Raw genomic sequence first — 57464 nt, 5'->3', positions numbered from 1 at the left:
TCGGCCAGCTTCTTCATCACCGCCTTGTGCAGGGCGATGTTCTGTTCGGCGCTGCCGGGCGCGCCGGCATGGACGCCCAGCTCGTCGGCCAGCTCCTTGCACGCCTGCAGGGTGGAATCGAGCTTGAGGAGCTTGAGCAGGTCGACGATCGAGGTGCGCCAGTTGCCGCCGCCGCCGTCGATCTCGGCCATCGACGTCAGGACGGCCTCGACATCGACCGGAGCGGCTGGCGCGGACGGCGCTTGGCCCGTTGAGGCGGGAGCCGGCGCGACCGGCGCGACCGCGCACCCCGATCACAGTGCGACCGGTATCACGCGGAGACCTGATGGGGGTATTGGCGCGTTTTCCGCGCATCGCGGCGGCGCATTTTCTAGGCGCCCAGCGTGAGCGCGTAACGCTGATGGAAGCCCTGGCTCTGATGGGGCAGACCGACGGATCGGTGCGCATCGCCGGCATGCTGGTCGAGCTCTTCGACCGCTTGGGCGCCCTTGGTCTGGCCGATCAAGGAACCATGCCTTTCCCGCTGACCCAGGGCCAGGTCGGGGATTTGGTGGGCCTTAGTCCCGTCCATGTCAGCCGAAAATTCGGCGCGATGGAGCGCGCCGGCCTGATCCAGCGCGGCGTGCGCACGATCAACCTGCTGGATCTTCGGCGGCTTCGGTCTATGACCGGCTTGCCCCGGCACGCCTTTGTTCGCGAACCGGAGTGGATCAACTTCACCTGACCCGGGCAGAAAACCCCCAAGGTCTCTCCAGTCCGCCTTAAGACCCGCTATCTGCCGGCCTGCTCGGCGAGGTCGAAGCCGCTGATCAGCAGATCGACGGGAAAGCTCGATAGCCGGACCACGCCGCCTTGCGCCGCTGGCCCGTCGGGGAACTGGCTGGCGTCGATCCTGGCGACGTCGGCTACCTTTTCGCACGCCCGCCCCATGGACGGGTCGGCCGGGATCAGCACCACGGCCTGGGGGTGGCACTCCTGCAGCAGCTTGATCAGTTCGGCGACGATCATCGTTCTTCAACCCGACGCAGGCTCGGGGTCGCCGCCTTGCTCCTGGGCGATGTCCGGCGAGCTGGAGCCCGTCGAGGCGCTGGCCCGGGGCAGCTGGGCTCACCGGCCTCGTAAGCGGCGAAGCTGCGCGGTTCGCTAGGGCTCGCCGGCGCGATCGACACCATCGCCGTGGTGGTCGCATCTTGGACTGGAGCGCGGACCGGCCGCGCCGCAAGGCGCGCGAAAAGCGCGGCGTATTCGGCGGCGGACACGCGCCAGGAGCTATCGGACGCCATGGCGTTGAGCTGGACGCGCCGCCAGCTGACCGGATCGCGGTAAAGAGCGCAGGTCCGGCGGATGGCGTCTTCAAGCATGTCCTGGGTGGCCGGCGCGAACTGCACGCCGGTGGCGGCCGAACGGGCGATCCCGGCGGTGTTGGCGTCAATGATGGTGTCTGACAACCCACCGGTGCGCGAGACGACCGGGATGGCCCCATACCGCATGGCGCAAAGCTGGGTAAGGCCGCAGGGCTCGAAACGCGACGGCGCCAGGATCGCGTCAGCGCCGGCCTGGATGAGATGGGCGAGGTCTTCCCGGTAGCCCAAGAACCGGCCCATGGCGCCGGGATAGCGCTCGGCGGCCTGCGAAAACGCAGCCTCATACCGCGGTTCGCCCTGGCCGCAGACAATCAGCTGGGCGCCCTCGGCAAACAGCACCGGCAGGGCGCCCAGCAGCAAATCGACGCCCTTCTGGTCGGTCAGCCGGCTGAGAATGCCAAAGAGCGGGGCTTCGGCGTCCGGACGAAGGCCAAATTTGGCTTGAAGGGCCAGCTTGTTGATGGCGCGGCGTTCGAGCGTCTCTGCCGTGTAGCGAACGCTGATGTCGGTGTCGGTCTCGGGGTTCCAGACGTCCGCGTCGATGCCATTGAGGATGCCGACCAGCGATTTGGCGCGGGCCTTCAAGAGCCCGCCCAGGCCCATGCCGCCCTCTTCGGTGGTGATCTCCGCCGCGTAGCTTGGAGAAACGGTGGTGACCTGATCGGCGAACTGGATGCCGGCTTTGAGGAAGCCGATGTCGCCCCAGTATTCGACACCGTCGATGGCCATGGCCTCCGCCGGCAGCCCGAGCTTGGTCCGCAGGCTGGCCGGGAACAGTCCCTGGAAGGCCAGATTGTGGATCGAGAGCACGACCGGCGGCGCCCGAAGACGGCGCTCCTTCTGGGCATAGTGGAGGTAGGCCGGGGTCAGGCCCGCATGCCAGTCGTGGGCCTGGATGACGTCGGGCTGGTAGTCGGCCAGGAGACCAAGGCCGATCTCGGCGGCGACCTTGGCCAGGGCGGCAAAGCGCTGACCGTTGTCAGGCCATTCGACCCCCGGCGCCTGCAGATAGGGATTGCCCGGTCGGTCATAGAGGTGAGGCGCGTCGATCACCAGGAGGTCCAGAGCGCCCGCCCTCCCACGCAGCAACCGCGCCGGCGCGCCCATCAGGCTAGAGAAGCGATGGACCACGCTGGGCGTTTCCAGCGCGGCTTTCACCGCCGGATAGCCGGGAACCAAGGTCACGACCTTGACGCCCTCGCGCGCCAGAGCCAGTGGCAGCGCCCCGACGACGTCGGCCAGGCCGCCGGTCTTGATCAGGGGGAAAATCTCCGCAGCGACCGAAAGGATGCTGGGGGCGCTCATCGGACGGCGCCGAATTCAGGACCCTGATGCGCCTCCTCGCAACTGCACAATAAGCTCTGCCACGCCCCGAACGCCATCGCCGCTACTCCTTGAGATGCCTCGGAAACAACGGGAGAGACCAAGGGTTCCGGGAATATTTTTTGATGGCTCCCGGCACAGATTGATCGCCTGATCGTTGTGCACTCGCAGCAATTTGGAGATGGCGGGTGGGGTTGGAGAGTGCGGTGGCCTGGGCGTCCGATCCGTTCGGCTACCTTGGACGCCACGGTGACGTCGTGCGCACGTTTCAGCCCGGCGCGGCGGGTGTCGAAGTCATCTCGCGCAAGAGCCGCCGACGCCTTGGCCGTCTTCAGGAGGCCTCGCCGGGCCTCTTCGTCGGCGAGGTCAAGCCGACCGCAGATTACGCTCTGCGCGTGCTGTGGCCGGACAGCGCTTGGGAAACCGAGGACGTCTATGGCTTTGGTCCGGTGCTTTCAGAAGCCGACCTGACGGCGATCGCACAGGGCGAAGTCATGGGCATGGCCGATCGGCTCGGCGCGGTTCCCCGCGCGCTTGAAGGTGTCGAGGGCGTGGCGTTCAGCGTCTGGGCGCCCAACGCCAGGCGGGTGAGCCTGGTAGGCGACTTCAACAGCTGGGACGGGGAGCGCCATCCCATGCGCCTGCGCCATGAGGCGGGCGTCTGGGAGATCTTCATTCCGCGCCTCGCCGCTGGCGAGCGCTACAAGTTCGATGTCGAAGGCGCCGACGGGGTCGTGCGCCGCAAGGCCGACCCCCTCGCTCGCGCCAGCGAGACCCCGCCAGCCACCGCCTCCATCGTCGCGCCCCTACTCGACCATGCCTGGGGAGACGACGGTTGGATGGCCGACCGCGCCGCGCGCCATCACGCCGGCGCGGCGATCTCGATCTACGAGGTCCACGCCGGATCCTGGCGACGCCCCTGGGACGGTCAGGCCTGTCACGACTGGGACGCCCTGGCCGACCATCTGATCCCCTACGTCGCCGGCCTCGACTTCACCCATGTTCAGTTGATGCCGATCATGGAGCATCCCTTCGGCGGCTCCTGGGGCTACCAGCCGCTCGGGCAGTTCGCGCCTTCCGCACGCTATGGCGCGCCCGAGGGACTGGCTCGCTTCGTCGATCGCTGCCATCAGGCGGGCCTGGGCGTCATTTTCGACTGGGTCCCGGCCCACTTTCCCAGCGACGCCCACGGGCTGGAGCGCTTCGACGGCACGGCCCTCTACGAACATGCCGATCCGCGCGAGGGCTTCCACCCGGACTGGAACACCCTGATCTACAATCTGGGCCGAGACGAGGTCGCCAGCTTCCTGGTGGCCTCGGCCCTCTACTGGCTCGATCGCTTCCACATCGACGGATTGCGTGTCGATGCGGTGGCCTCGATGCTCTACCGCGATTACAGCCGTAAGGCCGGCGAGTGGACGCCCAATATCCATGGCGGGCGCGAGAACCTGGAATCCATAGCCTTCCTGCGTCGGCTCAATGCGGCGGTCAGCGAGCACTTCCCAAGCGCCATCACCATCGCCGAGGAGTCGACCGCCTGGCCGGGCGTGACAACGCCTGTCGATCAGGGCGGTCTTGGCTTCTCGCACAAATGGAACATGGGGTGGATGAACGACACCCTGCGCTACATGCACCGTGATCCAGTCCATCGCGGCTGGCACGGCGGAGACTTGGCCTTTGGTCTCACCTACGCCTTCACCGAGCGCTTCGTCCTGCCGCTCAGCCATGACGAGGTCGTCCACGGCAAGGGCTCGCTGCTGTCGAAGATGCCGGGCGACCGCTGGCGACAGTTCGCCAACCTACGCGCGCTCTTGGCGCTGATGTGGGCCCATCCCGGCAAGAAGCTGCTGTTCATGGGCGGCGAGATCGGCCAGTGGCGCGAATGGGACCACGACGGCGAGCTCGATTGGGCCTTGCTCGAGACGCCTGAGCACGCCGGGCTGCAACGCCTGGTCGGCGATCTCAACCGTGTCTATCGCCAGGAAGGCGCTCTGCATCACACCGACGCGGATGCGCGCGGTTTCGGCTGGATCGCCGAGAACCACGATCGCGACGGCGTCTTCGTCTTCGAGCGCCGCTCCTTCCATGGCGGCGCGCCCTTAATCGTGGCCGTCAACATGACGCCGCAGCCGCAGATGCGGCGGGTGCGCGTTCCGCTGGAAGGCCGCTGGGCCGAAATCCTCAACACCGACGCGGCCGTCTATGGCGGCGGCGACCTTGGCAACCGAGGCGGGGCGAGCGCCTTCTCCCATCCCGACGGCCCGGCCCTGGACCTGACCTTGCCACCGCTGGCCGCTGTCTATTTCCGTTACGAAGGACCTAGCGCTTGACCCCCTCGCCCGAACGCCTGGACGCCGGATCGCCCTATCCCCTGGGCGCCACTTTCGATGGTCTTGGCGTCAACTTCGCGGTGTTCTCCGCCAACGCCGAGCGCATCGACCTTTGCCTCTTCGACCCATCGGGCCGCAAGGAACTGGCCCGTTATCCCCTGCCCGAGTGCACCGCCGAGGTCTGGCACGGCTATTTGCCCGATGCGCGCCCTGGCCAGCTCTACGGCTTTCGCGCCTATGGCCCCTACGCGCCCGAACAGGGCCACCGGTTCAATCCCAACAAGCTCTTGCTGGACCCCTACGCCCGCCGCCTGGCCGGCCAGCTTCGCTGGACCGACGCCCTGCACGGCTACCATGTCGGCTCGCCGCGCGCGGATCTTTCCTTCGATCGTCGCGACAGCGCCCCGGCCATGCCCAAGTCGGTCGTCACCGCCGACGCCTTCGACTGGGAAGGCGATCGCCGGCCCAACACGCCCTGGTCGGAGACGGTGATCTACGAGGCCCACGTCAAGGGCCTGACCGCCCTGCTCGAAGAGGTCGGCCCTAAGGATCGCGGCACCTTCGCGGCCCTTTCCCACCCCAAGGTCATCGAACATCTCAAGCGCCTGGGCGTCACGGCGCTGGAACTGTTGCCGGTCCACGCCTTCACCCAGGATCGCTTCCTGCAGGAGCGCGGCCTGTCCAACTACTGGGGCTACAACACCCTGGCCTTCTTCGCGCCGGAGGCGCGGTATCTCGCCAGCGGCAGCCACGATGAATTCCGCCTGGCCGTACGCCGGCTGCACGCCAGCGGCATCGAGGTCATTCTCGACGTCGTCTACAACCACACCGCCGAAGGCAGCGAGATGGGGCCGACCCTGTCCTTGCGCGGCCTCGACAACGCCACCTACTACCGCTTGGTCGCCGACAACCCGCGCCACTGCATCAATGACACCGGCACTGGCAACTCGCTGAACATGGCCTCGGCTCGGGTCATCCAGATGGTGGCCGACTCTCTGCGCTACTGGGCTCAGTCCTTCCGAGTGGACGGCTTCCGCTTCGACCTGGGCGTGACGCTAGGCCGCGAGGGCGACGCAGGCTTCTCGCCGGGCGCGGCCTTCTTCGACGTCCTGCGCCAGGATCCCGTGCTGGGCCGGCTAAAGCTGATCTCCGAGCCCTGGGATATCGGTCCGGGCGGCTATCAGCTGGGCCAGCACCCGCCTAGCTTTGCTGAATGGAACGACAAGTTCCGCGACACCACCCGTCGGTTCTGGCGTGGCGATGCGGGTCAGCGGCCGGATCTGGCCGCGCGGCTGTCCGGTTCGGGCGATCTCTTCGATCGGCGCGCGCGCCGCCCCTGGGCCAGCATCAACATGCTGACCGCCCATGACGGCATGACGCTGCAGGATGTTGTCAGCTATGACGGCCGCCATAACGAGGCCAATGGCGAGAACGGCCAGGACGGCCACAGCGAGAACTATTCGCGTAACTGGGGCGTCGAAGGCCCGACCGAGGACGACGCGATCCTGGCCCAGCGCCGCCGCGTCCAGCGCTCGATGCTCACGACGCTGATGACCGCGCTCGGCACCCCGATGCTGCTGGGCGGCGACGAGTTTGGCCGCACCCAGCAGGGCAACAACAACGCCTATTGCCAGGACAACGCCATCAGCTGGTTTGACTGGACAACGGCGGCCAGCCCGGCGGGCCAGTCGCTGATCGCCTTTACCGCCCGGCTGATCGCCTTGCGCAAAGCCCATCCCCTGCTGCGCGCCGGCGCGTTTCTCTATGGCCAGGAGGAGATCGCGCCGGGCGTTTTGGACATCGACTGGTTCGATGAGCGCGGCGAGCGCCTGTCGCAGGGCGACTGGCAAAACCCCGAGGGTCGGGCCCTGGTGATGCGGCGCGCGCGCAGGCTGGGCGATGGCCGCCTTGAACTCCTGGCGCTGGCGCTCAACGGCGCGTCCGAGACCCTGACCTTCAACCTGCCCGGCGAGGGCCTGACGTTCGAGCGCCTGATCGACAGCGCCGAGCCGGACGCGCCCCCCGAGGAGGTCGGCCAGACCCTGGACCTGGCCGGCGGCGGCGCGGTGGTGCTGCGCGCGGTCGAGCCTGCGGCATGACCGCGCGGGCCGGTCCATCCTGGACGGCGCCGGGCCAGGTGCGGTTCTCGCTCTGGGCCCCCGGCCGCGCGAGCGTCGCTCTCGAGCTGAACGGGGCTCCGGCGCAGGCGATGCAGCCGCTCGGCGAGGGATGGTTTGGCCTTGAGGCCGACGCCTCGCCAGGGTCTCGCTATCGCTTTCGCCTTGATGAGGAACTCGCCGTTCCCGACCCCGCCGGACAGGCCCTCGACAGCGACGTCCATGGCTGGAGCCTTCTTGTGGATCATGGCGCCTATCGCTGGCGACAGGCCGACTGGCCAGGACGGCCGTGGTCCGACGCGGTGCTCTATGAAGTCCATTGCGGGGTCATGGGCGGCTTTGAAGGGCTGGCCGAACGTCTGCCAGACCTGGCCGGGCTTGGCGTGACGGCCCTGCAGCTGATGCCGCTCAACGCGTTCTCCGGCACACGCAACTGGGGCTATGACGGCGTCCTGCCTTACGCCCTGGCGCCGGCCTACGGCTCGCCCGACCAGCTGAAAGCCCTCGTGGACAAAGCCCACGGCCTTGGGATGATGGTGCTGCTGGACGTGGTCTACAACCACTTCGGCCCGGACGGAAATTACCTGCCGCTCTATGCCGGCGCGTTCTTCGACGACGATCGCAAGACGCCCTGGGGTCCGGCCATCGCCTTCGGAACGCCCGCGGTGGCGCGCTACTTCATCGACAACGCGCTCTATTGGCTCGAGACCTACAAGCTCGACGGCCTGAGGTTCGACGCGGTCCACGCCATCGGCGACAACGCCTTTCTCGACGCCATGGCGGCCGAGATCCGCTCGCGCATCGTCGAGCGACCGATCCATCTGGTGCTCGAGAACGAAGCCAATGACGCCGCCCGGCTGACGGCCGGTTTCGACGCCCAATGGAACGACGACTTCCACAACGTCGTCCACGTCCTGCTCACCGACGAGACCAGCAGCTACTACCAGGACTTCGCCGACCGCCCCGCCGAGCGCCTGGCGCGCTGTCTTGCCGAAGGCTTCATCTATCAGGGCCAGCCCTCCCCCAATCATGACGGCCGACCGCGCGGTCTTTCCAGCGGGCATCTGCCGCCGACCGCCTTCGTCAATTTCCTGCAGAACCACGACCAGGTCGGCAACCGCGCCCTGGGCGAGCGACTGACGCAGATGGTCGCGCCAGAGCGCCTGCAGGCGGCCATGGGCTTGCTGCTGCTTGGCCCGCAGATCCCGATGCTGTTCATGGGGGAAGAGGACGGCTCGACCAGCCCCTTCCTGTTCTTCACCGACTTTCACGACGCCCTGGCCGACGCCGTGCGCGAGGGTCGCCGACGCGAGTTCGCCAAGTTCCCGGCCTTCGCCGATCCGCAGGCCCGCGCGACCATCCCAGACCCCAACGCCAAGGAAACCTTCGAGGCCTCATGGCCGCGCCCCGGCGCCGACCCAGCCGCCTGGCGCGCCCTGGTCGGCCACCTCCTGCGCTTGCGGCGCGAGCACCTTGCGCCTCACATCGAGACGGCTATCAGCCTTGGCGCCGAGGCGATCGGCGCCAAGGCCGTCCAGGCCAGCTGGCGGCTTGAGACCAAGACCTTCACCCTCGCCGTCAATCTTGGCGAGGAGCCGGCGGTGCTCTCAGCAGCGCCGGAAGGCCCGCCGCTGGCCGTGGTTGGCGCAGCCCCGAGCGGCGGCCTGCTTGCGCCCGCCAGCTTTGTCGCCTGGCTGGAGGCCGCGCCATGAGCCGCGAGCCGTTGCTGGCGCTGGCGCAGGCTGTCGGCGTCCTGGTCGACTGGACCGATTTCAACGGGGTCGAACGCCAGGTCGGGCGCGCGACGATCGAGGCGGTGCTCGCCGCCCTTGGCCATGACCCGAAGGCGCCGCAAGAGACCCTGGCCCGGCTTGGCCGACGCGGCCGCGGCGGCCTCATGATCGTGCAGGCCGGCGCGCCCTTCAGCGTTGCCAGCGCATCGGGCCATGCCCGCCTGACGCTCGAGAACGGTCAAACCCTCGATCTTGCAGCCAGCGACGGCCAGATCAGCGTCACGATCGAGACGCCGGGCTACCATTGGCTGGATGTGGACGAGCAGCGCCTGTCCCTGGCGGTCTGTCCTGCGCGATGCCTGACGCCGCGCGATCTTCTGGGCCGTCCTGGCTGGGGTCTTGGCGTCCAGCTCTACGCCCTGAGCGATAGCGGCGCCTTCGGGGACTTTTCGTCTCTGGCCGCGTTCGCCAAGGCCGCCGGCGCTGCCGGGGCCGACGCCCTGGCCATCAGCCCGACCAATGCGCTCTTCCCGGCCGCGCCGCAGCGCTGCAGTCCCTATTCGCCCTCCAGCCGCGACCGCCTCAATATCATGTTTGCCGATCCCAGCAGCATAGGCGGGACAGCCCCTGCGGCGACGGGCGAGGCCCTGATCGACTGGAGCGCCAGTGCGGCCGCCAAGCTTGCCAGGCTCAACGCGGCCTATCATGTGTTCGCCGGCGACCCGCGCCTGGACGACTTCATCGCCGCGGGCGGCCAAGCCTTGCGGCGGCACGCCTTGTTCGAGGCGCTGGACGAGCGCTTTGCGCCCACCTTCGGGGCGGGAAACTGGCGAGCCTGGCCCGCGCCTTTCCGCAGCCCTCAGAGCGCCGAACGCGAGGCCGACGCCCTGGGTCTGGGCGATCGGATCGGATTTTTCCTGTTCGCTCAGTGGCTGGCCGATCTTGGCCTGGCCCAGAGCCAGGCCGCCGCCAAGGCCGCCGGTCTTGGGCTTGGGCTGATCACCGATCTTGCGGTGGGCCTCGATCCTGGCGGCGCGCACGCCTGGAGCCGCCCGCAGGACCTGATGATGGGCTTGACGCTTGGCGCGCCGCCGGACGCTTTCCAGGCTGCGGGCCAAGCCTGGGGCATCACCAGCTTCGCCCCGGACGCCCTCATCGAAGGCAGTTATGAGCCATTCTTGACCACCCTGCGCGCGGCGCTTGGCCATGCGGGCGGGGTACGCATCGACCACGCCTTGGGTCTGGGCCGGCTCTGGGTCGTGCCCGACGGCGGCGGCGCCGATCAGGGCGCCTATCTGCGATACCCCATTGACGACCTCCTTAGCCTGATCGCCCTGGAATCGCACCGGGCCGGCGCGGTGGTGATCGGCGAGGACCTTGGGGTGGTCCCGCCCGGGTTTCGCGAGCGTCTGGCCGAACGCGGCCTTCTGGGCATGCGGGTCCTGCCGTTCGAACGAGATACCGACGGCGGGTTCAGGCCGCCCGGCGAATGGGACAGCCTGGCCGTGGCCATGACCAGCACCCATGACCTGGCGCCAGTCGCCGGCTGGTGGCGCGGCCGCGATATCGACTGGCGCCGCCGTCTGGACGCGCCTGGCGATCGTGACGCCGAAACCCTGGAGCGCGCCGCCGAGCGTCAGGCCTTTTGGCAGGCGGCCGATCATGCGGGTTTGACGCGCGCGCCGCCGACCGCGACCGACGCCCCCCAAGCCGCCGACGCTGCTGACGCCGCCGTCGATCTGGCTCTGGAGCTGGTCGCCGCGACCCCGTGCGAGCTGGCCCTGATCCCGATCGAGGACCTGGCGGGCCTGGACGAGGCGCCCAACCTGCCGGGTGTCGTCGACCTGCATCCCAACTGGCGCCGCCGGCTTCCCCAGCCAAGCCCGGCCCTGCTTGCTTCGCCTCAAGTCGCCGCGCGCCTCGAGCGGCTGCGCGCCCAGAGACCGCGATGACCCCGACCGCAACCTACCGCGTCCAGTTCCACGCCGGCTTCACCTTCGCCGACGCCGCCGCCCTGGCCCCCTATTGGGCCGCCCTGGGGATCAGCCATCTCTACGCCTCGCCCATCGCGACGGCGCGCCAGGGATCGACACACGGCTACGACGTCACCGATCCCACCACCATCAATCCGGCCCTGGGCGGCGAAGACGGCTTTCAGGCCCTCGTCCAAGCCCTTCGCGCCCACGGCCTTGGACTGGTGCTCGACATCGTGCCCAACCACGTCGCGGTCGGCGGCGGCGACAACGCCTGGTGGCTGGACGTGCTCGAAAACGGCCAAGACAGTCGCTACGCGGGCTATTTCGACATCGACTGGACCCCGGCCGATCACGGTCTTGCCGGCAAGGTGCTGGCCCCGTTCCTGGGCGCGCCGTATGCCCAGGCGCTTGCGGCCGGCGATATCGTGCTCGACGTCGAAGCCAATCTTGGCCGCCTCTCCGTCCTGGCTCATGGCGCCCACCGCTTTCCGCTGAGGCGGGAGGACTACGCCAGCGTCCTGGCCGCCGTTGGGGCCGATGCAGTTAAGGACATCGATCCGGAGCGTCTCGCCAAGGCCTATGACAGCGCCAGCCTGCATAAGCTCCTGGAGCAGCAGCACTACCGGCTGGCCTGGTGGCGCACGGCCGGCGACGCCATCAACTGGCGGCGCTTCTTCGACATCACCGAGCTGGCGGGCCTGCGCATCGAAGATCCCGCCGTCTTCGACGCCGTCCACGCCCTGCCGCTGAGGCTTTACCGCGAGGGACTGATCGACGGCTTGCGGGTCGACCATGTCGATGGCCTGGCCCTGCCCGGCGCCTATGGTCGGCGCCTGCGAGAGGCGCTGGCGGAGGCCGCGCCCGACCGGACGCCCTGGGTGGTCGTCGAGAAGATCCTCGGAAGCGGCGAAGCCCTGGCCGGCGACTGGGGCGTGGACGGCACGACCGGCTACGAGGTCATGAACGAGATTTCCGCCGTCCAGCACGCGTCGGCGGGCGCGCAGCCGCTGGCCGCGCTGTGGAACGCCGTCAGCGGTCGCCCCGAAGATTTCGCGATCGAGGAGCACGCCGCTCGCCGTGAGGTGCTCGCCCGCGATTTCGCCGCCCAGCTGGATGCAGCCGCCAAAGCCTTCCATCGGCTCGCCCAGGCCGACATCGCCACGCGGGATCTGCCGATGCCAGGCCTTCGCCGGGCCCTGGCGGCGCTGATCACCGCCTTCTCGACCTATCGCACCTATGCCAACGAGACGAACGAGGCGACGCAGGATCCTTTCGATCGCGCCGCCGCGGCGGAGCCTGCCTCGGCCTTCGCCCTGGCGCAGATCCGCCGCTGGTTGGCGGCGGACGGCGACTTTCCCGCCGATCTCAGGGCGCAGGCCATTCGACGCTTCGAGCAGCTCAGCGCCCCCGTGGCGGCCAAGGCCGTGGAGGACACCGCCTTCTATCGGTACGGCCGGCTCCTCTCACGCAACGATGTCGGTTTCGATCCTGGACGCCTGTCGACCTCCCCGGCCGATTTCCTGGCGCTCGCCGACGCACGCGGCCGGGCCTTCCCTGACAGCCTGCTGACCACCGCCACCCACGACCACAAGCGAGGGGAGGATGTCCGCGCGCGCCTGGCGGTGCTGAGCCACATGCCAGAGGCCTGGGCGGCTCGCGCCCAGGCCTGGCTGGACCTCGCGCCGCCTGGCCCGATGGAGCCCGGCGACGCCCACATGCTGCACCAGACGATCCTGGGCGCCTGGCCTCTGGACCTCCCGCCGACGGATGGCGCAGGCCTGACCGCCTTTGCCGACCGCCTGGCCGGCTGGCAGCGCAAGGCCCTGCGCGAAGCCAAGCTGCGCTCGGCCTGGAGCGTTCCGGACGAGGCCTATGAAGCAATCTGTGAAGACTACCTGCGAGGCTTGCTTGAGGGCCCGGAGGAGGCTTTCCGTGACGACTGCGCAGCGCTGGTGGCGACCATCGCGCCAGCCGGCGTCGCCAACAGCCTGGTGCAGGCGGGGCTGCGGCTGACACTGCCGGGTGTGCCGGATCTCTTCCAGGGCGCCGAATTTTGGGATTTCAGCCTGGTGGATCCCGACAACCGGCGGCCGGTCGACTACACGGCGCGAATGAAGGCCCTTCAGAGCGAGCCGGGAGCGTTCGACTGGCGCGACGGCGGCGCAAAGCAGGCCTTGATCAAGCAGCTCCTGCACCTGCGCCGCCAGCATCCCGATGTCTTTCGCGCACCGCTGCAGGCTTTGGCGGTCCGGGGCCGACGCGCAGAGCAGGTGGTCGCCTTCGAGCGCGGCGCGGGATCCAAGCGACTGGTCGTTATCGCCGGCGTCGGCTGCGCGCCCGCCTGTCTGGCGAGCGGCGCGCCCAGCATCACGCCGGACTGGTGGGACGACACCGCCCTGCCCGACGGCCGCTCGATCGCCGATCTGACGCGCGGCGCGCCGTTCTGGGCGGCCGTGGTCTGAGACCCTTGGTCGCGGCCTCGTCTGATTGACAGGACTCGCGTTCGGCGCGTCCATGGTCCGGCTTCTGGGGAGGGGCGCGGTGACCAAGGTCGTGATCGATTACGAGGAAAAGCTCTATCTGGCGCTCGCGGCCCTTCGCGGCGCGGGCTACGAGCCCGAGCGTCTGGTGCTCGATCGCCCCAGCCGCCTTGGCCCCACCAGCATAGACTGGACGGCGACCCGCTCAGGCGGCGCGCCTCGGGCGCTCGACCTGGCGATAGATTTTCACGACCAGCAGCCGCCGTCGATCGCCGTAAGCAAGGACGGCCGGACCTTCCGGGCCCCGGTCAGCCTCAAGCCTCTGGCGCGTTGGCTGGCGTCGGCCGCCGGCGAGCGCGAGCCCTTGGCGCTTATCCCGACCTACGCGGTTGCGCGCCTGCGTGCGGTGCGTTGAAGACCGCCCGGCGCCCGCCTCGAGAGGTTTGTGCTTCGTGGCGCTCCCTTGGGCTTTAACCTCCGGATGCCGCTGGCCTAATTCTTGAGGGCGCAACGCGGGCGCGGCGCGTGTCCGCGCCCAGGCCGACCGCGCCTTACCCGGCGCCTTAGGGATCTAGGGCGTAGGCGTCGAAAGAAGCCACGTGGCGAGCCCCCAAGGCGGACACTCTTTCGGACGACGACGAGGCGCAGCGCTCGCATTCGTTCTGCTCGCCCGATACCGCCGATGCCCAACTTCTCCTGGCCTGGGGAAACCCGTGCTTTTCGCCAAAGGGCCAGTTGGGCGTCGACCAGAAAACCTGCCTGACCGGCTAGGCGCCGCCGATCGTCATGGCTTGAGCTTGACCATGTAGCTGGCGCCCCTGACCAATCGCCCCGTCGGACAGGTTTAGGCGGCCAGCACGCTCGCGGCCTGGCTAGGCGCGCAGCAGCGCCACCCTATTGGTCTTCGCCTCATGTGGCGGGAACAAGAAACGCCCGGCGCGCCCCCCGTCGCGCAGCCGGATATCGAGCACCACCGGCTCACCGGCCTCTGCAAGGCGAAGGGCCAAATCACGCGCGGCCTGCTCGGCGCGGGCGCCGCTTGAGTACGTCAGGGGGCTGTCGCTGAAGTCGCCGCGGACAATCCAGCCGTCGCCCGACGGCTCGACCAAGAGCAAAGAGGGCATAGGACTAACTCAGAACAGTGAGCGGGACGAATGGCGGCCGGCCTGCGCTGGCCGGCCGCCCGCCCCAACTCAAGAGAACATGTCGCGGTCTAGGCGGCGCAACGCGGATAGGACCTCGCTGAGCGGCACCGGCGCGGGGGTTCCCAAGAGCCATCTCTGACTGGGCCTATGCTCGACCGCGCTGGCGTCGGAGGCCCAGGCCGCCAGGATTTCCCGCTTTTCGACGGGGTTCAAGTCCTGGTCCTTCACAACTTCAAGCGGGTGAAGGAACCCGACGGCCGGCCGCGTAGGCAAAGAGCGCGGCCGCTCGGCATTGATGTTCACGGGCATGGCGGTCTCCCTAGGCGGCCTTACGCGTCGTGGCGGATCGGTCTTCCAGCGCTTGGTGGCTTTCGCCCAACGCGATGGGAATTTGCTTGGGCTTCAACGCTTCTGGCGCCTCGCGGGCGAGATTGACCGTCAGGACGCCATGGGCATGGATGGCGTCCTTTACGACGACATAGTCGGCAAGTTCGAACCGTCGCTCGAACGCGCGCTGGGCCAGGCCCTGGTGGAGGAACGCTCGTACCGCCTGCCCTGGGCTCGCGCCTTTCGCTCCCCGGATCACCAAAAGATTGGGCTGGACGAAGACCTCGAGATCCGTCGACGCGAAGCCGGCCGCCGCTAGCGAGATGCGATAGCGGTCCTCACCGATCTTTTCGATGTCGTAAGGAGGATAAGTGGCGCTGGCTTCAGCGCGCAGGGCAGTCTCAAGAAAATCGACCGAACGATCGACACCAATGAGCGAGCTATAGAGAGGCGTGACGTCAAAAGCTGTGCTCATTTCCATCTCCTCGCAAGCAAGTTGGACATGAGGGGCGCTGAGCGTCATCTCGCGCCCCAGGGCCAGGCCCTGTCGGCGCCCGGCAGCAAGCGGTGAGTTAGGGCGCGGCGGGAGCGCTTCAAGACGCCGACCGAAAAATTTCTAACCGCTTGGCCCGGCTGAAGCGGCCCTCTTGCAGCCGCTAAATGGCCTTTCCCACGGCGCGACGCCCCGGCCCTCAGACTGGCGAGCGCCGCCCCCCCAAAAAGCCAGCATGAGCAAGTCGCTCACTTGCTGGCACATCAAGGCGGCTCAACGTGAAGACGCTTGTGAGAAGCGACCCTTGCAAGCGCCGAACCAAGCGGGCGCGACACGCGTTCCAAGCCGAGAAAGCGCCGCCTGGAAGACCAACTTGACCGCCGCCGACGACGATCATTCGCCCCTCCTCCCTCAAGAAGACATCGAAGGCGGCGGCCAGAGCCGCGGCGTGCCCGCGGCGGGGACCCTGGATGACGGGCTGTCCGAACCGCTAGGCACGCCTGGCATGCGCCATTGGCGCGAGAGCACCATCACCCGCCCCGACCTAAACGAGCGCGGAGGCGTCTTCTTCGCCGCGGTCGAGATGACGCGCATGCCGATGATCCTGACGGACCCCAACAAGGACGATAACCCCGTCGTCTTCGCCAACAAGGCGTTCCTCGATCTCACCGGCTACGAGGAGACCGAGATCCTCGGCCGCAACTGCCGCTTTCTTCAGGGCCCAGGCTCGGACCGGGATGTCATCGCCGAGATCCGAGAAGCGGTGAAGAAAGTAGACGCCGTCTCAGTGGAGATCCTCAACTACAAACGCGATGGCACACCGTTTTGGAATTCGGTGTTCATCGGTCCGGTGTACGACACCTCCGGCGAGCTTCTCTACTTTTTCGCCAGTCAGCTCGATGTCAGCCGGCGACGCCACAGCGAGCAGGCCTACCGCCAATCGCAAAAGATGGAGTCGATCGGACAGTTGACCGCTGGCCTTGCCCACGACTTCAACAATCTTTTGCAGGTGGTCAACGGCAACCTGGAACTCTTGGCCTCGCGGCCGTTGGACGAACGTAGTTTGCGCTATATCGATGCCGCACGTTCGGCGGCCGAACGTGGCGCCAAGCTCACGCGCCAGCTCCTTGCTTTCGCCCGCAAGACGCGATTGGAACCGACCGCGGTCAATCTCTCCGACCTGATCAATAATTTCGGCGAGCTGATCGAGACGACCGTCGGCGCCCAGGTCGACGTCCAACTGAACCTTCGGCGGCGTTTGCCGGCCGTCCTGGTCGACGCCGACCACTTCGAGATGGCCCTGCTCAACATCATCATCAACGCCCGCGACGCCATGCCTGACGGCGGCGTGGTCACCATCACGACGAGGACCTTCCACCTCAATGGCGACGCCGAGGCGCGGCAATTGCCCAGCGGCGATTATGTAGCCGTCGAGATTCTCGACGATGGCGAGGGCATGCCCCAACAAGTTCTCGAGCGAGCAACAGAGCCCTTTTTCACCACCAAGGGCGTTGGGAAAGGCACCGGGCTTGGCCTAGCCATGGCGCATGGCTTTGTTCAGCAGTCGCGTGGACGGCTGGAGATCGAGAGCGAACCTGGCAAGGGCGCGCTGATCCGCTTGATCTTTCCGGCCGTGCCGGGCGCGGCCGAGCGCAGCGTCCCGGAGCTTTCGGCTGCGGCCGCCGGGCCAGCCCCCGCCGATCCTGCACCAAAGAACGAGGCGAGGATCCTCCTGGTCGAGGACGACCTCGAAGTGCAAGCGCTTGGCGCAGAAATCTTGCGGAGCGCCGGCTATCGGGTGACCACGGCCTCCTCTGGCGACGAAGGCCTGGCCGTCCTCGCGGCCGCGCCCGACGCCTTCGATCTGCTGTTTAGCGACATCGTCATGCCAGGGGGCAGCAACGGCATTGTGCTGGCCGAGAACGCCAAGCGCCTGCGTCCCGAACTTCCCGTCCTCCTGACCACCGGCTACAACGAGGATCTGCTCGCCGAAGGGCCAGCCCGCCCCTCCCTGGATGTGATCGGCAAACCCTACCGGCGCGCCGAGTTGCTCGATCGCATCCGCCAGGCGCTCGCAAAGCTTTCTCCAGACGTACGCCGCACGCCTTCGGATTTTGGATCCGCGGAAGCCTGATCGCTCCTTTACCGCCTGAGCCAAAAGCCGAAGCTCGCGCCTCTCCCTTAAAGCTCAGCTGCGCGATTTGCCGCTGCAGGGGTGTTGTCGGCAATTCGACAACGCCCGGCCAGCACAGCACTGGACCGCGCGATAGCGAACGGCGCTCATCCTTCCCTGAGGCCTGCAGATCCGCTGCTTTTGATCAAACTGGCCAATAGTTACGATCGCCCATGCCCAGTGCGTGTCGATGCTTGTTCCGATGGCGCTCTCGACCCGTTAGCGGACGCAGCCGCAAACTCCTGGAGCGGATCGGGATCAAAGCCTACGAAGCAGCGTTGCTTTCGCTCTCGCCAGGAAACCCGCGATGCATCCCCGTCCCTGTTCATCCGCGCAAAGCCGCTCGGTGCGCACCGGAGAATGCGGCGCCCTTACCTTGAGCGACGTGAGATCGCGGGCCGCCGGTCGATGTGGAGACAAAGGGATATGGTGACGCCTGCCGGCGAGACGGCCTGGGACGCTTTGGTCAACCAGGCCTACACGATCGACGAAAGCGTCCTGGAGGGCCTTTCGGCCATGCTTGTGATCGCGCCGCATCCGGACGACGAAACCCTTGGCTGTGGCGGTCTTCTGTCCCGCGCGGCCGACCACGGCCTGCGTCCTCGGGTGGCCTTCCTCACGAATGGCGAGGGCTCTCACCCGCGCTCGCCGTCTTGGTCGCCCGAACGTTTGGCCGAGCAGCGGCGAGCCGAAGCCATTCAGGCGCTCGACGTGCTGGGCGTACCAAGGAGCGACATTCTTTTCCTCGATTGGCCTGACGGCTGCCCGCGGCCTAGGGGACTTGCAGCCTATCAACAGACGCTGGAGACGCTGGAGGACTGGTGCGGCGCCTTCACACCGTGGAGCGTCTGGACCCCCTGGCGCGGCGAGGCGCATGGTGATCACCTCGCCGCCGCGATGCTCGGCGCCGACCTTGCCGGCATGCTGGCGCGTGATGTCGCCTTGATGGAGTATCTGGTTTGGGGGTGGACGGATCCAGACCTCCTGCAGCGTCATGGCGCCAGGAATGTCTGGGGCCTGGCTTGCGCGGACCTGATCGAACGCCGCCAGCGCGCTCTTGCGGCGCACGCCACGCAGTTGGGCATGATCACCGATGACCGAACGGGATTTGTGCTTCCACCCGAGATCGCCGCCCTGGTCGAACGCCCCTTCGAGATCTTTCTTGAACGTCGCCTCTGAAGACGTGGCTCACCGAATGCTTCGCCCTTCGAGATCGGCCGCCAATGACGCTACATTGATGCGCCTTGGTGACACGACGGCGTCGCCCCCTTCCAAACAAGCAGCGTTGCTACGACACCCCCTTCAAGGGTTCTGACACCCAGCGCTGCCATAGCGCCAGCAAAAGGCCCTGGCGCTCGGGGAACGTCGCCAGGGCCTCGCGGTAGTGCGGTCAAAGGGGATTTGACCGCTATGAAATGCGCAGCGGCTCAGCTTGTTCCGCAGCCTTGGCCTCAAATTGAATCCCGTTGGATGGTGAGATTCCGCCGCCGCGCCCTTCGGCGGCGCGCCTGGCGCACCGCGTTCGGACTGGGTCGCCCCCATAGCCGCCATCTTTCGATGATCGACGGCGCTTCATTGGCCTCCTACAGCTCAATGGGAGGAGACGCGATGATCACGCTGGTTTGGTCGATCCAGCTCGCCGACATGGCATGTGAGCGGGAGACATGAGGCATTTTCCTGGACCGGCCAGGCCCCACCCGCAACAGCAGGTCTGATCGTCAAACGTCGCTGGAACAATCCATCGTCGCAGGGCTTTCTAGCCGGCCAATCGCCTCCAGGTGCTCCCTATGCATGAACACGCTGGCCGCCGCGCCCGCGCCGAGGATCTCGCCGACCTTGATGCGCTGACGCGCGCCTATTTCGAGATCCATCCCGACCCTGCCGACGTCGCCCAGCGCGTGGCTTTCGGGACCTCCGGACACCGAGGCTCGAGCCTGGACGCGGCCTTTAACGAGGACCACATCCTGGCCATAGCTCAGGCGGTGGCTGAATATCGCGCCAGCCAAGGGATCACCGGTCCGCTGTTCCTGGGCCGCGACACCCATGCCCTGTCAGAGCCGGCATGGCGAACGACGATAGAGGTGCTGGTCGCCAACGGTGTGGAGACCCTGATCGACGCCCGTGACGGCTTCACGCCGACGCCGGCGGTGTCGCACGCCGTTCTCGCCCAAAATCGCACTGCGCCGGGCAGCGCCGACGGCCTTCTGCTGACCCCATCGCACAACCCGCCCCGCGACGGCGGCATCAAGTACAATCCCCCGTCAGGCGGCCCGGCGGGCGGCGACGCGACCTTAGCGATCGCCGCTCGCGCCAACCAACTCCTGGAGGGCGGGTTGAAGGATGTCAGGCGCATTCCGTTCGAGCGCGCCGTGGCCGGTGCCGGGCGCTACGACTTTCTCGCCCGCTACATTGATGATCTGCCCGCGATCCTCGATCTGGACGCCATCCGGTCGGCCGCGGTTCGCATTGGCGCCGATCCTCTGGGCGGGGCCAGCGTCGCCTATTGGGGCGAGATCGCTGACCGTCACCGGCTTAACCTCACCGTGGTCAACGACGCGGTTGATCCGCGCTGGGCCTTCATGCCGCTCGACACCGACGGCAAGATCCGCATGGACTGTTCATCGGCGTCGGCGATGGCCAACCTGATCGGGATTATGGAAACCGGATCGAAGTACGACGTCGCCACTGGCAATGACGCCGACGCCGACCGCCACGGCATCGTCACCCCCGACGGCGGGCTGATGAACCCGAACCACTACCTCGCCGTGGCCATCGCATACCTGTTCGCCCATCGCCCAGCCTGGGCGGAGGATGTGGCGGTAGGCAAGACCCTGGTGTCGTCGTCGATGATTGACCGCGTGGTCGGCGGCCTTGGCCGCCGTCTGCTGGAGGTGCCGGTCGGCTTCAAGCACTTCGTGCCAGGCCTGCTGGACGGCTCCGTCGGCTTCGGTGGCGAGGAATCAGCCGGCGCCTCATTCCTGCGCAAGGACGGCACGGTCTGGACCACGGACAAGGACGGCCTTCTCCTGGCGTTGCTGGCCGCCGAAATCCAGGCGGTGACCGGCAAGAGCGCCAGCCAGCTCTACGCCGGCCTGACCGAAAACTATGGCGCTCCGGCCTATGCCCGCCTCGACGCCCCGGCCGACCGCCAACAGAAAGCGCGTCTGGCCGCGCTGAGCCCCAGCGACGTCACCGCCACCAGCCTCGCCGGCGAGCCGATCACTGCTGCCCTGACCAAGGCCCCGGGCAATGGCGAGGCGATCGGCGGACTGAAGGTAACGACCAAGAACGCCTGGTTCGCCGCCCGTCCGTCAGGCACCGAGGACGTCTACAAGATCTACGCGGAGTCGTTTCTTGGCCCGGATCACCTGAATAAGGTCCAGGCCGAGGCTCGCCACGTGGTCGCTGAGACCCTCAAGATGTGACAGATTCCACGGCTGGCCCTCATGCTCCAGGCCCGCACGCTGCAGAATGGACCGCCATTCTCCGTCAGCGATCAGGACGCCCTGGCCCGGCTGATCGAAAGCGGGGCCATGAATGTCATGTCCGCACGGCCCGACGCCTGCATCTGGGGCGGCGCGCGAACCTGCTGACCGCAATCCAGCTCCAGTTCGGCGACCAAGTCTCGATCGAGAGCACACGGCGGTCGGGCTGATGCGTGACATGGTTCTGTGATGGGCTATGCGGACCTGGACCCCAGACGCCTCAAGCGCGGCGTGCATGCCCGTAAAGGCCATCGTGCGCGAAGTGCTGTCTTCCGCGCCGGCGCAGAAGGTCGACGCCGAGCATCTGTCGGAGCGCCAAACCGCAGTCCTAGGCCAGCGTCCTCAATAGCAGTCGGCATAGCGACCCCAGGCATGTTCAGCAAAAGCTCCCTGTTTGTAGCGCTTCCGTAACGCCCGGCGCCAAGCTTAGGCCTATGAGCGAGGCAAGGTTTCGGATGTGCGCGGGGATGATCGGGGTGGATCGGAAGATCGCCGCGCTCATCGACGACTGCGACCGGGTCCTGGCGGAGCTTCCAAAGACGGACGGGCGATGGCGCGCCCGGGTGGAGGCCCAGCGCCAGCGGCTGCTCGATCCTGATCTTCGCACCATAGTCGCCCCGGCCACGTCGCTTGCCGAGGACAGCCCGACCCTGGCGGTTCTGGTGGCGGCGGCCATGAAGGACCTGGTCGCGGCCGACCCGACGCTTGCGCCCTCCGCGTTGCGACTTCTCAACGCCGACGCGGACGCCTTGGCGGCCTGAGGCACGACAAGCTCGGTCGCAGCTTGAGCGCGCCGCGAAATTTTAGATTCCGCTCAAAGGCTCGAAGCTACAGGGCCTCGGTGAACGCGCGCGAGCTGGCTGGTCAATCTGCCGGGCTCGAATGTGAATGCGCTCAAAGCGGCCCTGCCGGTCACGAAATATGATGGCGGCGATGGGATGTTCATCTTCGAGGACTTCCCCAATGGCGATCGCCTCTCTGAGCTGCTTCGCACCTTCCTAATCGCCTATGTGATGGGCATGCTCGTTCGGTATTTCCCGTCGCGCTGGATGGCACTTCTGCGCAACGAGAAGGGAGACACAGCCCAACCGCTTCTCCTCGCCGCGATGGCTGGGGATCAGGTCGCGGATCGGCTGGCGCGCCATGAAGGTCCGCCCTCGGCGCCGGCGACAATTCGCGCCCCATTGCGGCACCCACTTGAAAGCGTAGGCTTGGCCGATGCGGATCGCCCTCATTTTTGTGCTCGTCTCTCTGGCCGCAGGTTGTGCAGGGGCTCCTGTCGTTCCATCCCTGAGGCTCGACGACGGCTCTCACATTAAGGACGACGCCACCCCTGCGGATCGCGGTTCCGAGCGCAGCGACGCCGGTCTGACTCCGTCGTCCGAAGACGTGCCCCGCTTGTATGCCGAATTCATCGCTCGTCAGCGTTGCCCAGACGACGCTCTCTGTGGAGCTGAACCAGCGAGAACCGTGGCCGGGATAGAATGCAGTCGCGCTCGCCAGCAACTGGGTCCGCAGGCGCGTTGCACGTTCCGGCTGCGAATGACGCGCCCCGGCTTTGGCTACTCCATGAGCTCGGACTTCTACTGCATCGGCCTTTTTACAAAGTATCCTGAAGGTTGGCGGATGGACGGCTTCGCAGCGCTTTGCGAAGCCATTCCGGATCCTCCTCTTTCCGGCGGCTGAGTTATCGCCTTTGCGGCACCGTGTCTCTCGAAGAGCAGCTAGGTGCTGAAGGTACGCTCCTCGGCGTCGCCACCCTTTTCCAGCCTAGTGTCGAAAGGCTGGCAAGCCTAGATTCGGAGAATAACCTCCACACCACTCTGCGGCAGAGGACGGTGAGCGCATCGCTAAAGCGGCGCGCAAGCGTCGGGGCGGAATCGACATCCTCGCCCACGCATGGGCAAGGCGTCACTCGGCCTTAACGGCAAGGCCGAACGCTTCATCCAGACCAGTCCGTGCAAATTGGGCTTAGAAGCGCACGTCACGCTCGTCCTTAAGGTTGGGCTTGGATGCGCCACTGGGCGTTGGCGTTCTTAGGGTTGCCCGTGCGCGTCAGATAAGGTTCGTCGCCTGACAGCCAGATGTACTGGTTCCAGTAGGTGTTGCGGATCGACGTGCCCTGGCCGGCGCTCTGCAGGTCGTAGGTGGCCGGCTGGGTCCCGTTGCCGGGGGCGAACAGCTTCACCGCCCCGGTCAAGGCCCGGTAGTCAAGGAAAAGCATCGGGTCCTGGGCGGATCGGAACATCGTGTTGGTGTTGGGCCCGATCCGGGCGAAGTCCAGCGGCGTTCCGTCGCGATTGTAGATCAGCGAGTCGGGAACCACCCCGTCCGGGGCGATCATGTACTTGCCGTTGGCCACGCTCTGGATCCGCACGACCGTGCTGGTGCTGGCCGGTTGGGTCGGGATCTGCCAGCCAGGGGGCGTCGAGCTCATGGGCGCGATCGGCCCGTTGCGCCAGCGCCAGTTGTACCAGATCCGGGTCTGCGGATCGAACTGGTCCTCATAGCCGGGATTGGGCAGGGCGTTGTAGAGGCACTGGCGCTGGGTGTCCTGCAACTGGCGGACCGCCGCGGCCTGGTCGGTGGTTCCAAAGTCCAATTTGCTCATGCACTGGGCCTGGGTCATGCCCTTGCCGGTCTGTCCGGCGGCCAGCACGTAGGTGTCGCCACGGTTGGCGGCGTTGGCGTACCAGCCGCGCATCTCGGTCTCGTCGTAGCTCAGCCAGTTCTTGACCAGGGTGTTGGCCTCGGCCCGGGCAGCGGCGGCGCGCTGGGCCGGCGGCAGGCCCATGGTGCGGATGAAGGCGGCCCAAAGGTCCTTGCTGCCTTCGGTCGCGACCAGGGCCGTCGGCTTCATGTTGCTGGCCTTATAGGCGTCCCAGCTGGGGTTCAGCCGCCCGTCAACCGTGGCCTTCCAGATCACGTCGCCGCTGGAATAGTCGACGGCCACAGCCCAGTTCGAGTGGCTGTGCTGCTCGGAGCCCAGCGCGCACAGGTAGCTCTTGACCTCACGCACCTTGATATAGTTGTCGCTGGCGATCCGCACCGTGTGCTCGGAGCTGAACGAGTCCTGGAACAGGTGCACAGCCCGGCCGAACAGGAAGTAGTTGCGGTCGACCGTCACCAGCGACGAGGTCACCCCGCCGTCATAGACCGCGATGTTCGACTTGGGCGCCGTGGCGGCGGCGACGAAGTAGTCGACGAAGCGCTGTTGCGAGGTTTTGGCCGCGCGTACGCCGCCGTCCGGGCCGTTGTCGTCGTAGCGGCGCATGAAGTGATCGTACTGCACCTCGGCCGGCTCTTGGGCCACGGCGTCCCAGCACTTCTTCGATTCGGCGACGCTGTAGCCGGCCAAGTCGACCCAGCGTTCGCCGATGATGGCGTCGTAGACGGCCTTGTAGCGCGAGGCGTAGCGGGTGTCGTTCCATCGCTGGCTGCGGATGCGCTGGGCCTCGGCCTGGCCAGGACCGTTCAGGACGGTGTTCCAGGCCTTGCCGCCGCCCACGGTCCAGCCGCGCCGCGGGTCGTTGGGGTCGGGCAGGTCGGGCGCGCTGGCCGGCGAATAGCCAAGCAGCTCGATAGCCGACATACGGGTCAGCCACTCGTGTCCCATCGGCACGGCGTTGACGGGCCCCAGGCTGACGCTCTGGGTGAAGGCCCCGCCCGGCACGGCCGCCCCCACGCCAAGGGTGAAGGCTACGGCGGCGCCCAGCTTGCCGAGGATCGATGCGCGCATGATGTGTCCCCATTCGCGATCGACCACACGACCGCTTGCCTGGAGCCGGAAAACACAACATCACGCACCCTTGAGATGTATTTATTATCACACCCTTACTGCGAGCATTCTTAGAACGGGACGAAGCCGATCTTTGAGGTGAGGAAAGCTGCGCTCGCGCGACATGGCGCGGACTTGCGGCGGATCACGATCTCATGCACGTTCGGACCCTCGAGCGAGATCACGCCAGTAATACACGTAGCCTCGGCTTCGACGGCCCAGCGGCCTACGTATTCGCTTGAAGGCTGAGCGTGGCTAATTTGTCTAGAGCGCCTGGCAGGGCGACAGCAGACCAAGCCGATGACATCAGTTTTCCCTTCTCTACCGAGCGGGAGGTCTGTATCCCTGGCCGGGTCGCGCCAATAGCGGCCCCTCGAACGGCTCCAGAAACGTGACGCTAGGTCTGGGGGCGGCTGGCGATGAAGCGCCTGCTTCGGGCAGCCTCTCTGGCAGGCTCGCGACGGTGCGAAAATTAAATAGCAAGCCCGCGCCTCCAAAAAGCGTCGATCGCGCCTCTAGTCTGCGGAGGCTATTTTTACATGCCGATCAGCACGGTTCTTTCCGCGTCGCCCGACCATAAACTGGTGCTGAGCCACTATGAGCCCGGCGAAGAGTCTCGCGCACACCGCCATGACTGCTGGCAAGTGTCGCTGCTGCTCGCCGGCGGCTATGTCGAGGATAGTCTCTATGGCTCGCTGGCCGTCGATAGGGTCAGCTTGAGCCGCAAGCCCAGCGGCTTCGAACATCAAAACCTGTTCGGCACGGCTGGGGCGCTCATCCTGTCTGTTCACGGCGACGCCGGCGCTACGCCCCCGCATCGCTATCAAGTGGCGACGTGCAGCAGCCGCCAGGCTGGGCAAACGTTCTTGGAGCAGGCGGCGGCCGAGGACGGTCGGGATTGGGGGGCGCAGCACGGTGCTGATCGGCCCGCTTGCATACCGGCGTGGCTCAACGAGGCGCGACATCGGCTGGTCGAAATGCCCCGGACCCCGATCGCGCGACTGGCTCGGGACATGGAGCGCCATCCAAGCGCCTTTGCGAGGGCGTTTCGGGCCGCCTTCGGTCGCACGCCCGCGCAGTTAAGGCAGGATTGGCGGGTAGCCAGCGCGATCGATCGTATCATTCGCTCGGATCTCGCTCTGGCCGAGGTCGCCTCCGCCTCCGGCTTCGCCGATCAAGCGCACATGACCCGCGCCGTCACGGCCACCTCCGGCTGGTCGCCTGGCGCACTGCGGCGCCTGCTTAGGCGCTGAGGCCGACGGTTTCATCGGTTCAAGACGTCGGCGGCGCCGAATGGCTTGGCTAAGCGATCCCGCCAACTTCGAAAGACCCTATGACCCGTCATCGAATACCCATCGCGCTTCTAATGGCCGCTGGCCTGTGGAGTTTCGCGACCTTGGGCTTGGCCGCGCCGCACGCCAGCCCAGAAGCCAAGGATATCGACGCCTTCACGCGCAAGGCGATGGCGCGCGTCAGCGTCGTGCCGGGCCTGGCCCTGGCTGTCGTCGACGGCGACAAGGCGGTGATCACGGCTGGCTATGGCGTCGCCGACGTCGACACCCGCGCTCCTGTCGACGCCGAAACGGGCTTCTACATCGCCTCGGCCACCAAGTCGTTCACGGCCCTGGCGATCGCCGGTATGGCGGCGCGACGAGACCTCGATCTGAACGTCCCCTTGGCCGACTGGATCGGCGCCACGTCCTTGCCGCCCGATATCGCTAGCACGATTACCCTGACCGACCTGCTCAGCCACCGCTCCGGCGTCGAGAACGCGCCGATCGCCTTCCGGGCGGCGTTCTCCGGCGAGCAAAGCCCGGAGCTGATGCAGGCCCTGTTGTCTCGAACGGTCAGGAGCGCCACAACGCCCCATGGGACGTTCCGCTATACCAACACCGGCTACAATCTGGCCACGACCCTGATCGAAGCGCGGTTCGGCCGCGATTGGCGCGCGCTCGTCACCGACGACGTCCTGGCGCCGGCGGGCATGACCCACACGACCGCCTGGATTTCCAAGGCTCGAAGGAAGGGCGTCGTCGCGTCCGGCCACGTGCCCGGCCCAACCGGCGCCCTGGAGCCCAGCCGGCTCCAGAAGACGGACGCCACCCTGCAGTCGGCGGGCGGCCTGGTCTCCACCGCCGGCGACATGGCCCGCTGGCTGGAGATCCAGATCAATGACGGCGTCCTGGACGGCCGGCGCCTGTTCCCCGTCGGACTGGTGGACTCGACCCACCGTTCGGTCGTCGGCCAGAAGGTGGTCTTCGGCCCCTACACCCGTGACGGCTACGGCCTGGGCTGGCAAACGGGGCGTTATGGCGATGACGTCCTGATCCACCATTTCGGCAATTTCGCCGGCTCGCGCGCCCATGTCTCGTTCATGCCCGATCGCAAGCTGGGCGTGGCGGTGATGGCCAACGAAGATCTCATCGCCGGGGAGTTGGCGGATCTGGTGGCGGACTATGTCTACGACCGGTTCGCGGGCCGTCCGGATCTGGAGGCGCACTACGATGCGGAACTGGCGGAACTGGCCGCCCGCCGCGACAAGCGACTGGCCGGCCTGGCGGCGGCTCGCGCCGAACGCGCCGCCCGGCCCTGGTCGCTCTCCCGGCCGATGGACAGCTACGTCGGAACATACGCCAACGCGGCCATGGGACGGATCGCGGTCACGCAAGAGGGCGATCGCATGAGGGTCCGGATCGGGGTGATGTCGGATCTGGCCGAAGCCTTCACCAAGCCCGAGACCGTCCGGGTGGAGCTTGTGCCGCTGCAAGGCCAGACAATCCTGTTCGATGGGCCAGGCCGCCTGACCTTCGAGGGCGAAACCTTTGTTCGCGATTGACGACGGCAGGACCGCGGACGGAGCCTCCGTCATCTCCACGACGAGCGTTGGAGGCTGCGCGCCTCGGCTCCGATGGGCTCACCTTTCAACCGCGCCGATGTGACCCATGCCCATCGATCCTTCCCACGGCTGGAACGCCGTCGCGCAGAGGTTCATGCAAATGCGATCGCCCATCGGCGCCGACACCGTGCGCCGATGGGCTAAACAGCTGCCGCCGGGCAGTGAGGTCCTGGACGTGGGCTGCGGCTCTGGAGTTCCGATTTCCGCCGCGCTTGTCGAAGACGGCTTTCGGATATTCGGCGTCGACGCCTCTCCCCTTATGATCGCGGAATTTCGCCGTCGATTTCCTTTCGCCGAGGTCGCCTGTGAACCCGTGGAGACGAGCGGCCTGTTCCAGCGAAAATTCGATGGCGCGGTCGCGATCGGACTGCTGTTTCTGTTGCCAGCCGAAGATCAGCGCCAGGTGATCGACCGCGTGGCGCGGACACTGGAGCCTGGCGGCCGCTTTCTGTTCAGCGCCCCGCGCCAAGCTTGCGAATGGTCGGACACGCTGACGGCGCGTCCCTCGCTGTCGCTGGGCGAGGCGGAATATCGACACTTGCTGGACCAGGCAGGTTTGGCCCTGTCGGGCCATTTTATAGACGAGGGCGGCAACGACTATTTCGACGCGGTCGCGCCACTGCAGAACACGTAGGCTTGAGGACGCGCCAGCGATGGGTTGCGGGCAACGCCCCTGCCCCGCACCTCTACCTTTCAGGCTTGTAACTTGATTGCCCATCGCCGGCTGACACAGCTTCCTGTCCAGCCCGATCTAAGACCGGGCCCACCAGCGGGCCTGGCCCGAGCGTTCAGCAACCCCTGACATTGAGGCCATTGTGCGCCACTCTCCAATGGCTCTGCCTGCCAGCCCAAGCTTCGGCAAGCGTCGCACCCGATGGCGTGAAATGGCCTTTGTCGCAGCCCTAGGCGTCATCGCCACTGCGCCCGGCCTCGCCCGGGCTCTTCCCTCTCCGAATACGATCGCCGCCTCTGTGATGGCGGCCGACACGCCACTCAAAACCTTGAACGGGACAGGCCTGGTCGCGCCGCGAGGATGGTCCGTCCAAAAAGCCGCCGGCGTGATCCGTCTGGACGCGCCCGAGAGCGGCTCCTCGATCCTGGTCTTCGATACGACCGGCGGTGAGGCCGACGCGGCGGTGGCCGCCGCCTGGGCGGCCTATCGTCCTGCCGCCGCGCCAGCCTTGGCGGGCGCGAAGGATCGCCCTGTTCGCGACGGCTGGGATCAGATCCGCGTCTACAACTACCGGGCGCCGGCCGGACAAGCGCGCACGATCTGGGTCCGGGCGCTGCGCAACGGCGACCAATGGACGGTGGTGCTCCACGACATGACCGATGAGGTGCTCGAAAAGCGCGATTCCCAGGTTGAGGTTATCCTCGGCAAGCTGCTGCCCGCTGGCTACGCGCGCGAGTCTTTTGCTGGGCGACCGGCCCACAAGATCGATGCGACCCGCTTGGCGGCCCTGAAGAACCTGATCGAAACCGCGCGCGCCGAGCTCGACATTCCCGGCGTCGGCTTCGGGCTGATCCAGGACGACAAGATCCTGTTCGAAGGCGGCTTTGGCGTGCGCGAACTGGGCAAGCCCGAGAACGTCGACGCCGACACCGCCTTCATGATCGGCTCGAACGGCAAAGCCCTGACAACCCTGATGCTGGCCAAGCTGGTCGAGCAAGGCAAGATGGATTGGGACACCCCAGTCTCTTCGCTTTGGCCGGCCTTTCGCCTGGGCGACACGGCCACGACGGCCAAGGTGCGCGTCAAGCATCTGGTCTGCGCCTGCACGGGCCTGCCGCGCCAAGACCTGCCGTGGATCTTCCAGGGCGACCAGGCCCAGGCGTCAACCGTCCTCACTTGGCTGTCGACCATGCAGCCGACCAGCGGCTTTGGCGACCTCTACCAATACTCCAATCTGCTGGCGGCTTCGGGCGGCTATCTGGGCGCCCACGTGCGCGAGCCCGATCGCGAGCTCGGCGCGGCCTATGATGCGGCCATGCAGGCGCTGGTGTTCGATCCGCTGGGCATGTCACGCACCACCTTCGACTACGCCAAGGCGCTGGCGGGCAACCATGCCGCACCGCACGCCCTCGACATTGATGGCCGCCAGCAGGTCGCCGTAATGGGCCTCAACGCCGCCGGCATTCCATCGCGTCCGGACGGTGGCGAGTGGAGCACGACGCGGGACATGTTGCGTTACGTGCGCATGGAACTGGCCAAGGGGCGGTTGCCGAACGGCGAGCGCTATATCGCCGAGGGCCCGCTGCTGGCGCGCCGAACCCCTCAGGTCACCGAAGGCAGCGACGAATATTACGGTATGGGCCTGAAGATCGACCGCATTTGGGGCGTGCCGGTCATTCACCACGGCGGCACGCAGTATGGCTATCGCGCCGACATGATCTGGCTGCCCAATCAAGGCGTCGGCGCGGTCATTCTGACCAACGCTGACTCTGGCACGGCGCTGCGTTCGGCGTTTCGGCGAAGACTGCTGGAGGTGTTGTTCGACGGCGAACCTAGGGCGGCGGCCGATCTGGCCAACTACGGAAAGACCTTCAGGGCCAGCCGCGGCGAAGGCCGCAGGACCCTGACCGCGCCCGCCGACCGCGCGATCGTCAACGGGCTCGCGGGGCGTTACGCCAACGCCGACCTGGGCGATCTTGTCGTCCGGCGCGAGGGCGATAAGACGGTGTTCGACTTCGGCGGCTGGGCTAGCGAAGTCGCCAGCCACAAGAATGACGACGGCGGCATCGCCCTGGTGACAATTACGCCGGGCGCCGACGGCTATGAATTCGAAGTCGCCGACACTTCCGAAGGACGAGGTCTGATTATACGCGAGGCGCCCAGCGCGTACCGGTTCGTGGAGAAGCGCGAGGACGAAAACGGCCATTAGCCTCCACTATACGCCGTCATCGAGTTGGCGGACGAGGCAAGGCAGCGCCATTTGCCTACATGTAGACCGCGACGGGCCGAATGAGCAGGGGTGCAGCCATCGAGCCTGAGGGCGGACAATGATGAAGCCGTTTCTCATCGACTCCTGGTCGGGTTCACCCCCGCCAAGCATGGCCTTGATCCGGCCATGCGCGACGATGAAGGTGGTTTCGTCCACCACCAAGAGTGTCCAATGTCCGGCAACGCTCAGACCCGTCGGGCCGCGATCGGCTGCTCCGCGATCTCGATAGCCTCAGCCAATTCCCTGGCCGCGCTAGCCGCACCACGCGTCGTCGGTGGGACGGGGCTGGAGACCGGAGCGATCCGGGCCATTGGCGTTGACACGATGCGGACGAACTATAGGAACCGTCTGGCCCTATGCGCCACGGCGTTGGAGAACGTCCCAGAACTGGACCGGCTGGTGGTGCTCGACACGCCCACGTTCGGCGACGGCGTCATCGAAGCCTGGATAAGCGGCTCCCCGAGCGCCACAGCCAGCGCCACGGCGCGAGGCTTCGTGGGCGTCGCTTTCCGGGTGCGCGACGGGGCCAAGCTGGAGGCCATCTATCTGCGTCCAACCAACGGCCGGGCCGACGACCAGTTACGCCGCAACCATGCCGTCCAGTATATCTCGCACCCCGACCATCCCTGGGAGCGGCTGCGCGCCGAAGCCCCGTCCAAGTACGAGACCTATGTCGATCTCGAACCTGGGCGTTGGACGCACGTTCGGATTGTGGTGGCGGGCTCCAAGGCTCGGCTGCATGTCGACGGCGCCAAGCAGCCGACCCTGATCGTCGGCGACCTCAAGCACGGCGCCGACGCCAAGGGCGCAGTGGCGCTCTGGATCGGCCCAGGCACGCTGGCTCATTTCAGCGGCGTGCGGGTCATGTCCTAGGGGTTTGATGAAGCGGCAGTATTAGGCGCCCTCTTTGGGGGCTTCTCGCTTCCGACGGTTTATACCGGGCGATGGAAGGAAGACTTAAAAGCTTGCGGCAGCAAGGACACGGGCGGCGTGGTGATACTTCCCGGCAGTATCACCTCTATGGGGCGAGCGGGGTGGTTCATGCGCCTCGGGAGACTCCAAGGAGGCCTCTGCCAAAGTTGATTTCACTGGGCGCTGGCGTACGCGGAGCGAGGCTGGCGACGGTTGAAGGTCAGGTTTGCGACCGTCTGCCACCGCTCGCATTCTGAGATTTCCTTCTAAATCACCCTTAGTACCGGTGGGATCAGGAAGATGGCGGATAGCGCCCAGGCGGTATCGTAGAGCGCCGGCGGCGCGCACGGCAGAAATCTCGATGCTAATCGAGCTGAACATGCACATTAAGAATGCTCTTTCTCCCACACGCCGCCAAAGCGGATCGAGCGCAGTTTGACGATCTGGTCACCGCCGATGCCGGCGACCGGGATGGTCAAGTCCATGGCCTTGGCCAGAGCCCAGACGCCGACGTCGCATGGCGTGACGGCGATCATGATTGGGAATGAGGAGACGCTAGAAAATTTCTAGCGCCGGATGTCCCTTTTTGTGCGGAGCAAGAGAGGCGGCGCCGTCTAACGGTTGTCAGCCTATCCTACACCAGCGCGGCTTGCGCTTAACTTTCACAAGACCCGATCCGGCGCTACATATGCCTGCCCTATGGCATCGTCCGCCAGACCCGGGGCTGCACGCCGGCTGACCCGGCCGACCCGTTCGAACTGATCTTGACCGCTTCCAAGCCGCTCAGTGTCCTGGGCGGTCACTGGCAAAGAGCCTAGCCGGCCCCGAGCAACCTGCCCCGAACGCCATGCACCAGGATATCTCGCAGCCTCATTGCAACGGTCGCCTGGCGGCCGCGCGAACTTGTTCTGCTAGATCGTCTGCCCCCGACGCGCGCCTGGTCGTCCTTGGCCGCCGGCTGTTCGCCTGATCCATCGGCGGAGCGCTAGACCGCGCTTGGGCGTTCCCTGGTCAGGAGGCCCTATGACCGATCCGACGCCCGCGATCCCCGATCCCCCGGCCGGTGCGCCGCCGCTGGAAATCCCGCCTGGCTCGCCAGGTCCCGAATACAACGATCCGGTGATCCCGTTCGAGGATCCGGCGCCTCTCCCACCAACGCCCGCGCCTGATGACGGCCGCCCCTACGACACACCGCCTCGACCAGTGTGATCCAGCAGGCGTTGATCTACCACGCGGTCCAGGGCCTGACCGCCGCCACCATTGCCGCAAAGCCCACGCCATAGGCGAGGAACGGCACGTAAGGCGGGGCCGCTGGCGCGAGCCATTGGCATAGGGCCACGAGCACAAGGCTCGGCATCAAGGCGGCCGCCAGGCAAAGCAGCCACATCATCGGCGCGACCGCCCAGTCGGGCAGCCGGCTCACGTCCTCGTCGTCGTACCAGCCCATTGCGCCACCTCAGCCTATCAGCGTAAAATGCCACCTATCCGAGAAAGCGGAAAGGCCCAGCGCTCAATCCGCGCCGTTGCCTGGATCATCGGCCGTGGGATCGTGGGTGGCTTCGGTCTTCTTGTTGGGATCGAGCGCGGGATGCGGCGGGGCTTCCAAGCCGCCCGGCTGGACCGTCGCGGGCGTATCTTTCGCCGGAGCCGTCGTGGGGGTTTCGTCGGTCATAAAAATCTCTTGGTCAGAGACAACCCGCGACGGCTGGCCAGGCTCCCAGGCAAGGCCTCAGGTGACGATTACCCGGGTAGGCGCCTCCGTCAGGTCCTCGTACTCGCCGATCTCCAAGCCCTGGGCGGCGACCGCAGCCCGGCGCCTTCCCGCAAGCGATAGGCGCAGCTCTGCCTCACACGCGCCAAAGCCCGCGGCCATTGACCATCGATCCAAGGCATGAAACCCAGCTTCTACAATCAACAATATCACTTATAGTAGACATCGTTTCACAACCTGTTCTGCTTGCTCCAATCCCAGCTATTGGACTTGTTTCAACAACTTCGGGCTGATCACGCCGCCCCTACCCGCCCCGGCTCTCCGTTCGACAAAAACCAAGGCTCTTCCTAATTCAATCCCTGGCCCCGATCCTGGCCTCGCCAGCCTCGGTGATCCTGTGCGGCTCGGTCAGCGCCCGAATCGGCCTGCCGCAATCCAGTGTGTATGCCGCAAGTAAGGCTGGTCTGGTCTCCCTGGCGCGCACCCTTTCTGGCGAACTCGACGGCCGAGGCGTGCGGGTCAACAGCCTCAGCCCAGGACCCACGCAGACGCCGGCACTGGCCAAGCTCGGACTCGAGAAGGTCGCCGAAGCAGCACTGAAGGCCGAGATCGCGGCTCTTGTGCCGATCGGGCGGATGGGAACGCCCCGCGAGCTGGCTGATGCCGCTGTCTTCCTAGCCTCGGACGAGTCTTCGTTCGTTTGGGGAACCGATCTCCTGGTCGATGGTGGCGTGGGAAATCTCTAAGGGCCGGACGCGCGAGATCGCCTAGGCGCCAACCGGGCCGGCCAGATTACGATCGCGCCGCCTCAACCTCCCTATCAGCCCTGCTCATTGGACCGGCCTGCGCTGCCAGACGATGGTGGCCGGAGCCCCTTCCAGTTCGGATTGGTCAAGCTGATCGGCGCGGAACAAGCCATCCTGGCGCAAGCGGCGGAGACGGTTCTCCGGGACCTTTTCCCCGCGGCCGTCGCGGTCGCGACACGGTCGCGCGACGCGATCGGCGCCGAAGATTTACAGGCCGCGCGCCGGCGCGATCGCCAGTTGGGCCGCCTTTGCGCTGCGGACGCTCTATTCGAACTGGGAGCGCCTGCGACCATGCCGTCGCACAGCTCGCCTCCCTCGTGGCCAGAAGGCCTGACGGGCAGCATCAGCCATTGCCAGACCCTGTGCTGCGCCGTCGCGGCCCGCTCAGGCGACCTCTGCGCCCTCGGGGTCGACGTCGAGGCCGCCGTTCCACTCGTAGAAGGCGTCGAACTCGTTTGCGGCGAGATCGAACTGGCGCACTTCGCTGCCTTGCCCGGCCCCACGGCGGGGAACTGGCCGCTGCTGGCCTTCTCGGCCAAGGAAGCCGCCTACAAGTGCCAGTACGCGCTGACCGGGCAACTGCTGGATTTCCGCGACTTCGAGATCGACTTCGACCTGATCACGCCAGGCGGGGGCCGTTTCGCACTGCGGCGGACACGCGCCCTGCCTATTCCCGCAGGCCTCGAGCTGAGGATCGAGGGGCGCTGGGCGGCGGATCGCTCGCATGTCTACACCGCCGCTTGGGTCAAGCGGTCGACGCTTCAGGGGTAACAATTTCGGACCCGCTCGTCTGAAGTGCTCGGATGCACGCGCCGTTGCCGCACCGCAAAAGCCGGTATACCCAAATAGAAAATCTGACGAATACGCGCCCAAGCCACGAGCGCGATCGACGGATCAAAAACTATTCATCGAATTCGGGACGCATGTCGCAGAACGACTTGGCGCGATCGCCTCCGCACAACTGAAAGCGGAGCCTGACGAGGCGCGCCAGTAGCATTGAGCAAGGTGATCATGACCATCTTCGCCGCCGCCTCCATTACCGCCTCCGTCGGCGCCGCCCCGCGGGAAACCCTGGCCGCGCTCCTGCTGGACAGGGCCGATACCGATCCCACCGCCGTCGCCGTGGTCGAGGGCGAAACACGCCTGACGACCGGCGACCTTGTCGAACGAGCCAGCCGCGTGGCCGCCCAACTGATCGCCGCCGGCGCCGCCAGCGATGCAGTCATTGGCCTATTCGCCGAACCCTCGGCCGCGCTGATCACCGGCGTCTGGGGGATCGTGTTGTCGGGCGGGGCCTATCTGCCTCTGGCTCCGGACTATCCCGAAGAGCGCCTGCGCCTGATGATCGAGGACAGTCGCCTGCGGATCGTACTGTGCCAGGCCCGCTTCGCCGCCACGGTCGAAGCCTTCGCCCCACCCGGCGCCACGATCGTCGTCATCGAGGAAGCCCTCGCCGTCGGAGGCGAAGAGACGCCGCGGCGAGCGCTAGCGCTGTCGGGCGCCCGCGATCTGGCCTACGTCATCTACACCTCCGGCAGCACCGGCCGGCCCAAGGGGGTGATGATCGAACAGGCCAGCATAGTCGGGCAGCTGCGCTGGCTGGCGCGCGAGCATGGCCTGGGTCCGGGCCAGACGCTCCTGCAGAAGACCCCGATCAGCTTCGACGCCGGCCAATGGGAGTTGCTGGCCCCGGCCCTAGGCGTCACCGTCGTGACCGCCCCGCCCGGCGCCCATCGCGATCCGGACCTGCTGATCGACCTCGTCGTACGACATCGCATCACCCTGTTGCAGGTGGTGCCCACCTTGCTTCGAGCCCTGGTCGAGACCGAGCGCCTCCCCCTGGCCCGGACGCTGGCGCGCCTGTTCAGCGGCGGCGAGGCGCTGTCGAACGCCCTGGCCCGCGCCGCGCTGGACGCCCTGCCCTGGTCCAGCCTGACCAACCTCTACGGTCCGACCGAGTGCACCATCAACAGCTCCAGCTGGCGCGTCGAGCGCGGCGCCGTGGGCGATCCGGCCGCGGCGGTGAGCATCGGCCGCCCCGCCGCCGACACGACCTACCATGTGCTCGACGCCGATCGCCGGCCGGTGGCGGACGGCGCTGTCGGCGAGCTGTGGATCGGCGGCGCCCAGCTGGCGCGCGGCTACCTGCATCGACCTGACCTGACCGCCGACCGCTTCATCCCCGACCCGTTCCGCCCCGAGGCTCCCGACGCCCGGCTCTACCGCACCGGCGACCTCGTCTTCGCCACGCCCGACGGCGCGGCGCAGTTCGTTGGCCGGGCCGACGACCAGGTGAAGATCCGCGGCTTCCGCATCGAACTGGACGAGGTGCGCCTGGCCGTCGAGGCCCACGACTGGGTCAAGACCGCCGCCGTCGTCGCCCAGGAGGATGCGCGCGGCGACAGAAACCTCATCGCCTATATCGAGCTGAGCCCGCGCGAGGCGGCGCTGATGGACCAGGGCCGGGCCGGCGCCCACCACCAATCCAAGGCCAGCCGCCTGCAGGTGCGCGCGCAGCTCTCCAATTCCGGCCTCAAGCAGGGCGCCGAGCTGGCCGGCCTGGCCGCCGTCGACCTGCCCGGGCTTGAACCGACACCTGCCCAGCGACGCCGCGCCTTCGCCCGTAAGACCTTCCGTTTCTTCGAGGGCGGCCCCACGCGCTTGGCCGACGTCCAGGCCCTGCTCGCGGTCGCCCCCGTCCGGGCCCTGCCCCGCGCGCCCGAGCGCCTGTCGCTCGACGAGCTGGGCGCCCTGCTGCGGGAGTTTGGCCAACACCAGAGCCCCGAACGGCTGCTGCCCAAATACGCCTACGCCTCGCCCGGCGCGCTCTACGCCGTGCAGCTGCACCTCGAAGTCGTCGGCCTGCCGGGCCTCGCCGACGGGACCTACTACTATCATCCGGTCCATCACCGGCTGACCCGGATCGCCAACGCCGCTTCGGCAATTCCAGGCGTCACCCTGCATCTGGTCGGCCGCCGCCCGGCGATCTCGGCGGTCTATCGCAGCAACGTCCAGGAGGTGCTGGAATTTGAGGCCGGCCACATGCTGGGCCTGTTCGACCAGGTCCTGGGCGAGCGCGGCCTGGCGATCGGCACGCCGATCGAGCACGGCCCTCTCGCCGCCGCCCTGACCGGCCGCGAAGGCGACGTCTATCTGGGGGCCTTCCCGGTCTCGCCGCTGGGCGCGGCCGCCCCGACGCCGCACCTGGCCGCCCATGTCCAGTCGCTGGACGGACGGCTCGAAGGCCTGCCCCCCGGCCAACACAAGCTGAACGCCGACGGGACGCTCGTCCACGTCGCCGACGGCCACATTGAGCGCAAGCATGTCATCGCCATCAACCAGCAGGTCTACGACCGGGCCAGCTTCGGCCTGACCCTGACGAGCGACAATCCGCAAGCCTGGCTGCGATACATCGAGCTTGGCCGTTGGTTGCAGCGCCTGCAGCACAACGGCCTATCCCTGGGTCTGATGTCGTCGGGCTATTCGTCGAAGTCCGGCGAAGACCTGCCCTCGGCCCGGCGCATCACCGCGGTGCTGGGGCGTGAGGTCGGGGCCTCGTACTTCTGCGTCGGCGGCCGCCTGTCCCAGGACCAGATCGACAGCGAAGGGATGAACGAGGACGCCGTCCACATGCAGGGGCCGGCCGAACTGATCGCGGCCGACCTGCGACGGACCCTGCCGTCCTACATGGCCCCCAGCCGGCTGGTGATCCTCGACGCCCTGCCGCTGACAGCAAACGGCAAGGTCGACCGCAAGGCGCTGGAGGCCCGCCGCGACCTGCTGGGCGAGAGCAACGCCCGCGCTCACGTGGCGCCGCGCACCAAGGCCGAAGAGACCATCGAGGCGCTGTGGCGCGCCGCCCTCAAGCTGGACCAGGTTTCGGTGGAGGACGACTTCTTCGCCTTGGGCGGCAACTCGCTGACCGCCGTCTCCCTGATCCACCGGATCAACGCCGCACTGGGCGCGACGCTGAAACTGCAGGCGCTGTTCGAAGCCGCGACCATCGCCGCCCTGGCGCGCAAGGTCGAGGCGGGCGAGACGCAGCAAGCCTCGCGAGCAGCCCCGCTTCGGGCCCATGGAACCGGCCGTCCGGTATTCTGCTGGCCGGGCCTGGGCGGCTATCCGATGAACTTGCGCGCGCTGGCCAAGGGCCTGGGCGGCGAGCGCCCGGTGTTTGGGCTACAGGCGCTGGGAATCAACGCCGGCGAGACCCCGCACGGCGACATCCAGGCCATGGCCGCCGCCGACATCGAAGTGATCCGCAAGCTCCAGCCCGAGGGCCCCTACACCCTCTGGGGCTATTCCTTCGGCGCGCGCTTGGCCTTCGAGACCGCCCATCAACTGGAACAGGCGGGCCAAACGGTCGACGCCCTGCACCTGATCGCGCCGGGCTCGCCCAGGCTCGACCTGCCCGCGACGCCCGCCGGTCCGCGCTACGACAACCCCGCCTATTCGGCGATCCTGTTCTCGGTCTATGCCGGGGCGCTGGATCATCCGGACCTGGAGGCCTGGCGCCAGCAGGTCCGCGACGATGCCAGCCTTGCGGCCTTCGTCTCGGCGCGCTTTGGCCTCGACGCCGAACTGGCCGTGCGCATCGCCGCCATCGTCCGGGCGACCTATCAGTTCCGCTACAGCTTCGAGGAGTTGCAACACCGCCAGATCAAGGCGCCCGTCACCCTCTTCAAGGCCAGGGGCGACGACTACGCCTTCATCGAAGGCGCGCGCGGCTACAGCGTCGCCCCGCCCAGGGTGATCGAGCTCGACATCGACCACTACGCCCTGCTCAAGCCCGCCGGCGTCGAGGACCTGGCCCGCGCCCTGGCCGCTCCCGTCCGTCTTTCCCCTAGCGCCATCGCCCCCAGCACCGTCATCGAGACCGCCTGATCATGCCCCACGTCAACATCAAGTACTTCCCCCGCGATCTGACGCCCGAGGCCCGCCAGACCCTGGTCGAGGGCCTGCTCGACCTGATCACCAAGACCTTCGACGTCAGCGAGACCACGGTCTCGATCGCCCTCGAACCGGTGACGCCCGAGACCTGGCGCGATCGGGTGGTGGTTCCCGAACTGCTCGACCGGGCCGGCCTGCTGGTGCGCCGCCCTGGCTACGACTTCGCCTGAAGGAGGACGGCTTGCCCCAGATCGATCCCAATCGCCTGGCCGAACGGCTGGTGCTGGCGCCCGAGGTCCGCGCCGCGCTCGCCGCCGGCCGCCCCGTCGTGGCGCTGGAATCCAACGTCATCACCCACGGCCTGGCCTATCCCGACAATGTGGAAACCGCCCTGGCGGTCGAGGCGGCAGTACGGGCCGGCGGCGCCGTCCCGGCCACGATCGCCATCGAGGACGGCCGCCTCCTGGTAGGCCTGGACCGGGAGGCGATCGAACGTTTCGCCACCGAGCCCGGTATCCCTAAGGTCTCGAGCCGCGACCTGCCCTTCGCCCTGGCGCGCGGCGGCAAGGGCGCGACCACGGTCGCCTCGTCCCTGGCCATCGCTGAGCTCGCCGGCATCGCCGTCTTCGCCTCGGCGGGCATCGGAGGCGTGCACCGCGGCGCGGCCCAGAGCTGGGACGTCTCGGCCGATCTGGTGCAGTTCACCCGCTCCAAGGTCGCCGTGGTCTGCGCCGGCGCCAAGACCATCCTCGACCTTGGCCTGACTGCCGAGGTGCTAGAGACGCAAGGCGTGCCGCTGGTCACCTACGGCTTTGACGAGCTGCCGGCCTTCTATTGCCGCTCCAGCGGCGTGCCCAGCCCCCAGCGCCTGGACGATCTTTCGACCATCGCCCGGGCCATCGACCTGCACTGGGCCCTGGGCGGAACCGGCGGCGTGCTCGTCGCCGCCCCAATCCCGGAGGCCGAGGCCCTGGACGGCGAAGCGATCGAGACCGCCGTGGCCGAAGCCGTCGCCAGCGCCGAGGCCGAAGGGATCAACGGCGCTGGACTGACCAAACGGCTGATGCGCGCGGTCGACGCGGCCACCGACGGCCGCGCCTCCAAGGCCAATGCGGCCGTCCTGGTCCACACCGCCCATCTCGGCGGCAAGCTGGCCGCGGCCTATGCGGCGCTGAGCGCGGCTCAGCCTCGAGCGGCCGTTCAGGGGGAGCTCGTCCGATGAGCGGGAACATCGTTGAAACCCTGCTGGCCGATCGCGCCTATCACATCGAGTTCAATGGCCATCTCACCAACCACGCCAAGCATGCGGTCGTGGCCCTGGCCGGCCTTGGATCCCCGCCCCACGAGATCCTCGCCTACTATGAAAACTACGCCCAGCTGACGACCTACGGCTACGGGCTGGAGCCGGCCCGAACCTCCGACCTGGTAGTGACGCGCGAGACCTGGCGCGATTTTCTGGGCAAGCGGCGGGGTTACTCAGCGCTCTGCGCCTTCTTCGACGCCGAGGAACGGCGGCTGGGCCTAGACGGCGTCGTCGCGCTCTATGGTCCGCACCTGCTGACGGGGTGGATCGGCGCCTTCACCCACGCCACCATCCACCTGGGTTGGGGATTGGACGCCGGCAGCCGCTGGATGGCGATCGAGGGGCTGGCCTACCTGATCTTCACCCACGTCCCGGTCCATGCCGAGCGCGCCGCGGCGCACCCGGCCGCCGCTGAGGACGCCTCCCCGCAAGGCAGCCTGCTGCGCATCGCCCGGGCCTGGCATGCCGATCCGGCGTCGGCGCAACGGCTCCAGGCGGCCCAGGCCGACACGCGCTCCCCCGATGCCCAGGCGATCCATCCGGAGCTGGCCCGCTCAGGCCTGCAATACCGCATCGCCCGTAGCGCCGCCCACGGCCACCCGCTGCTCTACGCACTACCGCCATGGGCGACGGGCGACGGCCGGAGCCAGGCGCCGCAAGCCGAGGACTGGGAGGCGCTGTTCGAAGCGGTCACCCTGCTCTACCTCGCCTTCCCCGGAGACTTCGTCGTCCTGCACCTCATCACCGCCCTGCATGCGGTCGAGACCATCGCATCGCGACTATCCCCGGCCGACGCCCGCGCCGCCTATCAGGGCTACTGGGTCGGGGCCCTGGCCATCGCCCTGGGCGAAAAGCTCGTTCCCAAGCCTAGCAAGCTGGAGGCCCTGGCCGCCGCCCTGCCCGGTCGCGACGAGGTCGACAGCCCCGAGCGGGCCGACGACTGGCGGGCGATCGTCGCGCGGGCGGTGCTGGAGGAGGAGGAGCACAACCCCAAGCTCGCCTACGTCCTGCAGAAGCTGTGGCGGCGATCGGGTGGACGCGCGCTCTACCGCATCGCCGCGGCCCAGTTCACCAAGACCCCGCTCCTGCCCCAAAGCTTCGAACAGCCGGCCGACAACGAGGCCTGAAGGAGACCCCCCATGCCGCTTGACCAAGCTCCCACCTTGGCCCGTCCGTCGATCGAGGCGGGCCTGCACGTCCTGCCCCAGACGCGGCAGTTGCGCGCCCTGCACACGGTCGTGCGCGATCGCTCCGCCTCGCGCGTCGACTTCGTCCACTACAGCGGCCGCATCATCCGTCTGCTGCTCGAAAGCGCCCTGGACCTGCTGCCCTTCGCGCCGCGCTCCGTCGAGACGCCGGTAGGCCGGGCCTATGAGGGCCTGGCCTTCGCCGAGCACATCTGCGGGGTGTCGGTGATCCGGGCCGGCGAGAGCATGGAGGGCGAGCTGCGGGCGATTATTCCCGGCGTACGGATCGGCAAGATCCTGATCCAGCGCGACAAGGTCACCAAGACGCCGAAGTTCTACTATCAGAACCTTCCGGCCGACATCGCCGGCCGCCAAGTGCTGCTGCTCGATCCGATGCTGGCCACCGGCGGCACCGCCGTGGCGGCCGTCGACCTGCTGCTGCAACAGGGCGTGGCCGAGGAGAACATCGTCTTCGTGGCGTTCATCGCCGCCCCCGAGGGGGTCACGGTGCTGGCCAGCCGCTTTCCCAAGCTGCGGATCGTCGCCTCGGCGATCGAGGAGCGGCTGAACCAGAACGCCTACATGCTGCCGGGCATCGGCGATTTCGGCGACCGCTACTTCGGCTCGCCCGTCTGAGCCGCCAGCGCCGGGCGCAGTCTCGCGATCGCGCCCGGATTGTTGGCCAGCCAGATCCCGGCGACGATCAGGGCCGCGCCGGCCAGCCGCACCAGGGTGCGTCCGTCGATCGCCGCGCCTAGATTGCTGATCACCACGCCGGTCAGCATCTGGGCCCCGACCACCAGGCCGGCCGTGCGGCTGGCGCCCAGCCGCACAACGACATGGCTGTTGAGGGCCACGAAGGCCACGCCCAGGACACCGCCGATCCACGCAAACCATGGCGCAGGGCCGACGTGGAAGGCCCCCGCCCCCTGCAGGGCGATCGGCGCCGACAGGAAGACGAAGCCCACGACGTGGTTCCAGAGCGAGGCGCGCAAGGCGCCTTCGCGGCGGCCCAGATGGCCGTTGATCCCGCGGCTGACGCCGATGCACAGGCCGTTGGACAGAGCGATGAGGACGGCGATCAACATGGTCAGCCCGCCGCGGCGATGATGACGAGGCTGCCGATCAGCACCAGCCCAAGGCCCAGGAGTCCGCCGGCGGTTGGCGCGCGCCGCTCCAGGCCAAGCCACCCGAAGCGGTCGGCGGCGACGCCAAACAGCATCTGGCCGGCCAGCATCAGCGCCAGGGTCCCCGAAAAACCCAGCGGTCCGTTGACGGTGATCGCCGCCAGCAGGACGGTCAGTGCGCCTGGCACCCCGCCCAGATAGATCCAGCGCGGCCAGCGCCCGCCGCCGGGCGGCGACGCCGCGACCGCCGCGTCAGGCGCTGCTCGCCGCCAGGCCACGACGGCGATCAAGGCTGCAACGGTCCCCACGCCGTGGGCGACCCAGGATGCGAAGAGCGGCGACGAAAAGTGCGCAAGGCGGCTGTTGATCGCGATCATCGAGGCCAGCACGATCCCCGCCGCCAAGGCCAGGATCGTCTCGGAGCTAGCGGCCTTAGGCACCGAACAGACCCTCCTGGCGCGCGGCGCCGAGCTTGGCCTCGATATGAGCCCAGAGCCCGGGGCAGCCCCGCCGGATCGGTTCGGCCACCCGCGCAACCACGCGGTCGTGGCTGATGCCGTTCTCGCGCCAGCTCTGGCCGTTGTTGGCGAGGTTGAGCAGCACCGGCATGGCCCGATCGATGGCGTGAGCGAAGCGCGCCTCGGGCGTCTCCTCGGCCTCGAACTCGTCCCACAGCGCGATCAGCGTCCAGGCCTGGCCCTGCGGCAGGACGCCGAAGATCCGCTCGACGGCCTGTCGCTCAGCAACCTTGCGCTCTGAAAGGCCCGTCTCGACGAAAGCCATGACGTCGCCCGTGTCGATCTCGCCAACGTCGTGCACCAGCAGAAGCGAGATCACCCGCGAGATGTCCACGGGCTCGGCGGCATAGGGCTGCAACGCGGTGGCGGCCAAGGCCATCTGCCAGCTGTGCTCGGCGGGGTTCTCGTAGCGATCGAGCCCCAGCGGTTTGACCTTGCGGGTCACGCCCTTGAGCTTGTCGAGCTCCAGAATGAAACCGATCACGTTGTCCATGGCGTCCTCGCACGGCGGGCGAGACATCATCGGCCTTGGCCGCCGGGCGGCGGAAGCGGTGTTGGGGTCCACAGAGAGCGGACCACAGAGTCCGAAGCGACCATCGGACCGACCATTGAGGCTGCACAATCTTGTGTTGAGAAAACCTCACTTGCCTACGGGCGCGCGTCCCCGTCTCTATGGCGACGAGGGCCGTGGCAGACAGTCGTAGAGGACCCCCCGCGTGGATAATTTCGGCCAGCTCAATGTGTTCATCCAGGCCGCCGAGACGCGTAACTTCACCTTGGCGGGGCGCAACCTTGGCATTTCGTCATCGGGCGTCGGCAAGGCCGTGGCCAGACTGGAGGAGCGGCTGGGGGTGCGGCTCTTCCATCGCAGTACCCGCTCCATCGCCCTGACGCCGGAGGGCGAGGTCTTTCTCGAGCGCTGCCAGCGCATCCAGGGCGAGATCGCCCAGGCCGAGGCCGAGCTGACGGAGGGCCAGGGCGCGCCGCGCGGGCGCCTGCGTGTCAGCCTGCCCCTGGTGGGCATGCTGATGATGCCGGCCCTGACCGGCTTCATGAGGACCTATCCGTCCGTGGAGCTCGATCTCGACTTCACCGACCGGATCGTCGACCTGATCAACGAGGGTTTCGACGTGGTGGTGCGCACCGGCGAGGCCAGCGACTCCCAGCTGATCACCCGCACCCTCGGCACCTTCGGCCACCGGCTGGTCGGCGCGCCGGCCTATTTCGCGCGCCATGGCGCGCCCGCCACGCCCGAGGACCTGCTCGGCCACGCCTGCCTGCATCACAAGTATCCGGCGACCGGCAAGCTGGCGCCCTGGCGGCTGCTGCGGGACGGCGCGGAGCTTTCCCTGGATCTGCCGCGCAGCGTGGTCGCCAGCACCATCGAGCCGCTGGTGCAGATGGCCGAACAGGGCATGGGCCTGGCCTGCCTGCCCGACTACGCCGTTCACGCCCAGCTGCAGGACGGACGGCTGGTCCCCATCCTGGACCCGTACGTGGCTCATCGCGGCGTCTTTCGGGCGCTGTGGCCGCAGAGCCGTTTCAACTCGCCCAAGGTCAAGCTGTTCGTCGATTTCCTGGCCGGCGCCCTTCTGCCCGTCCAGCCTTCAGTCCAGTCGTCAGCTCAGCGTCTGAGCGCGGCATAGCGGACCAATTCGTCCGCAATAACCGGACAATCGCCAGGATTATCGCCCCGGCCATCGACGCCTAGGGTCCGCCTCCCGTCCGAAGGGACAAGGAGGGCAGATGCGCCGGCGCGGCGAACAGATGATCCTGGGCTTGTTCGTTCACCCAGCCGGCCACCATGTGGCCGGCTGGCGCGATCCGGCCGCCTGGACACTGCGCCGCCTCTCCGAGCATGTCGCTTTGGCGCGCCAGGCCGAGGCTGCCGGCTTTGACCTCTACTTCCTCGCCGACTTTGTGGAGGTGCAGCTGGAGTCGCCGGAGGCCGCCAGCCGCAAGGCCCATAACGGCGTCTACGGCTTCGAGCCGCTCACCCTGCTCTCGGCCCTGACCGCGACCACCAGCACGATCGGGCTGGTCGCCACCGCCTCGACCAGCTTTTCGGATCCTTACGTCCTGGCCCGCCAGTACGCCTCCCTCGACCATCTCAGCGATGGGCGAGCCGGCTGGAACGCCGTCACTTCGGCCGACCCCGGCGCGGCCTTCAACTTCGGACACCAGGCGCCCATCCCGCACGCCGACCGCTATGCCCGGGCCGAGGAATTCGTCGATGTCGTCCGCGGGCTTTGGGACAGCTGGGACGACGGGGCCTTCGTCGAGGATCGCAGCAACGGCCGGTTCTTCGATCCAAACGGCCTCCACCGCCTCGACCATGCTGGCGAGCACTTTCGGGTTCGCGGCCCCCTGAACATTCCCAGGCCGCCACAAGGGCGGCCGATCATCGTCCAGGCCGGAAGCTCCGAGCCCGGCAAGGCCTTGGCCGCCCGCACCGCCGACCTCGTCTTCACCGCCCAGTCCAGCCCCGAGACGGCCGCAGCCTTCTACGCCGACCTCAAGAGCCGCCTGCCCGCCCACGGCCGCAGACCCGACGACCTCAAGATCCTGCCCGGCGTCGTGCCGATCGTGGCTCCAACCCGGGAAGAGGCGCAGGCCAAGCTTGGAGCCCTGCAGGCCCTGGTCGATCCGATCGTGGGCTTGGACCTCTTGCGCAACCTGTCCGGCGGTGACCCGCTGCCGCCGCTCGATCTCGACGGCCCCTTGCCGGCCCGCCCGCCATCGCAGACCGCCCGGGGTCGACAGTCGCTGGTGCTGGACCTGGCCCGACGTGAAGGGCTCAGCGTTCGACAACTCTATCAGCGCCTGGCGCCCGGTCGTGGCCACTGGCAGGTGGTTGGCGATCCCATCGACGTCGCCGATGCGCTGGAGGCGATGTTCGAGGCCTACGGATGCGACGGGTTCAATCTCATGCCCGCCACCCTGCCTGGCGGCCTCACCGACTTCATCGATCTGGTGCTTCCAGAACTTGTGCGGCGTGGTCGCGTCGCCCCCGAAAGCCGCGCGACCAGTTTGCGCGAGCGTCTGGGCCTTGGCCGCCCGACCTGGCCGCACGGACCGCCGGTCGCCATCAGCGCCGCCTCCTGAACGATGGAAGCCGCCGCAATGACCACGCCCTTCCGCCGCGCCGCGCCGGGAGCGCATTCGCACGCCTATTCAGAATTTTTCCGTTATAATTCAATAGTTTATATTCAACATAATCGTTTGATCGCCCCACCCAACCGTGGAATTGCCGCAAGCCGAAACCAGCTCTGGGGGATACCTTGCGACAGATCCAAACGCCGGCGCGCCCGCGCCTCAAACGCCGCCTCGTTGCGGGCGCCGCGCTCGCCTTTCTCAGCCTCTCGGCCGCCCACGCGGCCGACCCCGACCTTGCGGACGCGCCCGACGCCTCGGCGGCCGAGGTCGATCGCGTGGTCGTGACCGCCGCCAAGCAAGCCGAGCGAAAGGCGGCCCTGGCCCAGGGCGACCCGGCCTCGATCTCGGTGCTGACGGCGAACGTGCTTGAGCGGCGGAGCGTGGCCAGCACCCTGGACCTCGTCAACCTGACGCCCAACCTCTACCAGCCGCGCAACACCATGAGCTATTCGGCCGCCCAGTATTTCCTGCGCGGCATCGGCGAGCTGGACGCCCAGGGCGAGCCCTCGGTCGGCACCTTCGTCGACGGGGTCTACATCACCCGCAATCTCGGCGCGATGCAGGAGCTTCTGGACATCGCCGACATCCAGGTCGATCGCGGCCCGGTGATCCACCTGGGCCACCAGGTCGAGGGCGGCGCTGTGCGACTGACCACCGTCGTTCCCGACAACCAGGTACGCAAAGAGCTCCTGGCCGGCTACGGCTCGTTCGACGAGATCAAGCTGGGCGCCCTGGTCAGCGGCCCGATCGTCGAGGACAAGGTCTATGGCAGCTTCGCCATCAGCCGCCACCAGCGCGACGGGACCGACTACAACCGCACCCTGGATCGCCGCGAGAACGACATCGCCCTGACCCAGGCCCGCGCCAAGCTGCGGTTCACAGCAACCGCCGACCTCGACTTCACCCTAGCCGTGGACGGCACGGCCGACGACAGCCTCAACCGCGGCTACGGCAACCTGCTCAACGCCGACAAGTACGCGTTGAACTCTCCGATCTACCCTAAGAACCGCTATCGCCAGGCGGGGCTGACGGCGACCACGCTCTACAGGGTGTCGCCAAGCTGGCAAGTTTCCAGCGTCACGGCCTGGCGGGTGTTCGAGGACCACGCCAACTACGACAACACCGGCGACCGCTTCGCCCGCAACTCCTCGCCCCTGCGCTACTACGACAACGCCTGGTCGGAGGACCTGAAGCTCAGCGGAACGGCGGGCAAGGCCCGCGTCGTGGCCGGCGTCTACCTGCTCTACGAAGACTGGATCACCCGACGCAACGTCAACGCCTCGACCACCTTCTATGGCTCGCCCAACCGGATCGTCTTCACGCCGGTCCACGCCGCCATCGACCAGAAAACCTACAACGCCGCCGCCTATGTCCAGACCGACTACGACCTGACACCGCGCCTGACCCTGACCGGCGGCCTGCGCTACAATGTCGAACGCCATACGACGGAGGAGACCCTGAGCTGGCTGATCGCCGGCGGCGACCACACCTTCACGGTTACCGACGTCTCCCAGGTCGCCGACGAGCTGGCGATCCTCTACGGCGCGCCGACCGCGACGGCTTGGCACGTGAAGGCTCACAAGAGCTGGACCCAGCTGCTGCCGCGGCTGTCGGCCACGTTCCAGGCCGCGCCTGGGGTCAAGGCCTACGCCTCGATCAGCCAGGGGGCCAAGTCCGGCGGCTTCGACTTCCGCGCCAACAGCCCCAGCAATTCGCGCCAGGCCATCACGCCCTACGCGCCCGAGAAGGTGACCACCTACGAGGCGGGCGTGAAGAGCGATCTAACAGGTGGGCGTGTGCGCCTGAACGGCGCGGTGTTCTGGAACGACTTCACCGACATCCAGATCAGCGCCTACGACCCGCTGACGGCGATGAGCCGGCGCTTCAACGCCGGCGACGGCCACTCGGTGGGAATCGAGGTCGAAGCGGCGGCTCAGGTCACGAGCGACTGGAGCCTCGACGCCACCGCCTCCTGGCTCGACACGGAACTGGACACCTATCGCGGCGCCTACAGCCAGGTGGTGCTGGCCGGCGGCGCGATCGTGCCGACCTCGGCGCACTCAGGCTCGCCGCTGCCCAACGCGCCCAAGTTCCAGGGCAAGATCGCCAGCGACTACCGCCTACCCGTCGGCCTGCCCGGCGAGCTGACGCTGGGCGTTGATCTCTCCTACCAGGGCGCCACCTTCCTGACCGCGGCCAACAGCCCCTACAACCGCATGCCGCCGCAGACCTTCCTGGACGCGGCCCTGCGCTGGAAGAGCCCCGACGGCGCCTGGAAGGCGGCTTTGCGCGGCCGCAACCTTCTCGACCGCCGCTATCTCGTCTGGTCGGGCCTGGGCACGACCAACGGCTCGCCGGCCTACGCCACCTTCTATTCGGCAAGCTGGACGGACCCGCGCACGGTCTATCTCGAGGTCCGCCACAGCTTCTGACGCCGGCCTCGGACGCCGCCGTCCCCGGGACGGCGGCGTCCACCCTTATCCCAGTCGAACCGCCCCTCGCCCGACTTCCTGGAAGAGCCGCCATGACGTCCACTCCCCGCACCGCCAGAGAGGTGCACATCGTCCGCCGTCCGGCCGGCCCCTTGAGCGCCGCCGATTTCGCCGTCGCCGAAACCGCCCTGCCTGACCTGGCGCCAGGCGAGTTCCTGATCGCCAACCGCCTGCTGTCGATCGACCCGGTGCGGCGGGTATTCTTCGCCAACGGCACCGCGCCTCTGAACGCGGGGCTACACAGCTTCTCGATCGGCGAGGTCGTGGAGTCTCGCCACCCCGGCTATGCGCCCGGCGAACTCGTCGGCCACTATCAGGGCCTGCGCGACTTCGCCGTCGGTCGCGGCGATGAAACGCGGAAGATCACTGCCGGCGGGGATCCGCTGGAATGGCACATGGGACCGCTGGGGGTTGGCGGCTTCTTCGCCTATGTCGGCCTGATCGAGGTGGCGCGCGCCCGGCCTGGCGAGAGCGTCCTGGTCTCGTCGGCCGCGGGGTCGGTCGGAAGTCTCGCCGTCCAACTGGCCCGGCTGATCGGTTGCCGGACGGTGGCCACCGTCGGCTCGGCGGACAAGCAAGCCTGGCTGACGGACGTCGCCGGCGTCGAGACCGTGATCGACTACAAGCAGGCCGACTGGCGCGAACGCCTGGCGGCCGCCCTGCCCGACGGCCTGGACGTCTATTTCGACAATGTCGGCGGCGCCCAGCTGGATGCGGCCCTGTCGCTGATCAATCCCCAGGGCCGGGTCGCGGTGTGCGGCATGGTCTCGGCCTATGACAGCGCCACCCCCTTCTCGGAACGGGCCGGCGCCTGGACCTGGCGGATGATGACCTCGCAGGTCGAGCTCAAATCCTATCACGTACGTGACCATCAGCACCTGTGGCCCGCCTTCCAACGCAGCGTCGGCGACTGGCTGCGCAACGGCGCGATCCAGACCGAGACCCAAGTGCGCGATGGCCTGGACGCAATCCCGCAGGCCTTCGTCGATCTGATTGCTGGCAGGAGCCTGGGCAAAACCGTGGTGAGGCTTTGATGACCATCCAACTTTCGCGACGCACGATCCTGGGCGCGCCCCTTCTGCTGGCGGCCTGCAAGCGTTCGCCCGCGGCCGTTCTGCGGGTCGGCGCCCTGACAGGGCCGATGCGCACGACGCTGGAGGCGTCCGGCGTCCTGGCCGGCGCGCCCTACGAGATCGCCTGGAGCAGTTTCGCCACCGGCCAGGAGGTGCTGGAGGCGATGGCCGCCGGCGCCGTCGACGTCACCACCACCGGCGACGCCTCGTTCCAGTTCGCCTACCAGGCCGGAAAGGCCATCAAGGCCGTTCAGGCGCAGCGTGCCGAGGACGTCGCCGGCGCCTCTGGGGTGCTGGTCCCCAAGACGTCGTCGATCCATGGTCCAGGCGACCTGAAGGGCAAGAAGATCGCCGTGCCGCGCGGCTCGGCCGGCCACTTCCTGGTGCTGCGGGCCTTGGCGAAGGCTGGCCTGACGCCCGCCGACGTCGACTGGGCCTTCCTGTCGCCGGCTGAGGGAAAGGCGGCCCTGGGGGCTGGCGCGGTCGACGGCTGGGCCACCTGGCCGCCGTTCATCGCCGCGGCCCTGCTGCACGATCCGGTCCGCCTTGGCGTCGATGGGCTCGGGCTTGTGCGCAACTATCTGCTGCAGGTCGCTTCCGAACAGGCCATCGCCGAGCGCCGGTCGCTGCTGAAGGACTATCTGAAGCGGGTCAGAGACGCTTCGGCCTGGACCAACGATCACCCGGCCGTCGCGGCCAAGGCCCTAGCCCAGACCACCGGCGCCCCGGAGGATGTGGCCCACTACACGGTTGACCGGCAGCATTGGCGCCCAGCGCCGCTCGACGCCGACTTCGTCGCCTACCAGTCGGGCTTGGCCGCGACCTTCCGCAACGCCGGCTCCCTGGCGGCCGACCGCCCCGTCCACCAAGCGTTCATTTCGCTTTGACCCATTGAACCGAGGGTGAGCCATGGCGCCGGCGCGGCCAGCTTCCCACCAATTGCCGACAATCACGCGCTTCCAGAAAATTGGACGTTCGCCATCACATCCTGCCCGAGCGATGGACAGGTTTCCTCGCGGGTCGGACTTTGGATCCAGCGTCAGCTCACTAAGTGAGGCGCTGACAACGCCGCACACACATCCTCCGAGGTTACTCATGAACGCCCCAGCCCCGCTCGACAACCAACCCAGCGGCTACTCGCCTCCCAAGGTCTGGACCTGGAACAATCAGAGCGGCGGTCAGTTCACCAACATCAACCGTCCGATCTCGGGCGCTACGCATGATCAGACGCTCCCCGTTGGCCAGCACCCATTCCAGCTCTATTCGCTGGGGACGCCCAACGGGGTGAAGGTCACGATCCTCCTTGAGGAGTTGCTCGCGGCCGGTCATGCGCAAGCCGAATATGACGCCTGGCTCATCAAGATCGGCGAGGGCCATCAGTTCGGCAGCGACTTCGTGTCGATCAATCCCAATTCCAAGATCCCCGCCCTCCTGGATCGATCCACCGATCCTCACACGCGCCTTTTCGAAAGCGGATCGATCCTCTTCTACCTGGCAGAAAAATTCGGGGTGTTCCTGCCAACGGAGCACTACAGGCGCGCCGAAACGATGAACTGGCTGATGTGGCAGATGGGCTCGGCGCCATTTGTCGGCGGCGGCTTTGGCCATTTCTACGCTTATGCGCCTTTCAAGATCGAATACGCCATCGATCGCTACGCCATGGAGACCAAGCGCCAGCTCCATGTCCTCGATACCCAGCTGGGCAAGACGGAATACGTCGCAGGCGACGAATACACGATTGCCGACATGGCGATCTATCCCTGGTACGGCGGGCTTCTCAACGACGCCTACTCCGCAGCAGAATTCCTGTCGGCGGCGGACTACGCCAATATTCGGCGATGGGTCGATCTCCTCGAGCGCCGTCCGGGCGTGCATCGCGGCAAGCTCGTTAACAAGGTCTCTGGCGGCATTCCTGAGCGTCACGCCGCGGCGGACCTCGACGCGATCGTCTAGTTTCCCCTCCTCGATCGACCGCGCCTCGTGGGACCAAAAGGTTGCCGAGCAGCGGCGGGATCTCGTCTTCCTCATTCAAGGTTGGGCCGGCGTCCATGTCGAGGCAGCCGCCTATCTTGGTCGTCGTCGGCGGCTCATGGTGAGCGAAGACGACGATCGGAGCGTGCTGTTTTCGGCCGCGAAAAGCGGCTGAGGTCTTCGTGCAGGCATATGGCAACAGCGCCTGTTTAGGAGTTGGTCTTGAAATTTATCGAACAGAACACCTACGGCTTCAGCTTCAACTACAGCTTCGTCGAGGGGGTCGAAGAAGCGGGTGTCGAGACCGACGGTGTGGGTCCCTGCATCGCCGTAGCCATTGCCAACAAAGCGCCGGCTGGACTGGCATCATCCACGCCGACAATCTCGACAACGCCCCTACCCCACTGATCGACTTTCTCAATGAGGCGAAAGCAAACTGCGACAACGGCGACGAGATCGACATCTGGATCGGCGGCGGCGAAGCTAGCGAAATTGAGACCGTCACGCTCGATCGCCAGACGGCTTGGATGCATCTGACCTCGTTCTTCCCCAACGCTGCGCCTGCGGACTGGAACGATACCCCCGGCACGATCGTGGCCATTGTCGCCCCCAGCGCCCCACCAATGATCGAGTGCAAGATCGAAGATATCTGAAGCGATCGCACGCGGTCATCATCGATGTGTGATCGCCTAACCACAGCAATGCGTTTGGCGACGGGGTGGGCCTTAGATGCTTGCGATCCGCGCCGGGGCCGGCTCCAGGTCTTCGTAATCGCCGACCGCCAGGCCGCGCTTTTCGACCTCGGCGCGGGTGATGACCTCGGTCTCGTAGGCCCGGGCCACGAACACGCGCAAGCCGCGATAGCGCTGGCCTCTCTTGGCCGACACCGTCTCGGTGCGGATCTCGGTGCCGTAGAGGTTTGCGTTCAGATAAAGCAGACCGGGCTTCAGGCCCTCGTCGCCTTTCTCGGCCGCCTCGGCGGTCATGTCGTCGAGGAGGCTGTCGATCTCTTCCTTTTTCATCGAGCCGCTCTAGGGCGATTCCTCATCGCCTGGGCTTTTGGCGCCCAGACCGCCTTGGCGCTAAAGCCACGCCTAGCGCCGAAGTGCGCGGCGCCCTACCCTCACGCCATGCCCCCTCGCTCACGTCCAACCGCCCGCCTGCTTACGCCCGCCGGATGGGCCAGCCTGCTCATCGCGCTGCTGCTCGCCGGCGGAGCGGCAATGGCGCTGCTGGCCGCCCTGCCGCGCTAGGACGACAAGGCGGCCAGCCGCCGTCAGTCAGTCCACGACCACCAGGGGCGGAACCTCGAACCCAGCCCCGGCGAAGTAGTCGATGATCGTCTCAAACGAGCCAAGCTCACGGATCGTAGCCTCGTCGATCAGGATGCGATCCATCTCGTCGGCGATGTAGCTGCCCGGCTCGTCGTCGCCGGTATAGACTACCCGCTCGGCCGACCAGCTTCCCGCATAGCCGCCGCTCCAGCGGACGAAGGCGACATTCAAGGCAAAACACCACGCCTCCAGCTCGTAGAAGGCCCCGCCTGAGACCTCATGGGCCATCAGGCGCAGCGGCTGCCCCGCGACCAGGTGATCGGCCTGAAAAACCTCGCCGTCCCAATCGGTCGAGAGACGTTCGTCCTGGGCGAGATCGACCAGGCGGACCAGGTCCGCCCTGGTCGATCTCGCCCAGGGTGATGGTTGCGGAACTGCGGTCTGACATGGATCTACCCCTCTCAAGGCTCCGGTTGCGGGCGCAAAGCGCGCCTGCAACCGGACGCCCGTCGGCGAGACCGGGGGTGCAAGCGAAGAAGCGCCTTCGCGGGGACCCGGCTGTAGGGCTTCGATGTCGAAGGGATCGCGAGGGGACGACAAAGCCCGAAGCTGGGCGGAAGGCGCTTCGCAGCGCGCTGGGGGCAGCGCCCCAAGCCTTGGGTTCGTGTGGACGGCCCTTCACGCGCAGGCTTAAATCGGCGGGAAAGACGCCCTAGCGCCCGCCGATCCCGTCGGAGCCGTCAACGGCCGCCCTGGCGATGAAGCAGACCGCCGCCCGGCACGATCTGATGGTCCGCCGCTAGCCTCGCCCGCCGAACACCCCGGCTTTCGAAACAGTTTCCCGTCGCCCCATTCTCGCGGCGGAAGCCAACTGCCAAGGCCCCTGCTGGAGGCGATCTTCAAGGCCTGGGGCGAGGTCACGGGCCAGGAAGGACACGGCGCCGTCATCCACCGCCGCGCGAGATAAGGCGCACCCTCGCGACGGCCAACCGGCTTGCGTAGACGACGTGACGACGACCCGGACAGCGTGAACTCAGAGGCTCGACGGCTTCTCAAGGTTTTTCGACCAAGCAACTACCCGATCAGCGCCTCCGAAGTGTCTCCTCCAGAGTTGAGGTCAACAGGAGAGACACTTGCCGCCGCGCAATCCGCCCCACCCCGTCGACAAGCACGTCGGCGCAAAGATCCGTCTTCGCCGCAAGTCGCTCGGGATCAGCCAAGCCAAACTCGCCCTCGGGCTGAACCTGACCTTCCAGCAAATCCAGAAGTACGAGCGCGGCGCCAACCGCATCAGCGCCTCGATGCTCTATCGGCTCGCCGGCGTCCTGCGCGCGCAGCCGGCGTGGTTCTTCGAGGGGCTGCCGGCGACCGACGCCGAAGAAGCGCCGAGCACGGCGCAAATGGAGAAGGCTCAAGCCATCACCGCCTTGCTGGCGAGCCCCGACGGCATCGCGCTGGCGCAATTGCTATCCGGGCTCGAGCCGAACCGGCGTCGCAAAATCCTAGGGCTGATGGCGGCGCTTGGGCCTCCCGCCGACCAAGACGAGGCCGCCTAGGCGCCCCGCCCCCGCCGCCCTCGCACGAACACCCGATCGGTGGCCATGAACCGCTCGAGCATCCTCGGCGCGAGCTTGGCGGGCTCGGCCGGCTTGCCGCCCGTCTGGGAGGCGAGCATCTGTGCGTAGGCGACGAGGTCACGATGGACGCTGGCCGGCAGGTCCAGCGTCACCTTCACCGGCGTGTCGTCCTCCAGCGCCCCCAGCTTCAGCTTGCCGCCGCTCATGACGCTTTCCTTTCGTCGACATAGGGTTCGAGCACGAGGTCGCGGGTCAGAAGCACCCGTAGCGGCGCGCCGGGGCGGATGGTCAGGGTCGGGGCCAGATCCAGGCTCTTGCCGACCATCTGTTGGCCAGCGGAACTTGCGGTGTCGGCGCCGGCCCGGCGAACGGCGCGGGCGATGTCGCTCTCCTCGCTGGAGGAGCCGACCTCGCTCCCGATGGCCAGCAGGGTCGAAAGCCCCGCCGCGGCCAGAACCCGGCCGCCATGACGGTCGACGCCATCCTGCAGGCCGGCCATCCCCTGTTCATCGGCGCCCGGCAGCTTGTCCAGAACGATCGACTTGCCCGACGGCAGGGTCAGGCGCGTCCACACCACGCGCAGCCGGCTTTGGCCGGCCTGGACCTGGGCGTCGTATTCGCCGGCCAGCTTCGAGCCCTTGGGGATCAGGAGATAGCCGCCGCCCAGGCTGTCGTAGACGTCCTGGGTGACTTGCGCGATGGCCATGCCTGGCGCGTCGGACCGCAGGCCCGTCACCAGGGCGGCGGGAATGATCGACCCGACCTGGAGCACATAGGGCGAGGCCGGTGGCTGCAGACGCTCGACGCTGGTGAGACGCGCATCGCCCGCTATCGCCTTGTCTCCCGACGATGCGGCCACCGGCTCCAAGGCCGCGGCCGAAGCAGCCTCGCGTGCGCCCTGCGCCACGGCCGCCACGAAGAGGCCGCTCTGGATCGCCGCTCTACGGATTTGGCGCTCGGCTTCGATCCGCGGATCGACCACCGGCGGCGGCGAAATCACGGCCGGCGCATTCGCGCCCGCGACCACCGGCGCAGCCTTGGCTTCCCCCTCCCGGGCCCGCGCGGCGCTAAGCATGGGCCGGCCCAGATCCCCCGGCAGCGGCGGCCCCAGCGCCGGCGTGCCGGCCGGCCCGACATACCCGCGCGGCAAGGCGGTGACCGTCTCGGGCGGCTGCGCCGTTGTCACCTTGGCCTCCACGGGCGCTGCCTTGCGCTTTTCCATCAGCGACCAGCCCAGCGCGCCGGCGACACCGGCGATCAGCACGGCCCCGACGATGACCAGAGCCCTGCGCGAGACCCGCGCGACAGGAACCTGGGCGCCGCGCAGGCGCAGGGTCTTGGCGATGGCCTCTTCGGCCTGGTCGGCGTCCTGGCTCATTGGCCGGCCTCCTTGATGGGGGAAAAGCGTGTCAGGCGCACGGCTAGCGCCTTGCGCTTTGCGCCCAGGCGCAGCTCGGCGCTGTCGAGGAGGCGATCGACGATGATCCGACGGCCCTCGACCCGATAATTGATGAGCTCGGCGGTCTTGCCGTCGGGACCGATCCGGTAGAGCGGCGGCAGGTCGTCCATGGCGACGGCCGGGCCGAAATCGACGAAGAGGCGCTGGCCATCGTCCGACACCGCCACCGGCCGCCAGTTCGGATGGTCGCCGCTGATCCGGTAGGCGGTATTGAGCGGCCGCGCCGGGGCCGCCGGGGCCAAGAGCTCACCGGGAACGACGACCGGGACAAGCGAAGGCGCCGACACCAGCACTTGCACAGCCGCCGCATAGCGCCAGGACACTTGCGACAGCCAGGTCCGGGCCGAGGCGCGAAGCTCTAGGTGGTAGGTGCGTCGATCGGTGTTGATGATGAGGTTCGTGGCCAAGCCCGAGGCTGTGGGCTTGATCATGACATGAACCCGCCGGCCCGCGCCCTGGCCGCTGATCGTATCGCCGATCACCCAGCGGGCGGTGTCGCCGGCCGCTACCGGTCCCGAGCCGACCAGGGCCTCGCCGGGCTCGAGCACGATATCGGTGATCCGACCCGGCGTGGCGATCACCGGATAGACCGCCTCCTCGCGGTAGTCGAAGCGCTTGGCGCCGCCGGGGACTTCCAGCTGTGCGGAGGGCGCCGCCGCACACGGGCTTGCCAGCGCCAGGCAAACCATCAGGACCGAGCGGGTCATGCGCCGAACTCCTTGGACCAGGCGATGCCAGAGACGAAGACGCCCAGTGGATTGGACCGCAGCCCCTCGGGGGTGCGAGGCGGGACGAGGTTGAGGGTCAGGATCGCGGTCCAGCGCTCGGTTGCGGCCAGTTGCCCCTCGGCGTAGCGCTGCTCGGTCCAGGCGATCCGGAAGCTGCCGGGCGTAGCGCGCACCACGCTACTCACCGTGACCACCACCTGGGTGCGGCCGACCTGGGCGAAGGGATCGGCGCGCCGGGCATAGTCCGACAAGGCCGCGGCCCCAGCCGCGTCGGTGAAGTCGTAGGCCCGGAGCCAGGCCTGGCGCATAACTACCGGGTCGGTGGAGACGGCGCGCACGTCGGTGATGAACCGCGCCAGGGTCCAGGCGATCATCGGGTCGGTGGGCCTGGCGCCCTGCACCGCGGGCGCGACGATGCGCGGCTCGCCCAGCCGATCGACCTCGACCACCCAGGGCGTCACCGAACCGCGGGTCGCCAGCCAGGCCAGCGAACCACACAGCGCAGTGTTGGCCATCAGTAGGCCCAGCGCCGCCAAGCGCCAGTTTGCGGCCTGGACACGGGCCGAACCAATGCGCTCGTCCCAGGCTTGGCCCGCCCGCTGGTAAGGGGTTTCCGGCTGCGGTGTCGCGCCATAGCGCGCCGCGCCCTTCAAGGGGTTCATCCTAGTCCTCCTTCAGGCTGGGGGCGGCGTCGCCGCCATTGTCGTGACCGCTGCCG

General features: G+C 67.5%; 51 protein-coding genes and 1 pseudogene. 33 read left to right on the top strand and 19 right to left on the bottom strand.

The window, feature by feature from the left end; genetic code table 11:
* Positions 1 to 212, bottom strand: a pseudogene (locus DMC18_RS04885) (DUF3597 family protein); the annotation flags it as partial.
* 113 nt (positions 213 to 325) lie between these two features.
* Here DMC18_RS04885 and DMC18_RS04880 point away from each other — a divergent pair.
* Positions 326 to 724, top strand: coding sequence for a Crp/Fnr family transcriptional regulator (locus DMC18_RS04880; RefSeq protein ID WP_110117614.1), 399 nt, complete (start codon positions 326 to 328; stop codon positions 722 to 724).
* Positions 725 to 771: 47 nt separating this feature from the next.
* Here DMC18_RS04880 and DMC18_RS04875 read toward each other — a convergent pair whose 3' ends face one another.
* Both DMC18_RS04875 and glgA read right to left on the bottom strand, forming a co-directional pair.
* Positions 772 to 1008: a hypothetical protein gene (locus tag DMC18_RS04875; protein WP_110117613.1), complete on the bottom strand. Its 237-nt coding sequence runs from the start codon at positions 1006 to 1008 to the stop codon at positions 772 to 774.
* A complete protein-coding gene (gene glgA, locus DMC18_RS04870) occupies positions 1005 to 2669 on the bottom strand; it encodes a glycogen synthase GlgA (RefSeq protein WP_110117612.1) in 1665 nt (554 codons plus the stop codon). The genes DMC18_RS04875 and glgA overlap by 4 nt, the downstream gene beginning before the upstream one ends.
* A 224-nt stretch (positions 2670 to 2893) precedes the next feature.
* Here glgA and glgB point away from each other — a divergent pair, with 224 nt between their 5' ends.
* From glgB to DMC18_RS04840, 6 genes are all read left to right on the top strand, one after another.
* On the top strand, positions 2894 to 5017 hold the full coding sequence (gene glgB / locus DMC18_RS04865; RefSeq protein ID WP_199228275.1) for a 1,4-alpha-glucan branching protein GlgB: 2124 nt from the start codon (positions 2894 to 2896) through the stop codon (positions 5015 to 5017).
* Positions 5014 to 7116, top strand: coding sequence for a glycogen debranching protein GlgX (glgX, locus tag DMC18_RS04860; protein ID WP_110132733.1), 2103 nt, complete (start codon positions 5014 to 5016; stop codon positions 7114 to 7116). Before glgB ends, glgX begins: the two co-directional genes overlap by 4 nt.
* Entirely contained in the window at positions 7113 to 8846 is a 1734-nt protein-coding gene (gene treZ, locus DMC18_RS04855) for a malto-oligosyltrehalose trehalohydrolase (RefSeq protein WP_110132732.1), read from the top strand. Before glgX ends, treZ begins: the two co-directional genes overlap by 4 nt.
* Positions 8843 to 10819: a 4-alpha-glucanotransferase gene (gene malQ, locus DMC18_RS04850; RefSeq protein ID WP_110132731.1), complete on the top strand. Its 1977-nt coding sequence runs from the start codon at positions 8843 to 8845 to the stop codon at positions 10817 to 10819. Before treZ ends, malQ begins: the two co-directional genes overlap by 4 nt.
* Entirely contained in the window at positions 10816 to 13305 is a 2490-nt protein-coding gene (gene treY / locus DMC18_RS04845) for a malto-oligosyltrehalose synthase (RefSeq protein ID WP_110117607.1), read from the top strand. Before malQ ends, treY begins: the two co-directional genes overlap by 4 nt.
* Positions 13306 to 13384: 79 nt before the next feature.
* Positions 13385 to 13738 carry a hypothetical protein gene (locus DMC18_RS04840; RefSeq protein WP_146217976.1) on the top strand — a complete coding sequence of 118 codons (354 nt, stop codon included), beginning with the start codon at positions 13385 to 13387 and terminating at the stop codon, positions 13736 to 13738.
* Positions 13739 to 14195: 457 nt separating this feature from the next.
* Here the strand turns inward: DMC18_RS04840 and DMC18_RS04835 are convergent, their stop codons facing one another.
* From DMC18_RS04835 to DMC18_RS04825, 3 genes are all read right to left on the bottom strand, one after another.
* Positions 14196 to 14447: a hypothetical protein gene (locus DMC18_RS04835; RefSeq protein WP_110117605.1), complete on the bottom strand. Its 252-nt coding sequence runs from the start codon at positions 14445 to 14447 to the stop codon at positions 14196 to 14198.
* A gap of 69 nt (positions 14448 to 14516) precedes the next feature.
* Positions 14517 to 14777: a hypothetical protein gene (locus DMC18_RS04830; protein WP_110117604.1), complete on the bottom strand. Its 261-nt coding sequence runs from the start codon at positions 14775 to 14777 to the stop codon at positions 14517 to 14519.
* Positions 14778 to 14787: 10 nt separating this feature from the next.
* On the bottom strand, positions 14788 to 15270 hold the full coding sequence (locus DMC18_RS04825) for an Hsp20 family protein (RefSeq protein WP_110117603.1): 483 nt from the start codon (positions 15268 to 15270) through the stop codon (positions 14788 to 14790).
* A gap of 391 nt (positions 15271 to 15661) precedes the next feature.
* On the opposite strand from DMC18_RS04825, the gene DMC18_RS04820 reads away from it, so the two are divergent.
* The 5 genes from DMC18_RS04820 to DMC18_RS25590 all read left to right on the top strand — a co-directional run bounded on the left by DMC18_RS04820 (position 15662) and on the right by DMC18_RS25590 (position 22632).
* A complete protein-coding gene (locus DMC18_RS04820; protein WP_199228273.1) occupies positions 15662 to 17422 on the top strand; it encodes a PAS domain-containing protein in 1761 nt (586 codons plus the stop codon).
* A 465-nt stretch (positions 17423 to 17887) separates the two neighbouring features.
* Positions 17888 to 18640: a PIG-L deacetylase family protein gene (locus tag DMC18_RS04815; protein ID WP_158285862.1), complete on the top strand. Its 753-nt coding sequence runs from the start codon at positions 17888 to 17890 to the stop codon at positions 18638 to 18640.
* 608 nt (positions 18641 to 19248) lie between these two features.
* Positions 19249 to 20886 (top strand): phosphoglucomutase (alpha-D-glucose-1,6-bisphosphate-dependent), encoded by a 1638-nt coding sequence (pgm, locus tag DMC18_RS04810; protein WP_110117600.1) that lies wholly within the window; start codon positions 19249 to 19251, stop codon positions 20884 to 20886.
* Positions 20887 to 21422: 536 nt separating this feature from the next.
* Complete coding sequence (locus tag DMC18_RS04805) at positions 21423 to 21707, top strand: hypothetical protein (RefSeq protein ID WP_146217975.1); 285 nt, start codon at positions 21423 to 21425, stop codon at positions 21705 to 21707.
* 457 nt (positions 21708 to 22164) lie between these two features.
* Positions 22165 to 22632, top strand: a complete 468-nt coding sequence (locus tag DMC18_RS25590) for a hypothetical protein (protein WP_146217974.1) — start codon at positions 22165 to 22167, stop codon at positions 22630 to 22632.
* A gap of 310 nt (positions 22633 to 22942) precedes the next feature.
* Here the strand turns inward: DMC18_RS25590 and DMC18_RS04800 are convergent, their stop codons facing one another.
* On the bottom strand, positions 22943 to 24685 hold the full coding sequence (locus tag DMC18_RS04800) for a hypothetical protein (RefSeq protein ID WP_199228271.1): 1743 nt from the start codon (positions 24683 to 24685) through the stop codon (positions 22943 to 22945).
* Positions 24686 to 25263: 578 nt separating this feature from the next.
* Between DMC18_RS04800 and DMC18_RS04795 the strand changes: the two genes are divergently transcribed.
* From DMC18_RS04795 to DMC18_RS04775, 5 genes are all read left to right on the top strand, one after another.
* Positions 25264 to 25977, top strand: coding sequence for a helix-turn-helix domain-containing protein (locus DMC18_RS04795; protein WP_110117598.1), 714 nt, complete (start codon positions 25264 to 25266; stop codon positions 25975 to 25977).
* Between the two features lie 143 nt (positions 25978 to 26120).
* Positions 26121 to 27560 (top strand): serine hydrolase, encoded by a 1440-nt coding sequence (locus DMC18_RS04790; RefSeq protein ID WP_233245112.1) that lies wholly within the window; start codon positions 26121 to 26123, stop codon positions 27558 to 27560.
* A 106-nt stretch (positions 27561 to 27666) separates the two neighbouring features.
* Positions 27667 to 28254, top strand: coding sequence for a bifunctional 2-polyprenyl-6-hydroxyphenol methylase/3-demethylubiquinol 3-O-methyltransferase UbiG (locus tag DMC18_RS04785; RefSeq protein ID WP_110117596.1), 588 nt, complete (start codon positions 27667 to 27669; stop codon positions 28252 to 28254).
* A 196-nt stretch (positions 28255 to 28450) separates the two neighbouring features.
* A complete protein-coding gene (locus DMC18_RS04780) occupies positions 28451 to 30502 on the top strand; it encodes a serine hydrolase (RefSeq protein WP_199228270.1) in 2052 nt (683 codons plus the stop codon).
* A gap of 384 nt (positions 30503 to 30886) precedes the next feature.
* The gene (locus DMC18_RS04775; RefSeq protein ID WP_233245111.1) at positions 30887 to 31435 is read left to right on the top strand and encodes a LamG domain-containing protein; all 549 of its coding nucleotides are present in this window, start codon (positions 30887 to 30889) and stop codon (positions 31433 to 31435) included.
* A gap of 425 nt (positions 31436 to 31860) precedes the next feature.
* On the opposite strand, the gene DMC18_RS25900 is transcribed toward DMC18_RS04775, so the two are convergent.
* Positions 31861 to 32010 (bottom strand): hypothetical protein, encoded by a 150-nt coding sequence (locus tag DMC18_RS25900; protein WP_158285861.1) that lies wholly within the window; start codon positions 32008 to 32010, stop codon positions 31861 to 31863.
* A gap of 487 nt (positions 32011 to 32497) precedes the next feature.
* Here DMC18_RS25900 and DMC18_RS25585 point away from each other — a divergent pair, with 487 nt between their 5' ends.
* Positions 32498 to 32683 (top strand): hypothetical protein, encoded by a 186-nt coding sequence (locus DMC18_RS25585; RefSeq protein WP_146217973.1) that lies wholly within the window; start codon positions 32498 to 32500, stop codon positions 32681 to 32683.
* 16 nt (positions 32684 to 32699) lie between these two features.
* Here the strand turns inward: DMC18_RS25585 and DMC18_RS04770 are convergent, their stop codons facing one another.
* A complete protein-coding gene (locus DMC18_RS04770; protein ID WP_110117593.1) occupies positions 32700 to 32921 on the bottom strand; it encodes a hypothetical protein in 222 nt (73 codons plus the stop codon).
* A 63-nt stretch (positions 32922 to 32984) separates the two neighbouring features.
* Positions 32985 to 33146, bottom strand: coding sequence for a hypothetical protein (locus DMC18_RS25895; RefSeq protein ID WP_158285860.1), 162 nt, complete (start codon positions 33144 to 33146; stop codon positions 32985 to 32987).
* Between the two features lie 389 nt (positions 33147 to 33535).
* Between DMC18_RS25895 and DMC18_RS04765 the strand changes: the two genes are divergently transcribed.
* The 7 genes from DMC18_RS04765 to upp all read left to right on the top strand — a co-directional run bounded on the left by DMC18_RS04765 (position 33536) and on the right by upp (position 42007).
* The gene (locus tag DMC18_RS04765; protein WP_110117592.1) at positions 33536 to 33931 is read left to right on the top strand and encodes an SDR family oxidoreductase; all 396 of its coding nucleotides are present in this window, start codon (positions 33536 to 33538) and stop codon (positions 33929 to 33931) included.
* A 141-nt stretch (positions 33932 to 34072) separates the two neighbouring features.
* Positions 34073 to 34762: a 4'-phosphopantetheinyl transferase gene (locus DMC18_RS04760; protein ID WP_110117591.1), complete on the top strand. Its 690-nt coding sequence runs from the start codon at positions 34073 to 34075 to the stop codon at positions 34760 to 34762.
* Positions 34763 to 35002: 240 nt separating this feature from the next.
* The gene (locus DMC18_RS04755) at positions 35003 to 38875 is read left to right on the top strand and encodes an amino acid adenylation domain-containing protein (RefSeq protein ID WP_199228269.1); all 3873 of its coding nucleotides are present in this window, start codon (positions 35003 to 35005) and stop codon (positions 38873 to 38875) included.
* A gap of 2 nt (positions 38876 to 38877) precedes the next feature.
* Positions 38878 to 39111, top strand: coding sequence for a tautomerase family protein (locus DMC18_RS26505; RefSeq protein ID WP_199228267.1), 234 nt, complete (start codon positions 38878 to 38880; stop codon positions 39109 to 39111).
* 11 nt (positions 39112 to 39122) lie between these two features.
* A complete protein-coding gene (locus DMC18_RS04750) occupies positions 39123 to 40103 on the top strand; it encodes a pseudouridine-5'-phosphate glycosidase (RefSeq protein WP_199228265.1) in 981 nt (326 codons plus the stop codon).
* Positions 40100 to 41311: a questin oxidase family protein gene (locus DMC18_RS04745; protein WP_110117590.1), complete on the top strand. Its 1212-nt coding sequence runs from the start codon at positions 40100 to 40102 to the stop codon at positions 41309 to 41311. The genes DMC18_RS04750 and DMC18_RS04745 overlap by 4 nt, the downstream gene beginning before the upstream one ends.
* A 12-nt stretch (positions 41312 to 41323) precedes the next feature.
* On the top strand, positions 41324 to 42007 hold the full coding sequence (upp, locus tag DMC18_RS04740; protein ID WP_199228264.1) for a uracil phosphoribosyltransferase: 684 nt from the start codon (positions 41324 to 41326) through the stop codon (positions 42005 to 42007).
* Here upp and DMC18_RS04735 read toward each other — a convergent pair.
* From DMC18_RS04735 to DMC18_RS04725, 3 genes are read right to left on the bottom strand one after another with little or no spacing between them, the layout of a single operon-like run.
* The gene (locus tag DMC18_RS04735; protein WP_110117589.1) at positions 41986 to 42459 is read right to left on the bottom strand and encodes a DMT family transporter; all 474 of its coding nucleotides are present in this window, start codon (positions 42457 to 42459) and stop codon (positions 41986 to 41988) included. The two genes, upp and DMC18_RS04735, sit on opposite strands and share 22 nt — an antisense overlap.
* A gap of 2 nt (positions 42460 to 42461) precedes the next feature.
* On the bottom strand, positions 42462 to 42938 hold the full coding sequence (locus DMC18_RS04730; protein WP_199228262.1) for a DMT family transporter: 477 nt from the start codon (positions 42936 to 42938) through the stop codon (positions 42462 to 42464).
* The gene (locus DMC18_RS04725) at positions 42931 to 43509 is read right to left on the bottom strand and encodes an HD family hydrolase (RefSeq protein WP_110117588.1); all 579 of its coding nucleotides are present in this window, start codon (positions 43507 to 43509) and stop codon (positions 42931 to 42933) included. Before DMC18_RS04725 ends, DMC18_RS04730 begins: the two co-directional genes overlap by 8 nt.
* Before the next feature lie 223 nt (positions 43510 to 43732).
* On the opposite strand from DMC18_RS04725, the gene DMC18_RS04720 reads away from it, so the two are divergent.
* The 7 genes from DMC18_RS04720 to DMC18_RS25580 all read left to right on the top strand — a co-directional run bounded on the left by DMC18_RS04720 (position 43733) and on the right by DMC18_RS25580 (position 52361).
* Positions 43733 to 44662: a LysR family transcriptional regulator gene (locus DMC18_RS04720; RefSeq protein WP_110117587.1), complete on the top strand. Its 930-nt coding sequence runs from the start codon at positions 43733 to 43735 to the stop codon at positions 44660 to 44662.
* Between the two features lie 100 nt (positions 44663 to 44762).
* On the top strand, positions 44763 to 46121 hold the full coding sequence (locus DMC18_RS04715) for an LLM class flavin-dependent oxidoreductase (protein WP_110117586.1): 1359 nt from the start codon (positions 44763 to 44765) through the stop codon (positions 46119 to 46121).
* 176 nt (positions 46122 to 46297) lie between these two features.
* Positions 46298 to 48604, top strand: coding sequence for a TonB-dependent receptor (locus DMC18_RS04710; protein ID WP_110117585.1), 2307 nt, complete (start codon positions 46298 to 46300; stop codon positions 48602 to 48604).
* 92 nt (positions 48605 to 48696) lie between these two features.
* Positions 48697 to 49698 (top strand): NADP-dependent oxidoreductase, encoded by a 1002-nt coding sequence (locus tag DMC18_RS04705; RefSeq protein ID WP_110117584.1) that lies wholly within the window; start codon positions 48697 to 48699, stop codon positions 49696 to 49698.
* Positions 49698 to 50624, top strand: coding sequence for an ABC transporter substrate-binding protein (locus DMC18_RS04700; protein ID WP_110117583.1), 927 nt, complete (start codon positions 49698 to 49700; stop codon positions 50622 to 50624). Before DMC18_RS04705 ends, DMC18_RS04700 begins: the two co-directional genes overlap by 1 nt.
* 208 nt (positions 50625 to 50832) lie before the next feature.
* Positions 50833 to 51690 carry a glutathione-dependent disulfide-bond oxidoreductase gene (gene yghU, locus DMC18_RS04695; protein ID WP_110117582.1) on the top strand — a complete coding sequence of 286 codons (858 nt, stop codon included), beginning with the start codon at positions 50833 to 50835 and terminating at the stop codon, positions 51688 to 51690.
* A gap of 200 nt (positions 51691 to 51890) precedes the next feature.
* Complete coding sequence (locus DMC18_RS25580) at positions 51891 to 52361, top strand: hypothetical protein (protein WP_146217972.1); 471 nt, start codon at positions 51891 to 51893, stop codon at positions 52359 to 52361.
* Positions 52362 to 52433: 72 nt separating this feature from the next.
* Here the strand turns inward: DMC18_RS25580 and DMC18_RS04690 are convergent, their stop codons facing one another.
* Both DMC18_RS04690 and DMC18_RS25575 read right to left on the bottom strand, forming a co-directional pair.
* Positions 52434 to 52730, bottom strand: a complete 297-nt coding sequence (locus DMC18_RS04690) for a hypothetical protein (protein WP_110117581.1) — start codon at positions 52728 to 52730, stop codon at positions 52434 to 52436.
* A gap of 258 nt (positions 52731 to 52988) precedes the next feature.
* Complete coding sequence (locus DMC18_RS25575; protein ID WP_146217971.1) at positions 52989 to 53480, bottom strand: hypothetical protein; 492 nt, start codon at positions 53478 to 53480, stop codon at positions 52989 to 52991.
* 635 nt (positions 53481 to 54115) lie between these two features.
* On the opposite strand from DMC18_RS25575, the gene DMC18_RS04680 reads away from it, so the two are divergent.
* On the top strand, positions 54116 to 54538 hold the full coding sequence (locus DMC18_RS04680) for a helix-turn-helix domain-containing protein (protein ID WP_110132728.1): 423 nt from the start codon (positions 54116 to 54118) through the stop codon (positions 54536 to 54538).
* Here the strand turns inward: DMC18_RS04680 and DMC18_RS04675 are convergent.
* From DMC18_RS04675 to trbF, 4 genes are read right to left on the bottom strand one after another with little or no spacing between them, the layout of a single operon-like run.
* A complete protein-coding gene (locus tag DMC18_RS04675; RefSeq protein ID WP_110132727.1) occupies positions 54535 to 54765 on the bottom strand; it encodes a DUF2274 domain-containing protein in 231 nt (76 codons plus the stop codon). The two genes, DMC18_RS04680 and DMC18_RS04675, sit on opposite strands and share 4 nt — an antisense overlap.
* Positions 54762 to 55937 (bottom strand): TrbI/VirB10 family protein, encoded by a 1176-nt coding sequence (locus tag DMC18_RS04670; protein WP_110132726.1) that lies wholly within the window; start codon positions 55935 to 55937, stop codon positions 54762 to 54764. Before DMC18_RS04670 ends, DMC18_RS04675 begins: the two co-directional genes overlap by 4 nt.
* On the bottom strand, positions 55934 to 56725 hold the full coding sequence (gene trbG / locus DMC18_RS04665) for a P-type conjugative transfer protein TrbG (protein WP_110132725.1): 792 nt from the start codon (positions 56723 to 56725) through the stop codon (positions 55934 to 55936). The genes DMC18_RS04670 and trbG overlap by 4 nt, the downstream gene beginning before the upstream one ends.
* Complete coding sequence (trbF, locus tag DMC18_RS04660) at positions 56722 to 57408, bottom strand: conjugal transfer protein TrbF (RefSeq protein WP_110132724.1); 687 nt, start codon at positions 57406 to 57408, stop codon at positions 56722 to 56724. The genes trbG and trbF overlap by 4 nt, the downstream gene beginning before the upstream one ends.
* Positions 57409 to 57464 lie beyond the last annotated feature (56 nt).

Source organism: Caulobacter sp. D5, assembly GCF_003185805.1.
Taxonomy (GTDB): Bacteria; Pseudomonadota; Alphaproteobacteria; order Caulobacterales; family Caulobacteraceae; genus Caulobacter.
This window is presented reverse-complemented; position numbering and strand designations above follow the sequence as displayed.

Bases quoted from the DNA above. Each gene is read 5' to 3' on its own strand.
- DMC18_RS04880 (WP_110117614.1), top strand. From the start codon at position 326: ATGGGGGTATTGGCGCGTTTTCCGCGCATCGCGGCGGCGCATTTTCTA.
- DMC18_RS04875 (WP_110117613.1), bottom strand. From the start codon at position 1,008: ATGATCGTCGCCGAACTGATCAAGCTGCTGCAGGAGTGCCACCCCCAG.
- glgA (WP_110117612.1), bottom strand. From the start codon at position 2,669: ATGAGCGCCCCCAGCATCCTTTCGGTCGCTGCGGAGATTTTCCCCCTG.
- treZ (WP_110132732.1), top strand. From the start codon at position 7,113: ATGACCGCGCGGGCCGGTCCATCCTGGACGGCGCCGGGCCAGGTGCGG.
- malQ (WP_110132731.1), top strand. From the start codon at position 8,843: ATGAGCCGCGAGCCGTTGCTGGCGCTGGCGCAGGCTGTCGGCGTCCTG.
- treY (WP_110117607.1), top strand. From the start codon at position 10,816: ATGACCCCGACCGCAACCTACCGCGTCCAGTTCCACGCCGGCTTCACC.
- DMC18_RS04835 (WP_110117605.1), bottom strand. From the start codon at position 14,447: ATGCCCTCTTTGCTCTTGGTCGAGCCGTCGGGCGACGGCTGGATTGTC.
- DMC18_RS04830 (WP_110117604.1), bottom strand. From the start codon at position 14,777: ATGCCCGTGAACATCAATGCCGAGCGGCCGCGCTCTTTGCCTACGCGG.
- DMC18_RS04825 (WP_110117603.1), bottom strand. From the start codon at position 15,270: ATGAGCACAGCTTTTGACGTCACGCCTCTCTATAGCTCGCTCATTGGT.
- DMC18_RS04815 (WP_158285862.1), top strand. From the start codon at position 17,888: ATGGTGACGCCTGCCGGCGAGACGGCCTGGGACGCTTTGGTCAACCAG.
- pgm (WP_110117600.1), top strand. From the start codon at position 19,249: ATGCATGAACACGCTGGCCGCCGCGCCCGCGCCGAGGATCTCGCCGAC.
- DMC18_RS25590 (WP_146217974.1), top strand. From the start codon at position 22,165: ATGCGGATCGCCCTCATTTTTGTGCTCGTCTCTCTGGCCGCAGGTTGT.
- DMC18_RS04800 (WP_199228271.1), bottom strand. From the start codon at position 24,685: ATGCGCGCATCGATCCTCGGCAAGCTGGGCGCCGCCGTAGCCTTCACC.
- DMC18_RS04795 (WP_110117598.1), top strand. From the start codon at position 25,264: ATGCCGATCAGCACGGTTCTTTCCGCGTCGCCCGACCATAAACTGGTG.
- DMC18_RS04785 (WP_110117596.1), top strand. From the start codon at position 27,667: ATGCCCATCGATCCTTCCCACGGCTGGAACGCCGTCGCGCAGAGGTTC.
- DMC18_RS04780 (WP_199228270.1), top strand. From the start codon at position 28,451: ATGGCTCTGCCTGCCAGCCCAAGCTTCGGCAAGCGTCGCACCCGATGG.
- DMC18_RS04775 (WP_233245111.1), top strand. From the start codon at position 30,887: ATGCGGACGAACTATAGGAACCGTCTGGCCCTATGCGCCACGGCGTTG.
- DMC18_RS25900 (WP_158285861.1), bottom strand. From the start codon at position 32,010: ATGATCGCCGTCACGCCATGCGACGTCGGCGTCTGGGCTCTGGCCAAG.
- DMC18_RS25585 (WP_146217973.1), top strand. From the start codon at position 32,498: ATGACCGATCCGACGCCCGCGATCCCCGATCCCCCGGCCGGTGCGCCG.
- DMC18_RS04770 (WP_110117593.1), bottom strand. From the start codon at position 32,921: ATGGGCTGGTACGACGACGAGGACGTGAGCCGGCTGCCCGACTGGGCG.
- DMC18_RS25895 (WP_158285860.1), bottom strand. From the start codon at position 33,146: ATGACCGACGAAACCCCCACGACGGCTCCGGCGAAAGATACGCCCGCG.
- DMC18_RS04755 (WP_199228269.1), top strand. From the start codon at position 35,003: ATGACCATCTTCGCCGCCGCCTCCATTACCGCCTCCGTCGGCGCCGCC.
- DMC18_RS26505 (WP_199228267.1), top strand. From the start codon at position 38,878: ATGCCCCACGTCAACATCAAGTACTTCCCCCGCGATCTGACGCCCGAG.
- DMC18_RS04745 (WP_110117590.1), top strand. From the start codon at position 40,100: ATGAGCGGGAACATCGTTGAAACCCTGCTGGCCGATCGCGCCTATCAC.
- upp (WP_199228264.1), top strand. From the start codon at position 41,324: ATGCCGCTTGACCAAGCTCCCACCTTGGCCCGTCCGTCGATCGAGGCG.
- DMC18_RS04735 (WP_110117589.1), bottom strand. From the start codon at position 42,459: ATGTTGATCGCCGTCCTCATCGCTCTGTCCAACGGCCTGTGCATCGGC.
- DMC18_RS04725 (WP_110117588.1), bottom strand. From the start codon at position 43,509: ATGGACAACGTGATCGGTTTCATTCTGGAGCTCGACAAGCTCAAGGGC.
- DMC18_RS04715 (WP_110117586.1), top strand. From the start codon at position 44,763: ATGCGCCGGCGCGGCGAACAGATGATCCTGGGCTTGTTCGTTCACCCA.
- DMC18_RS04705 (WP_110117584.1), top strand. From the start codon at position 48,697: ATGACGTCCACTCCCCGCACCGCCAGAGAGGTGCACATCGTCCGCCGT.
- DMC18_RS04700 (WP_110117583.1), top strand. From the start codon at position 49,698: ATGACCATCCAACTTTCGCGACGCACGATCCTGGGCGCGCCCCTTCTG.
- yghU (WP_110117582.1), top strand. From the start codon at position 50,833: ATGAACGCCCCAGCCCCGCTCGACAACCAACCCAGCGGCTACTCGCCT.
- DMC18_RS04690 (WP_110117581.1), bottom strand. From the start codon at position 52,730: ATGAAAAAGGAAGAGATCGACAGCCTCCTCGACGACATGACCGCCGAG.
- DMC18_RS04675 (WP_110132727.1), bottom strand. From the start codon at position 54,765: ATGAGCGGCGGCAAGCTGAAGCTGGGGGCGCTGGAGGACGACACGCCG.
- DMC18_RS04670 (WP_110132726.1), bottom strand. From the start codon at position 55,937: ATGAGCCAGGACGCCGACCAGGCCGAAGAGGCCATCGCCAAGACCCTG.
- trbG (WP_110132725.1), bottom strand. From the start codon at position 56,725: ATGACCCGCTCGGTCCTGATGGTTTGCCTGGCGCTGGCAAGCCCGTGT.
- trbF (WP_110132724.1), bottom strand. From the start codon at position 57,408: ATGAACCCCTTGAAGGGCGCGGCGCGCTATGGCGCGACACCGCAGCCG.